This window comes from Rhodococcus sp. JCM 9793 (genome assembly GCF_055380405.1).
The window spans coordinates 3038743-3095114 of sequence record NZ_AP043721.1 but is presented as its reverse complement, the minus strand read 5'-3'; the positions used below and the strand labels follow the sequence as shown (position 1 = coordinate 3095114).

The window sequence follows — 56372 nt, the reverse complement described above, 5'->3', positions numbered from 1 at the left end:
TGTTGCTGCCGCCGAGCTCGGAGACACCGACCTCCGTGCACTGATGCCCGAGTCCGTGCGTCGCGCATACGACGTGCGGCCGATCGTCCACGAGCTGCTCGACAACGTCGAAGGCGAATCGAGCTTCGAAGAGCTCCAGAGCGGCTGGGCACGCAGCATCGTCACAGGTTTCGGGCGCCTCGGCGGTCGCACGGTCGGTGTCATCGCCAACAACCCTCTGCGCCTCGGCGGCTGCCTCAATTCCGAGAGCGCCGAGAAGGCGGCCCGGTTCGTGCGCATGTGCAATGCATTCGGCGTACCGCTCGTAGTGGTCGTCGACGTTCCCGGTTATCTGCCCGGCGTGAGCCAGGAGTGGGAGGGCGTCGTTCGACGAGGAGCCAAGCTTCTGCATGCCTTCGCGGAGGCCACGGTGCCACGCGTGACGCTCGTGACCCGCAAGATCTACGGTGGCGCCTACATCGCTATGAACTCGCGTGCGCTGGGCGCAACCGCGGTGTTCGCATGGCCGGAGTCGGAGGTCGCTGTCATGGGCGCGAAGGCCGCGGTGGGAATCCTGCACAAGAAGGCCCTCGCCGCTGCACCGGACGACGAGCGTGAGGCATTGCATGATCGTCTCGCGGCCGAGCACGAGGCGCTGGCCGGCGGAGTCGGCCGAGCGATGTCGATCGGCGTGGTCGACAAGATGATCGAGCCGTCGAAGACCCGCAGCACACTTGCGGCAGCCCTCGCCGCCGCACCGTTGCGTCGCGGCCGGCACAAGAACATTCCGCTGTAGCTCCTCCACGCGTGACGCGGGGCCTGCCATCCGTAGATGGCAGGCCCCGCGTCACGCGCGTATCGCTGACGAACCTCGATCAACCGACGTCGCGGCGAAGCCAGGTCACCTGCGCGCCGTCGTCTCCGCTGCGGTAGGGCTCGAGTTCGTCGTCCCACGCGGTGCCCAGGCATCGGTGGATCTCGCCCTCGACGTCAGCGGAGGCCAGCATCGCCCGCAGGCGCATCTCGCCGATCACGACATCGCCGTTCGCACTTGTATTGCCACGCCACAGTCCCAGCTGCGGCGCATAGCTGTACCGCTCACCGTCGACACCCTCACTCGGGTTCTCGGTGATCTCGAACCTGAGCATGGGCCACACCCGCAGCGCCTCGACCAACCGCGCCGCGGTACCGACTGGGCCGGTCCACTCCACCGAAGTGCGCAGCTGACCCTCGCCGGCGGGCTGCCCCGTCCACGTCAAATCGGGGCGGCTGTCCAATGTGGACGCCAGCGCCCACTCGATGTGCGGACACACCGCAGCCGGCGACGAATGGACGTAGACCACCCCGGTCGTCGCATCCGCGAACTGGTTCGATGCGCGCATACATTCACCTCCGATCAGACGAGGACGTCTTCCCCAACGACCTCTTCACAAAGGTGATGCAATGCGACTATCCGACAGTGTGCCGGTGTTGCGCCTGTTTCGCTAGCGAACGGCAGAGGTTTTTGTGATTTCCCCCAGTACCGCATCATTGAACTCGGCCCACAGGGGCTTCGCCCACTCCCCGAATGCCCGATTTGTGAGTACTACGCAGGCAGTATCGATTTCGGGGTCGACCCAGAGAAATGTGCCCGATTGACCGAAATGACCGAAAGTCCTCGGGGAATTTCCGGTTCCTGTCCAATGCGGATTCTTCTTCCCCCGTAGTTCGAAACCGAGACACCAGTCATTCGGTTTGAACATTCCGTATCCCGGCACGATTCCATTCAGTCCCGGAAACTGCACCCGAGTTGCGTCGTCGAAGGTCTGCGGCGACACGAGGACAGGGCTCAACAGCTCCGCGGCAAAGCGGATCAGGTCTTCCGTCGACGAATTCGCGCCGTGGCCCGCCGACCCGGTCAGCGTCGACGACCGCATCCCGAGCGGTTCGAACACGGCCTGGTGGAGATAGTCGTCGAATCCGATTCCGGTCTCGGTCTCGACGAGGTCCGCGAGAACCTCGAAACCGGCGCTCGAGTAGATGCGCTTGCGCTCCGGCTCGGCCTGGACGGTCCGGTCACCGAATGCGAGCCCCGACGCGTGCGAGAGGAGATGCCGCACCGTCGACCCCGGAGGGCCTGCGGGCTGGTCGAGCTCGACCGCACCTTCTTCTACGGCCACGAGAAGCGCGTACGCCACCAGGGGTTTGGTCACGGAGGCGAGCGGATACACCTCGGCGAGATCACCAACGGACCCGACAACGCCGCCGTCGCGAGTGAGTATCGCGCCGGCGGCGTGACCGACGGGCCAGTCGGAGATCAGAGAAAGGCTGTGCACCAGAACAGACTACGGGGGCACCCGATCAGACTACGAGACCCGGTATGTGCCGCATCGTCACCAGTCGGCTTCGGTGTACTGGATGACACCGCGGATGTTCTTGCCGTCGAGCATGTCCTTGTAACCGTCGTTGATCTGCTCGAGACTGTACGTGCGCGTCACCATGTCGGCCAGGTTGAGCTGGCCCGACCGGTACAGATCCAGCAGGTTGGGGATGTCGACACGCGCGTTGCAGCCGCCGAAGATGTTGCCCTTGAGGTCCTTCTGCAGCATCGAGAACAGGAACGAGTTCAGTTTCACGTCCATGTCGGCCATGAAGCCCATGGCGGTGACGACACACTTGCCACCCTTCGCCGTCAGCGTCAGGGACGGATCAACGAGCTCACCCTTCATCTCACCGACCGTGATGATCGTCTTCTGGCACATCTTGCCCCAGGTGATCTCCATGATCGGCACGATCGCTTCTTCGATCGAGGCATACGTGTGGGTGGCACCGAACTTGAGTGCCTGCTCACGCTTCCACGGCACCGGGTCGATCGCGAACACGTGGCGTGCACCGGACGCGACGGCGCCCTGCAGGGCACTCATACCGACACCACCGATGCCGATAACGGCCACCGAGTCCCCCGCCTTCACGTCGGCGATATGTGTCGCCGAACCCCAGCCGGTGGGAACACCGCAACCGACGAGCGCCGCGAGTTCGAACGGGATGTCCTTCTCGATCTTCACGACCTGGGTCTGATTGACCGTCATATAGGGAGAGAAGGTGCCGAGCAGGCACATCGGGATGACGTTCTCTCCGCGTGCCTGGATGCGGTAGCTGCCATCTGAGATCGATTGACCGCTGAGCAGTCCGGCACCGAGATCACACAGGTTCGACTGTCCGGACGCACACGACGGACACCGGCCGCACGCCGGAATGAACGACAGGACGACGTGGTCGCCCACCTCGAGCCCGACGACACCGTCGCCGACCTTGGTGATGACGCCCGATCCTTCATGACCACCCATCACCGGATAGGACGGCATCGGGGTCGCGCCCGTGACGATGTGGTGATCCGAGTGGCACATGCCTGCGGCTTCCATGCGGATCTGCACTTCACCCGCGATCGGATCACCGAGTTCGATCTCCTCGACCGACCACGCCTCGTTGAGCCCCCACAGCAGTGCACCCTTGGTCTTCATCTGGCTACGCCCTCCATCACATTGCAGCTTGTGCACGTGACACTAGCCACAAATCGAGAAAATTGGAACAGGTTCTACCGGAATTCTCCGCCATCTTCCCGAGCGTCGATCAGGACTCCTCGTTCGGTCGTTGCGCGGCATCGTTGCCCGACAGCAGTGCGCGCCATCGCGTCGCCCCACGGTGCACGAGGTGGGGAGTGACGCCGTAGGCACCGATCCGAACGGTGCACTCTCATTGTAGAGAATGGCATTTCCGTCTAACGTGAACATCATGCCGGTATGCGGCAAGAAGCGACGTGACGGCATCGGACAACGGAGGACGACATATGACGACGAAGGCGCTCGCGCCCGACGTATCCACATGGCCGGCGGAGGACCCGCAGCTGATCGGCAGTCGCTGCGACGACTGCTCGGCAACCACGTGGCCGGCACAACCCCGGTGCCCCCGCTGCAGCGGGGGCAACATCTCGGAGTTGCTGCTCCCCCGCCGCGGGACTCTCGTGGCATGGACATCTCAGGGGTTCGTCCCCAAGCAGCCCTACGCAGGCAGTGAGACCGCCGAGAATTTCGAGCCGTTCGCCTTCGGCCTCGTCCAGCTGGGCGATGTGGTCCGCGTCGAGGCCCGTATCACCGAGAACGATCCGGCGAAGCTGAAGCCCGGCATGGAACTCGAACTGACGTTCGTGCCCTTCTACACGGACGCCGAGGGAACAGACATCGTCACCTGGGCGTTCGCGCCGATCTGATCCACCTACACCCGATCGAGGAGTCCAAAGAACTATGAACGACGTTGCCATCATCGGTGTGGGCCTTCACCCGTTCGGCAGATTCGGCGCCAAGTCGGCCATCGAGATGGCCGCAGACGCAATCCAGCTCGCGCTCGAAGACTCGGGCGTGGCATGGAAAGACATCCAGTTCGGCATCGGCGGCAGCTACGAGGTGGACAACACCGACGCCGTTACCCGCCTGGTGGGTCTGACCGGCATTCCCTTCACCAACGTGTTCAATGCGTGCGCCACATCGGCCAGCGCGATCGAGCAGACCGCCGACGGTATCCGTTCGGGGAAGTACGACATCGGTATCGCTGTCGGCACCGACAAGCACCCTCGCGGCGCCTTCACCGCCGACCCCGCGATGCTGGGCCTTCCGGCCTGGTATGCCGAGAACGGCCAGTTCGTCACCACCAAGTTCTTCGGTATGAAAGCCAACCGGTACGCCATCGACCATGACATCTCGCACGAGACCTTGGCCCGAGTCGCCGCGAAGAACTACCGCAACGGCGGCAAGAACCCGAAGGCGTTCCGCCGCACCGAGTTCAGCATCGACGAGATCCTGTCGTCGCCGATGCTGAACTATCCGCTGACCGCGAAGATGTTCTGCGCCCCCGACGAGGGGGCCGCTGCGGTCATCATGTGCCGCGGCGACCTCGCGGCGAAGTTCTCGTCGAACAAGCCCGTATACCTGCGGTCGACGGCGATCCGCACCCGCACATACGGCGCCTACGAGGTGCACGCTACGTGGGCGGCAATCGAGGAGGACGTCTCTCCCACCGTGTACGCAGCGAAGGCCGCGTACGAGGCTGCGGGAATCGGCCCCGAGGACGTCGACGTCGCACAGCTGCAGGACACCGACGCCGGCGCAGAGGTCATCCACATGGCCGAGACCGGGCTGTGTGCCGATGGCGACCAGGAGAAGCTGATCGCTGAGGGCGCCACCGAGATCGGCGGATCACTGCCCGTGAACACCGATGGCGGTCTCATCGCCAACGGAGAGCCCATCGGCGCGTCGGGCATCCGCCAGGTGCACGAACTCGTCCACCAGCTCCGCGGCACCGCCGGCGAACGTCAGGTTCCCGGTAGCCCGCGAGTCGGCCTCGCGCAGGTCTACGGCGCTCCGGGAACTGCGGCGGCGTCGATCCTGTCGCTCTGACACCCGACGCCGATGACGAGCAATAAGCGGTAGAGGACGGGTCGCCCACGAGAACACTGTGGGCGACCCGTCATCACTGTGGTCGTCCGGCGAGCGCAGTGTTCCAGAACTTCGCGTAACGATCCTCGCGCCGAAGCAGTTCGTCGTGGGTGCCCTCCTCTTCGATTCGTCCGCCGTCGAGGAAGACGATGTGGTCGGCGTCTCGGACGGTCCGCAGCCGGTGCGCGACCATCACCACCGTCCTGTCCGTCATCAGTCGCTCGACACCTTCCAGGACAGCGGCCTCATTCACCGGGTCCAGCGCGGATGTCACTTCGTCCAGCAACACGATGGGGGCATCCTTCAGCAGAGCACGCGCAATCGAAACGCGCTGGCGCTCGCCACCGGACAACTGTGCACCGCCCTCGCCGACCTTCGTCGCCCACCCTTCGGGAAGTCGCTCGACGACTTCGTCCAGTCGGGCAGCGGTCGCTGCTGCGCGCACATCGTCGCCACTCGCATCGGAGCGACCGAGAAGTACGTTCTCCTCGATCGTCCCGTCGAAGAGATACACATCCTGGAAGACGATGGCGATCTTCGACATCAATTCCTCGGTGGCCATGTCCCGCACGTCCACGCCTCCAAGACGCACCGTACCCCCCTCGACATCGTAGAACCGTGCGATCAGGTGCAGCATCGTGCTCTTTCCGGCGCCCGACGGCCCGACGATCGCGAGCCGGCGGCCTTCCGGCACGGACACGGACACTCCGTCGAGCACCGTTCGGTCATCGTGCCCGAAGGTGACGGACTCGAAGGAGATCCCGTGTCCGGTCGCGCTGATGGGGTTGCTCGGTTCGGGCAGCGGCGCGGTGCGGAGGACCGCGTCCAGACGCGTCAGTTCGACTCGGGCGCTGCGCACGCTGCCGCCGAGTTCGGCCAGCGACAGCAGCGGGTCCGCGCACCGGGCGGCGAGCACCAGTATCGCCAGAACCTCTGGCGCACCGATCTTTCCGCCGAGCGCGAGGTTGGCACCGAGCGCCAGTAGCACGGTGAAGACCGATTGCACCGTGAGGGCCGATCCGACGACCCCGGGTAGCGCCGACAACGTCGACCGGCGGGACGCGCGTTGCACTTCGCTCAGGGAGTCGTCCAGTGCTCGGAATCCTTCGGCGGTCCGCCCGCCGGCACGCAGGACCGGCTGAGCCTGGAGGTATTCGATGACCCGTGCCGTTGCCTCCTTGTCCCGCTGGTGACGCTGCGCATCGGTGGTGGCCGTCCCACGTCCCGTCCAGATCTGGACGAACACCACCAATGGGACTCCTGCCAACGCAGCGAGCCCGAGCTGCCAATCGAAGGCAAGCATGACGACCACGATCGTCAGGGGCGTCACCGAAGCGAAGATGAGCGGTGCCAGAAGATGTGCGAGCACGCTCATCACATCGAGGACGCCACGGCTTGCCATGACAGACACGTCACCGACACGGTCGGCGCTGTACCAGCCGAGGGGCAGTCGGGCGAGGTGCTCACCGAGACGGTGGTACATGCCCCGCAGCATCGCAGTTCCCACCTGGAAACCGGAGAGATCGCTGCGATAGCGCAGCACCGCGTAGACGGCAACGGCAGCACCGAACGCGATCAGCCACTGCCACGCACTCCGGGGATCGCTCCCGAACAGCGCCCGCAGCATCGGGACCAGCAGAGCGTAGGACAGGCCCTCGGCGATCGCAGTCACCACCATCAGCGCAATCGTGCGGCGCACAGGACGTGCGTAGTTCTCCCCCAACACGCGCAACAGCATGGGAATCATCGGAATTCGCCTCCTCGACGTACGTCGCTTTGCGCAAGTGCGGCGCGGTGAATATTCCAGAACTTCGCGAACCGACCGCTCCGCGTCAACAGATCCGCAGGGCTTCCCTCCTCGACGATCGATCCCCCATCGAGCACAATGACGGTGTCCGCGTCTGCGACCGTCTCGAGGCGATGGGCGATCACCAGAATTGTCGTGTCCCCCTGCAGGTCGGCCAGGGCACGTCGGACAGCGCGCTCGGTCTGGGGATCGGCAAAGGCCGTCGCCTCGTCCAGCACCAGGACAGGCGTGTCTGCGAGCAGTGCGCGAGCAATCGAAATCCGCTGCGCCTCACCTCCGGACAGCGTCGCGTCCTCACCGACCACCGACTCGTATCCACGAGGCAGCGCGAGGATTCGCTCGTGGATGTTCGCCGCACGCGCGGCACGGACCACCTCATCACGATCGGCAGTCGGTACTGCGAGCGTAATGTTGTCTGCAATCGACATGTGTAGCAGCCGAACGTCCTGGAAGACGAACGACACCTTTCGGTAGAGTTCCCGGCTGCCGATCTCCCGCAGATCGACACCACCGAGCAGCACCGCGCCGTGAGTCGGGTCGAAGAGCCGGGGAAGCAACTGGACCAGCGTCGACTTTCCCCCACCCGACGGGCCGACGATCGCGGTGACCGTCCCGGGTTCGAGTGTCAGGTCGATTCCGCGCAGGACCTCGCGCCCCGGTTCGTAGCCGAAACGGACGTCTCGCAGTTCCACTCGGTGGCCGTGCGGGGTGATCGGCCGCGTGGGTTCCGACAGCGGCGGGGTGGCGAGGACATCACGTATCCGCTCGACGGCTCGGCCGGCAGCTCGGATGTCGTCGAAACCGTGGCCCAGGGCCGCCACCGGCGCAGTCAGTCCGATTCCGAGGAGCAGGAAGGGCAAGAGGTCGGCCGGGTCCATTCCTCCGTTCGTGATCAGCGCTGCGCCGCCGCTCAGTACGACCAGCAGCACGAACGGTGGAGACAACACCGTTTGCATCCCCGCGGCGACCCGGGCGAGTCCCCGCACCATACTGAGGAATATGTCGGCGAATCCGTCTGCGGCAGTGATAAATCGGCGATGAGCGCGCCCCCCTCCACCGAAGGCCTTGACCACCGAGATGCCCTGCACGAACTCGACGACCGTGTTCGAGATCCGTCCCATCGCCGCATCGAATGCTTGTTGCTCGGCCAACCGCGCGGAAGTCATCATCAGCGGGACGAGCGCCACCGCCAGCACCACCGGAATCAGGGTGATCAAGGTGAGCCGCCAGTCGACGGTGAACAGGTAGATCAGCGAGACCAGCGGCACCACGAAGGCGGAGACGAGCTCGCCGGGAGTGTGAGCGATGAACGGGTGCACTGTGCTCACATCGTCGCCGACCACCTTCGCCAGCTCGCCGGTCCGGCGCCCGGAGAACCAGCCGAGCGGCACGCGTCCCAACCGTGCGGCCAGCAGGCGGCGCAACGCCAGTTGGACCTGCCCGTCGAGCAGATGCGCGACCCCCGACGCCGCACCGGTGAACAGGAGACGCACGAACAATCCGACCGCGCCCACGATCACGGCCATCCAGACGCGACCGTGGTCGATGGGGCCGGGAGCCAGGAGCGCTCGGCCCAGTTCGACGACTGCCAACAGCGGCACGAGACCCGCGACGGCACCGATGACCTGGAGGAGGACGACGGCCGCAAAACGACCTCGATACGGGCGCAGTAGCGTTGCGACGGACCGTTCTGCCATGCGCCCCTCACCTTCCGAGGGAGTCGATTCTCGCTGCGTCCGAGCCAGATCGGTGGCGGTCATGCGAATGCACCTCGGAGGAATTCGCAGATCTCTGCACGTGCCGCCTTCGCGTGCGGCACCACACCCGGCATGCTGAGGAACGCGTGCGTTGCACCGGAATACTCGGTGAGGCGCACAGAAGTCCCGGCAATCCCGAGACGCTCCGCGTACCGGCGACCGTGGTCGGCCACCGGGTCGATGGTCGGCACCACAATAAGGGCAGGCGCGAGCCCACTCAGGTCGTCGGTGTACACGGGCGAGAGCTCACGAGGGTCCATTCCCGGCGGGATGGCGAACCGCAACAGCAGCTGCATCTGCTGCCGAGTGAGGGTCGGACTGTCGGCGTGGCGGTGCATCGAGGCGTACTCGAGTCCTGCAGGTGTCAGATCGACTGCCGGGTTGACCAGCACCTGCCCCCGCAGCGTCCGACCGGCTTCCCTCGCGCGAATCGCGGCGAGAGCGACAATCAATGCGCCGGTGCTCTCTCCGACAACTGCGACACGGTCCGGGTCGATACCCCAGTCCGCATGGTTGGCTGCCACATGCCGCAACGCATCCCAGCCGTCGTCGACGGCAGCGGACAGTGCAGTGTGGTGGGAGAGCAGGCGGTGTTCGACCGAGACGACAACCGCAGGCACCTGTGCCGCGAAGTAACTGTTCGACCAGTCGCATTGCGCCGCGGTACCCACGAATCCGCCGCCATGCACGTGGAGCACGAGCGGCAGATCGGACAAACTGCCGGTGCTACCGGCGGGTTCTCGTGAGGGCCGGTACACCCGGACACGCAGCGCACGGTCCGGCAGTTCCCCCTCATGCCACCGAATGTCGACGCTGCGATCGGGAAATCCGGTGATGAGCCGCGCCACACGAGACGACCGCTTCTTGTTCACCGCAGCTTGCAGCGCAGCCAGTTCTTCGAATGTGATCGTCGACAGATCCGGATCGCCGCCCAGGGCGTTCAACACTCGAATCCCCAACGGCGGGCGAGCTGTTTCGATGAGCTCGTTCATGCTTCCTCCTGGAGCGAGTCAATTTCGATACCCCAAGTATCGATACTGATAGTAGCGTAATTGGTATCGTGCACACATGGCTCCCGCTAACGAATCACCCCGAGCGCCCGGCCGCCCTCGGGCCGGCGTCAACGCCGCAGTATTTGCCGCAACGCTGACGTGTGTCGACCAGCTCGGCTACGCCCGTGCCACCGTCGACCGGATCGCCATCGAGGCAGGTATCGCGAAAACGACGATCTACCGTCGATGGCCCTCGAAGGGCGCACTCATCGTGGATTGCCTCCTGGATGCGTTCGGACCGGCACCACTCGAGGGTGCAGACCGAGCCGAAGTCATGTCGTCATCCATCCACTGGATTGCCCACAAGATTGCCGAACCCGGGGTCGGCGATGCGTTCGCCGGCGTGTTCAGCGATGCCGTCAGCGACCCTGACCTACGCAAGATTCTGTCTACGAAATTTCAGGACCCCTACCGGGTCGCACTACAGGAGGCCCTCGGCGAGCCGGAGGAGCGCGTCCTGTTCTACATCGACACGGTCGTCGGGACACTGCTCCACCGACTGGGCATGACCGGGCGGCCGATGGACGGCGCAGACGTCACCGCGCTGATCGACATGGTTCTGGCACACTTCACCGCAGAGGCGCCTTGACCCACGCGGCAAGGAGCGCGGTGACTCCAGGGAACAGCGGAATGACCAACAGCGCCGATCCCAGCCACAGCGGGACAATCCGGTCGTAGGCCTCTCCGGACGCTCCCGCATCGATGGCCAGCACACTCATACCGAGGACGAACAGGGTCGTCACGCTCGCTCGCACCCAACGTTCCCGCTTCGCGCACCACAGCGCACCCAGCCAGCCCACCAGGCCCAGCACGCCGACGACTACCAGGTAAACGACGATCGCATTGCGGTCGAGCCGCACGTCGTCCGCACCCCACTCGGGATACGCGCTCTCCACATTCCGAGCAATGGACCCGAACACCCACAGATCCAGCAACGGCAACGCGATGCACACCAACTGAAGGCCGACACCGATCCACAGTGCCTGCATCACATTCGTCCAGCGATTCTCCCTACGAACCTCGGTCGTGGTACTCATCCAACCCCTCCCTTACGGTGTATGACTTACGCGACGGTAGTCTTACGCCGTAAGAGGAGTCAAGAGGACGCCCCTGTCGAGAACCGATGGGGGCCGGCCGGCGATCCCCGTTGGGCAGAACACGACGCCTACCTCAACTCTGAGGGTGTAGGCGGCAAGGCTCTCTACCTCACGAGCCGCGAGCGAGTCGTTCACCACACCCAGATCGTGGCCGGCGGAGCCATCGAGGCAGCGGCCCAGATCTGCACCACTCAGTTGGTGGATCACCTCGACCGGCCGGGCATCCCGGTGACCGCAGATCTCGGATCTTCCGGCACGCACTCCTGGAGGTACTGGGAGGATGACCTCCGCAACTCATGGCCGACGCTCGCCGCATCGATGGGTCTCGAAATCAGACACCGATCAGGAACCACGAGCACTGCCAGCGCAGCATCACCCGGACCGACGCGATAGCCTTGCGCCGTCAGTGAAGTCGAGGAGGATGCGGTGAGCGAACCCCGCGCGCAGGGCAAACACGCAGGATTGACCCGGGAGCAGGTGCTACGCGCGGCTGTGGGCTTGGTCGACCGGCACGGCGCCGCCGCACTGTCGATGCGCAAGCTGGCAAGCGAACTCGACGTCGAAGCCATGACGCTGTACCACCATGTGAAGAACAAGCAGGCCCTCGAAGATGCCCTCGTCGAGCACGTCCTGACGGAATCGCTGTCCCACACGGCGACCTTCACTTCATGGCACGAGGCGCTTCGCAGCTACGCCTGCAACCTGCACCGCGGGCTCGAGGCACATCCCGGCACGGTCATCCTGTTCGCATCGAGACCCGGTCTGACCGAGCAGAATTCGGCGGCCATCGAACGGCTGTTGCAGATGCTGGTGGACGCCGGATTCGACCCCGACGTCGGACTGCGGATCATCTACGCAGTCGCAAGCATGATCATCGGGCAGCATCTAGCACGCCCGGTCGACGAAATCGGCGAACTCGACGACCACCTCCCGGCCGGCGAATTCCCCCGCTTCAGGGAGGCACTCCGATCCGGCGTCCCGAGCATCGAGTCACGCGTGTCGCTCGCGGTGGATGCGCTGATCATCGGCTTCGACGCGATACGCCGAACCTGACCGACGAACGACCAGTTACTTGACCGCGATCGGATTGAGCGGAGACCCGACTCCGCCCGGGATGTTGAGCGGGCACGCGACGAACATGCACTCATACACGCCGTCAGCGGCACAGTCCTCGGCGAGGTCCTCGAAGTCGAACATCTCACCGAGGAGCAGCCCCATGTCACGGAGCGCGAGCATGTGGAACGGAATCATCGGCCCATCGGGGTTCGCGCCGAGTACCTCGACGGCCAGGTTGTCTGCGCACACGGCCGCGATTCCGCGGTCGCGGATCCACCGGGCGCACTCCCACGTGATCCCCGGCGATCCGCTGAGTCCGACATCCGCACCGCGCCGATGTTGAGGATAGGTACCCGTGCGCAACAGCAGGATGTCGCCCTCGGACAACGTAATTCGCGCTTCGTCCAGCACAGCGTCAAGGATGTCCGGCGTAATCCGGGTTCCGGGCACAAGGTAGTCGACGCCGAGATGGCGCGGCACATCGACGAGGACCCCGCGAGACACGACCCCCGACACCAGATTCTGAATCGAGCAGCGTTCCGCACCCCAGGCCGTGACGGCCGTGTCGTGATGGAAACCGTTGTAGAGCAGGTCGTCGTACCAGACGTGCGCCAGTGCGTCGAAGTGCGTCGTCGAATGGGTCCCGAGGATCAGCATGTCCTCCGACGAACACACCTCGAGGACTTGCCCTTTCGGCATGTCGCCGCGATATCGAGTCATGGTGTGGATCGGATTGAAGCGCCCGCTGGTCCGGATGTCGTGCGGTCCGTGCTCGTCGGCGGGCATCGACAACGAGAACGACCTCCCGCCCCGGACGGTCGCGGCGGCCTCTTGAACCTTCGCCGGCGTGAGGAGGTTGAGCGTGCCACGCTGGTCTCCGTCGCCCCAGCGACCCCAGTTGCTCAGCTCGCGCCCGACTTCGCGAACCCCGTCCATGTCGATCGTCGCCAACTCGGCCTCCTCGTCATTCCGCACCAGAATTCAGATCCAGCACTAGGAGAACATAATTCTCCTAGTGACCGGAGGCAACCCTTCAGTGCCGCGGATTCGAGCCGAACAGCTCGTCGAGTTGCTCAGCCATGTACGAAATCGCCAGTTCCGAGTCCGGGGTCGCCGGGTAGGACAGATTCCAGATGTGCGGCACACCTTCGTGCACCTTCACCCGTACATCGACCCCTGCATCCTCCGCCGTCCGTGCCAGCAGCAGCGCGTCGTCCCTCAGGACCTCGGAATCACTGCACTGCACGACAAGCCTCGGTTGACCCGTCCAGTCTCCGAGTACCGGAGAAACCATCGGGTCTGCCGCGGGATGGCCCGCCAGGTATGCGGCTGCCGCCTCGGTCGCCTGTTCGAGCGAGAACCGCTCGTCGGTGTGTTCGTTCTGGCGGAAGCTTCCCGCGATGTTACGCAGATCAGCCCACGGCGAGAAGAGAAATGCGCCGGCGGGTCCCGAGATCTCGAGCTGCCGCAGACGCAGCAACAGCCCGGCAGCGAGCCCCCCACCTGCAGAATCACCCCACAGTGCGAGGCGATCGCCGGGGATCATTCCCGCCACCCACCGGTACGCCATGACCGCGTCGTCCATGGCTCCCGGGAACGCGCACTCACCGGACAACCGGTAGCCCACCGCGAATACCTGAGTCTCACACGCCGCCGCAATCCGGGCGACGCTGTCGACGAACATCTGCGGCGAGCCCTTCCGGTAGCCGCCGCCGTGGAAGTGCAACAGTGCCGCATCCTGGCGCGCGCCGACGGGCCGCACCCGCAGAATCGGCACAGGCGCACAGTCGAGTGCCTCGATCTCGACGTCGAGGCGCTCGCCCGTCGAAGGAAGTTCCGTGTCGGTCATATCCGTCCTCGTCGTGGAATCGGTCAGAGCGGCTCGGCCCAGTCATGATTCGGCGCACGGCCTCCGATCTGCCGAGTCAGCAACTGAGCCGAAGCAATCACAGGTTGGGCGGCAGCGTGGATCGACCTGCCTTCGATCTGGCCGAGATGAAGGAGCGTGAGGCAGAACGCAACGCGCCCATCGGGATCGAACACCGGGACTGCAATGTTTCCTATGTTGTACACGGCGTCCGGTTCGAATTCCAACACCGCGTAGTCGGGCAGCTGCTGGAAGAACTGCTGCAGCAGCGATTCTCGCAGGTCGCGGTCATTGGGACGTTCTGCGAGCTTCTGCGACACCGAGGGACGATCGGGACGCAGGTCGTCGAGGCCGATCGAGTATCCCCGCTTCCGCACCACCGAACCGTAGGTGCGGAGATAGACGGCCACACGCTCTTGCAGATCCTCGGGCAGTTCGGCGATCCATTCGCGCCCCTCGGCCGGCGGCATCCACGCCAGAAACGGCTGCCCGATCGGCGGCTGAAGCGGTATGCGCTGGCCCGGCGCGAGCTCGACCGATCGACCCGTCGGCTTTCCTTCCACCGAAATGCAGAGCACATCCCGGCCCACCTGGACAGTGCCCGTGCATTCGAGTCCCGTGGATTCGGCCAGATTGACCATCTCGACGCGCGCGAGCTCGATGACGGGGTGCGCATCGACCGAGGCATGGCCGACTGCCGCAGCGGCAGGACCGAGTGTGTAGGTCTTGTGACGCGGGTGCCGCGAGACATAGCCCTCGTCGTTCATCACTTTGAGCACCGCAAACATCGATCCGGGACTCACATCCAGAGCTCGGGACAGCTCACTCAGAGTGAACGTGCCCCGCTGATTCGCGGTCAGAAAATCCAGCACCTGAAGTGCGCGCCGCGCCGAGAGAGCCATCCACATCCTTTTCTTGAAGATCGTTGACGCCGGTAACAGCTGACGCTAGCGTAATCCACCAAGTCCTGAAACAGTTTTCGAAATACTGAAAAGAGACTCAGATGGCACAAAAGTCGTTCATTCGGCGCGCTCTGGCCAGTTCGAATCTCCACGCCCTGCGGTTGGCGTTGCTCCATGCCACCGGAGACCCCGCCCTCGCGGCGATGAAACTCGAACTCGTCCCGATCCGCAGCGGCGCCGCGTTCGAGATGACGATCGCCGAGGAATCCCACGAAGAGCTCCTCCGAAAAGCCGAGGAATTCGTGGCAACGGAAGCTGCCACGTATATCCCCCGGAGCCTGGACGAGAACCGAGTACGCACGATGATGGAGATCGCGCTCGGCCAAGAACTCACAGACGAGGAGTTCGTCGTCGCACGGACGATGCCTGCCCTGGAGGAGTTTCCGGTTTTCTCGCAGTGGTCCCGTGAACGTCCCCGCCGCGCGGACGATTTCCGCGTCGTCATCATCGGGGCAGGGCTCTGCGGCGTCGCGATGGGTGTACAGCTCGAGCAACTCGGAATCTCGTATGTGATCTACGAACGACGTGCGGATGTCGGGGGAACCTGGGCCATCAACACCTACCCGGACGCGCGCGTCGATACGGCCAGCACCACGTACGAATACAGCTTCATGAAGAACTACCCCTGGTCCGAGCAGTTCGCGCGCCAACCCGAGGTGCGCCACTACATCGAGACGGTCGCGAAGAAGTACGGCGTATACGACCACATCCGGTTCGAGCACGAGGTGCAGGCGGCCGAGTTCGATGAGCACTCGTCCTTGTGGTCGCTACGCGTTGCTGACGCGTCCGGAGCGACCGAGACCGTGACCTGCAACTTCGCCGTCACCGCGACCGGACTCTTCTCGACCCCGAAGAAGTTGGACACAGAAGGGATCGACAGCTTCACAGGCGAAGTGCTCCACACGACGGGGTGGACCGAGCGGCACACCGTGAAAGGTAAGACCGCGGCCATCATCGGCAACGGCTCCACCGGTGTCCAGTTGCTGGCCCGGATCGCCGAAGACGCCGACCAGGTCTACGTGTTCCAGCGGACCCCACAGTGGATCGCGCCGCGCGAAGGCTACGGTGAGCCGGTAACAGAGGAAATGCGATGGGTGCTCGACAACATTCCGCACTATTGGAACTGGGCTCGTACCACCGCACTCAAGCCGGCCGACCCCCGTGGCACCATCACGCCCGATCCTGAATGGCGCGCTGCCGGAGGCTACTTCAGCGAGAGCAACGACAAGCTACGAGAGAACCTGTCCCAGTACATCCGCAGTCAGGTCGACAATCGAGCCGACCTCGTCGAGCGACTCATCCCCAACTACACCCCTGCCGCGCGGCGTCCGGTGGTCGACAACAAGTGGTACCGATCGCTCACCCGCGACAACGTGGAGCTGGTGACGGATGGGATCACGAGGTTCACCGACACCGGTATCGTCACCGCCGACGGCACCGAGCGAGATATCGACATCGTCCTCACCGCAGTGGGCTTCGAGGTGACAAAGTGGCTCTGGCCCATAGACTTCCGCGGCCGCGACGGCGTGCACATCGAGGATCGCTGGAACATGGAAGGAGGCCCGCGCGCCTTCCAGGGCCTCGCGATTCCGGAGTTCCCGAATCTGTTCGTGCTCTACGGTCCGAACGCGCAGCCGGCCACGGGCGGTGGAATCGGGGTCGGCGGGCTTCCTGCCTGGATGGAGTCGTGGGTCGGCTACATCGCACGAGTCATGGTTGCCGTCATCGAGGGCGGGTACGGCTGCGCAGAGGTCACGGAAGCAGCGTTCTGGGAATACAACAATGCGGTCGACGACACGGCGAGCAAGATGATCTGGCTCGACCCCGCCGCAAATCCGGAGAAGAACTACTACGTCAACGAGCACGGCCGCCTGAGCACGAGCACTCCCCTGCCGGGTCTCGATCTCGGAACACGTTTCCTGACCTTCAAGCGCGACGACTTCATTCTCACCCGTGCCGGTTCTCCCGACCGCGGGTCCGACGAACGCGCCGCGTTCGTCACTGCGTCCTGACTCCGACCGTCCACTCAGAAGAGAGCTGACCACACATGATCGATCTAGGACTCGACGGCGCCCGCGCGATCGTCATCGGCGCAGGATTCGTGCCGTCACGCGCCGGACATGGACGCGGCTCCGCACTGCAACTGGCACGCGCCGGCGCCACCGTTGCCTGCGTCGACAAGAACGCCGAGCGGGCCGACCAGATCGTCCGTGAGATCACCGACGAGGGCGGCAAGGCGTTCGCGATCGTCGCCGACGTGCTCGAGTCCGATCAGGCCCGTCGCGCAGTCGACGAGGCTGCATCCCGCATGGGCGGCCTCGATGTCTGCGTCGACATCGTCGGCCAGGCCATGTGGAGCAAGGCCGCAGAGTTCTCCGACGACGACTGGAACGCGCAGCTTCTCGTCAACCTCACACAGGTGTTCTACGTCTTCAAGGCGGCCGTCCCGTACCTCGCGGCCAATGAGCAGGGCGGCTCGCTAATGGCGCTCACCTCGGTGGACGGTATCGGCTCGTCACGATTCCATGCGGCGTACGGTGCCGCGAAGGCCGGCGTCATGTCCCTCGTGAAGACCTTCGCCGACGAGTACGGCAAGGACGGTGTGCGGGTCAACTCGGTGGCGCCCGGCAATGTCGGCGGCGGCAACTGGGATCTCCCGGAGGTCCCCTTCGGGGAGGATGTCGTCAACGCCCTCGCACCACCGCGCGGCCGCGACATCGCCGACGCAGTGCTGTTCCTCGCGTCGCGCCTCTCCGCAAAGATCACGGGCCAGACCCTGGTCGTCGACGGTGGAGCGCTGGCCCTGAGCCCCTGGGGCATGAAGGAAGAACACATCGGCAGGAATGTCGCTTTCTCCAATGCCACGCAGGATTGAGAACTCCATGTCATCGATCACCACATCTACGATCACCGACGCTTTCCTCGTCACCGGCAAGGTCGCACTCGTCACCGGGGGTGGCAGCGGCATCGGCCGGGAGGCCGCGCTCGTCCTCGCCGCAGCGGGCGCGCGCGTCGTCGCCACCGATGTGAACGAGGCGGGTCTTGCAGAGACGCGCGCACGCAGCGAAGAGCAGGAAACTCCGATCGCCACGCGCACCCTGGATGTGTCCGATCCCGTAGCGGTGTCGCGCGTGGTCGACGACGCCGTCGCGGAGTACGGGCACCTCGACATCCTCGTCAACGCCGCGGGGGTCATGATCATGCGGAGCGCGCTCGACGTGACCCCTGACGAACTCGAGCGGGTTTTCCGGATCAACGTCGGCGGCACGTTCTACGCCTGCCAGGCAGCGGGCCGGGTCATGAGGCCCGGGGGAAGCATCATCAACCTCACGTCGAGCATCATCGACCGCACAAGCCCCGGACGGATCACCTACGCGATGTCGAAGGGTGCCGTCGTGCAGGCCACCCGCACCTTCGCACTGGAACTCGCCCCGGCCGGTATCCGCGTCAATTCCATCGCGCCGGGGTGGGTCGAAACAGGAATGACCGACCAGCACTGGACCGACAACGACGGCACCGTCGACCACGACAAACGTGCAGCGTATGTCGAGATGATGGCCGCGGCATCGCCGCTCGGGGTCGTCGGTACCACCCGCGACATCGCGTTGGCCGTACTTCAACTCGCTTCGGGGGCAGGGTCATTCGTCACCGGTCAGGTCGTTCGGATCAACGGTGGGTCGTTCATGGCATGAGCACCGTGCAGATCCGAGTACCTGTAGGACCCACAGATGAGGAGAGTTGGAAGTGAGCGAAAGGCTCGAAGGCAAGGTTGCAGTGGTCACGGGCGGTGCCAGCGGCATCGGCGAGGCCTCGGCACGGCGGTTCGTCGACGAGGGGGCACGTGTCGTCATCGCCGACGTCAACGATCAACTGGGTAAGAGTGTTGCCGACGAATTGGGCTCGGCCGTCCTGTTCGTCCACGCCGATGTCACCGACCAGGACGACTGGGATCACCTGCTGGCGACGACGAGCGAGCATTTCGCGCCGCTCGATGTGCTCGTCAACAACGCCGGCGGCGGACGCGGTGTCGGCAAGATCGTCGACGAGGTCTACGAGGGGCACCGAGCCATCCTCGATCTCAATCTCTCGTCGGTGTGGATGGGCACCCGTGCCGCGCTGCCCGTGATGGGCGCGCACGGTGGCGGGTCCATCGTCAACATCTCCTCGATCGATGGGCTCGTGGGTGTCGAAGGGATGACGTCGTACGCCGCATCGAAGTTCGCGGTCACCGGCCTGACCAGAACGGTGGCTTTCGAAGGTGGTCCCCACAATGTGCGCATCAACTCGGTCCACCCCGGATTCATCCGGACGCCGATGACCGCCAAGCACACCGGAGCAGTGAAGGCGCGGCTCGAATCGGCGATCCGGAAACAACCGCTCACCCGATTCGGCACACCGGAGGACATCGCAAATGCAGTCCTGTTCTTCGCTTCGGACGAGAGCTCGTACTGCACAGGCACATCCCTCGTCGTCGACGGCGGCCAGCTCGCCGGCCCGCACCGGGATCCGATGTGATCCGGACCCTCCGGCAGCACACGTCATCCACTTCGTCGCACCCCTGGCCCTACGATAGGAATCCGATGATCAGACGCAGGCGTCTCATCTCCACGGCGGTCGCCGCCGTGTGTTCAGCAACGTTGGTGCTCACCTCCTGCGGCACTCCCGAGAATCGAAGCACTTCGGGAGGCAGCGACGCCCCGTTGGGCGACCCTGTCGCCGGTGGCACCCTGCAGGCCATCCAGGGCAGGGAGCCACTCAGCCTCGATCCTTCGGACATCTCCAACGTCTGGACCCACTCCCCACTTCTGGGTAATGCCCTGTACGGCACGTTGATCACCAACAATGTCGAGACGCAGGAAATCGAGTACTCGATGGCCACCGACTTCTCGACCGCCGACGGAGGGCAGACGTTCACCCTCGAGCTGCGTCCGGGACTGCAGTTCACCGACGGAACGCCGCTCGACGCTGCCGCGGTCGAGTACAACTGGGATCGGCTGCGCGACCCGAGCAAGGGCTCGGCGTCGCTCCGTCAGGCCGAGCAGATCGCCGACGTGGAGGCCGTCGACGCGGACACGTTGAACGTGACGCTGGCGTCGCCGAACCCCACCTTCCCGAATTCCCTCCTCGTCTCCGCACTGAACTGGATCGCATCGCCGACCGCCCTCGAGAAAGGCAGGGAGGCGTTCGACAAGAATCCGGTGGGGGCAGGCCCGTTCACCCTCACCGAGTGGGCCCGTCAGGACGTCATCCAACTGGTGAAGAACCCCGAATATTGGGACGCACCCCGTCCATATCTGGACGGCATCACCCTGCGTACGGTTCCCGCCGCCGATCAACGTCTCAACACACTCTCCACGGGTGGCGCGGACCTGGCCTCGGAATCGAACTGGCTGAACCTGTCCAAGTCGGAGAGCCTGGGACTCGACACGGAGATCGTGCCGATGGGGGGCGGCCAGTACTTCGCCATGAACACCCGCCGCGCTCCGTTCGACGACGAACGCGCCAGGCGAGCCGTGAATCTGGCCGCCGACATGGAGGGCGTCAACCTTGTCGCCTTCGAAGGCAACGGCGTGGTCCCGCAGACCCTGTTCCCCGAGGGATCACCGTTCTACGAGGACATCTCGCTTCAGGAAAGCGATGCGGAAGAGGCGCAGCGTTTGTTCGACGAGTTGGCGGCGGATGGCAAGCCGCTGTCGTTCACCTTCACGACGTACTCGCTGGTCGAAGCCAGAGCGGCCGCGGAGACTCTGCAGGCCCAGCTCAGTGCGTTCGACAATGTCGAGGTCAAGGTGGAAACCCTCGACTTCGCTGCAGCGCAGACACGAGTCAACTCGCGAGATTTCGACATGACCATCTCGTCCGCGAACATCCAGGATCCGGATGGCCCACTGTGGAGTGCCTTCCACAGCAGCTCTCAGGGCAACACCTCGGGCATCGACGACGGCCGGCTCGACGCCGCACTCGAGGCGGGACGTGTCGGCATCACGATCGAAGAGCGTAAGGCCGCGTACGACGACGTTCAGCGGCGGCTGACCGAACTCGTCCCGGGAGTCTGGTTCATCCAGTCTCCTCCCGCCACCATCACGGGCGCCGACACACACGGCGTCCGGCTCTACGGCATGGGTTCTCCACTCCCCGATGGTGTGTGGATCTCGGAGTGACCCGATGTCACCGCGGCGGCCGGTCGAGCTCGATCTGCGCGACCACCGCCCGGTGATCCGATCCCGGTAGGGTCACGGTCTCCACCGACGTCGCACGTCCGCCCCCGACGAGAATGTGGTCGATGCCGACCAGCGGGGGAATCCGCTTGTCGGTCGGATAGGTGAAGAGGAAGCCCGCGCCCACCTGTTCTGCGGTGTCTCTGAGCCGGCCCGTCAGCATCGCCCGATACTGCGCATGATCGTAGGTCGCGTTGAAGTCGGCGCCGGCGACCACCGGCGCCGACGGCGGCGCAGATTCGAGTATCTCGTGCAGGCGCGACAATTCGTCGGCCCATACCTTCGTGTCGTAGACCGGCGGCACCGGATGGAACGCGTAGACCGCGACGGGTCCGGTCGCGGGGAGGTCTGCCGTCGCCGAGACCTGGTTCATCACGAAGCCGTCGTACTCGACTTCGTCGGACAACGGAAAGCGGCTCCAGATCCCGGTCCCGCCTGCACCGGGCTCCGGCGCCACGAAGTGATACGGCAATATCCGATCGAGGCCTTCGCGCGCATAGGCTTCGACCGCTTCGGGTGTCAGCTCACTCACGGTCAGCAGATCGACACGGCGCTCCTCGACTTCGGAGACCACAGTTGCCGGGTCGGCTTCACCGAAGAGAACGTTCGCCTGCATCACGGTGAGCACATCTCCCCCACCGCCGGCCGATTCCCCTACGTACCGGGGAGCCTGGATCCACACCGCGGCGACGACGACCAGCAGCGCCACCGCAGTGGCGACGCGGTACCGCAACAGCGCGAAGACCACTGCCCCGAGCACCGAACCGATCATCATGTACGAGGCCGCGGATGCCGCGAGGACAGGAAGTCGCGCCGGCGAGGTGCTGTAGTGCAGCACGACCCCGACCGCGCCGACGAGGGCCGCGAGACCCGCCAGAACTGCCGCAGCCCACCTGAACGCCGTTACCATCACACTCGACAGCAAAGCACGCGAAGATGTGAAGAGGATGTGGAGCTACCCCCGCGATTCTCGAACACGCGCCTGGTCGTGCTCGCATCGAACCGTCCTGTTGCTCAGAGCTCGGGTTGCAGGAAGGCGTCCTCGAACTCTTTCCGAGCACGCTTCGTGTGCGCTGCGCGAATCGCGCGCTGGCGTTCGGTCAGGGTCGGGTCATCAAGATTGAGGTATCCAGTATCGAAGCGGTTTCGACCGTTCGGGAAGCTCTGCTCACGGAGCCGATCCACGAGAGTGGTGCAATACGCCAGCAGCGTGCGGAAGCCGTCGGGATCGCGCTCGGCATCGCTCGCGTAAAGCTCACGGATAGCTGCATCTTCGTCGCTGTGATGGAGCTCCCCAGTATCGTCCAGTTCCCAGAACATACGAAGCGCGAGCGCCCGATCACACCGCGGGTGCTCGATCACCGCGAGGGGAACCGCAAACCCATCATCCCAGTTGTATGCGCTCATCAGCTCCCACAGCGCCAACTCATCGGGAAGGTCAGCGACCAAGCTCGGCAGGTCCTCGTGGCGAGCGCAATCATGGTCGATGATCGCGGCAACTGCGTCGCGCATGATGTTCCTTCCCTGGTCTCCCCCTGTGCGTACTTCCGCTCGACACGAGGGTCGGTGAGATGGTCGAGATAGTCGTCGGGGTCCGTGCTTCACACTCGCGGACGTCGCATGGTCGAGCATCGAACGTCAGGAGTGGGGCGGGCGGGGCTCGAACCCGCGACCAATGGATTATGAGTCCACGGCTCTAACCGACTGAGCTACCGCCCCTCTGCAACGACACGCTGCAGTACGCTCTCCGCTCCGGACAGCGCGTACGCATGGTACCCGGCGGCGGACGCGTTCCGCCGCACCGGGTCGCGACCGGCTCGGAACCTTCCTCCGCTTGCTCGGGTTTCCTCAGGTTGTCGACGCGAGGAAACCCGAGTAGCCGGAGGAAAGCTTCGAAACATCGAACTGTCTCGTACATCACACCCGAGGTGAGTCGAGTTCCGAAACGAAAGAATCCTCCCACCCGCATGGGGTGGGAGGATTCTGCGCGCTCCCCCGGCTGGACTCGAACCAGCAACCCTTCGATTAACAGTCGAATGCTCTGCCAATTGAGCTACAGGGGATTGACCTGCTGTGCTCCGCGGTTTCCCCCGGTGCGTGGAAAACCATATCGTCCCTCCCACCGCAGTACCAAATCGCCTGCATGTGGGCATGCGGAGCGTCATCGGGCAGGATGGAGAGGACGCGCACACAGGGTGGAAGGACGACACATTGATGGGATTGTTGGTCGGGGTTGCCGCGGGGTACGTACTCGGCACCCGGGCAGGCCGAGCCCGATATGAACAGATCAGCAAGACCGCCAAGGCGGTGGCCGCCAGCCCGGTCACCAAGAAGGCCATCGAGGTGGGACGTCAGAAGCTCTCGGATTCCCTGAACCCACAGCCGAAGCTCGAGCCGATGAAGCCGATCGACGAGACGACGACGATCATGATCCCGCGGGATCAGCTCAAGAAATAGCGTCAGCCGGCCAGGCCGTCGCCGCCCGCATCGCCGATGGCCTGGTCGAGCAAACTGCGCCGATATTGCTCCAACGCGACGAGGTCGCCGAGCAGCGCGTGGAATTCGTCGGACTCTGTGGCAGGCGAAATGCGTTGAAGCTTCGATTTGAGCTCCGCCACCTGCTCACCCACCCACACTTCCTGCAGTCGTGCCAGCACTCCCCCGATATAGCGGGGCAGGCGGTCCTCTTCTGCAGGGATCGGCTCGACGGCGAGCTCCGTCACCAACGAGTGGACAACCGGGTCGGTCGCTGCACGACCGACAGCATCGACCCATTCTGCGCCACCCATTCCCGAACCCACACCACCGACATGAGCGATCGCCTCACGCACAGCGGAATAGGCAGGGTCGGTGAACGTCTCGGCAGGCAACGAATCGAACACCGTGCCCGCGACACCCGGATACTGCAGCGCAGCCTTGAGCCCGTCGCGTTGTGGCCACAGTGCAGGATCACCCGGCCGTGGGCGGCGCATCGCAGACTCCTGGGACGAGGACCCTTTATCGGAGACAGCGGCCCGCCGCTTGGGCGCTGATGTCCGTCCGCCCCCACGACGCGCCTCGTCCTGCACTCGGCGGCGGACCATGGGAATGTCGTCCCAGCCCACCCAGTGCGCCAATTGCACCGCGTAGTTGTCGCGCAGCGACCGGTCCTTGATCTGCGCGACGACAGGCACACAGCGACGGAGCGCCTCGACGCGCCCTTCCGCAGTGTCGAGGTCGTGCTCGAGCAGGATCGACTTGACGACGAACTCGAACATCGGTGTGCGCCGCGCGACGAGATCGCGGACGGCGGTGTCGCCGGACGCCTGCCGAAGCTCGCACGGATCCATCCCTTCCGGGGCGATCGCGACGTAGGTCTTCGCTGCGGTCTTCTGGTCGCCCTCGAACGCCTTCATCGCCGCGGCCTGACCGGCTGCGTCACCGTCGAAGGTGTAGATGACCTCGCCGCGGAAGTAGCTGTCGTCCATGAGCAGCCGACGCAGCATCGCGAGGTGCTCGTCGCCGAACGCGGTACCGCACGAGGCGACGGCGGTTTTCACTCCCGCGAGGTGCATGGCCATGACATCCGTATAGCCCTCGACGATCACCGCCTGATGCGACTTTGCGATCTCCCGCTTCGCGAGGTCGAGACCGAACAAGACCTGAGATTTCTTGTACAGCACCGTTTCCGGCGTGTTCATGTATTTGGCGGTGATGGTGTCGTCATCGTAGAGCCGACGGGCACCGAAGCCGATGACATCGCCGGCGAGATTGCGGATCGGCCAGAGCAGCCGGCGGTGGAACCGGTCGATCGGACCGCGGCGCCCCTGCCGCGACAATCCCGCGGCCTCGAGTTCCGCGAATTCGAATCCGCGGCCGAGAAGATGTTTGGTGAGGTGATCCCAGCCCGCCGGTGCGTAGCCGCACCCGAACGTCTCTGCGGCGGCCTGGTCGAAGTTGCGCTCGGTGAGGTAGTCGCGCGCGGCCTGCGCGTCAGGACTGCGGAGCTGTTCTGCATAGAACTGCTGCGCGGCGGCGTTCGCGGCGACCAGGCGGGCGCGGGTCCCGCGATCGCGCTGGACGGACGGTCCGCCGCCCTCGTAGCTGAGGGTGTAGCCGACACGTTCGGCGAGCTGTTCGACGGCCTCCACGAAGCTGACGTGTTCGATCTTCTGGATGAACGAATAGACGTCGCCGCCCTCACCACAGCCGAAGCAGTGGAAATGCCCGTGGTTGGGGCGGACGTGGAACGACGGCGACTTCTCGTCGTGGAAGGGGCACAGTCCCTTCATCGAGTCGGCGCCGCCGCGTTTGAGGGCGACGTAGTCGCCCACGATGTCTTCGATCCGAACGCGGTCGCGAATGGCCGCGATGTCTCTGTCTGAAATTTTGCCGGCCACGCCGACGAGTCTAGGCCGTGTTCTCGACCCGTCCGGCGGCGGTGGTTGCTAGCCCCAGCTGGCCTGCGCGGCGAGGCTGTCACGGTCGATCCGCTCGAGTCGAGATTCGGTGCAGGACGCGATCTGATCGACGATCACCCGCACCTTGGCGGCATCGTCGGGCGCGGCTTCCCACTCGGCGATGAAGATCGGATCGAGGCCTACCGGCGCTGTGCGCAGCAACCACTCTGCGACGCGATGGATGCGTTCACGCTGGCCGACCTGTCTCGTTCGATGAGCGCTGTCGGACATCACGAACTGCAACGCCATGGTCTTGAGCAGCGCGACCTCGGACGCCACGAGTGGCGGGATCACCAGGTCGGTGTCGTAGCGTGTGATCGGCGCATCGCCCGTGACCTCGCGGGTACCGCTGATCGCGGCCGTCGCATAACGGCCGACGAGTTCGCTGGTGAGCCGCTTGAGCGCGACCGAGCTGGTGAGCGTGCCGTCGTAGGTTCCCACCCCGGCCACGACGGGGAGCGTGGACAGGCGTTGCGCGGCGTCCTCGAGCTCGGCCGGGTCGAGGCCGGAGAACTCTCTCATTCCCACTGCGATCAGGCCCGCCACCGAGTCGGCGTCGCCGAGGATCCTCAGGTCGATGCGACCGTCGATCACGCCGTCCTCGACGTCGTGCACCGAATAGGCGACATCGTCGGACCAGTCCATGATCTGGGCCTCGAGGCAGCGACCTCGCTCGGGCGCACCGTCACGGATCCAGGCCAATTCGTCGGCGTCGTCGTCGTAGGCACCGAACTTCGTGCCGGGAGCGGGACGGATCCAGGGGTATTTGAGCGTCGCGTCCAACGAGGTGCGCGTCAGGTTCAATCCCGCGCTGGTGCCGTCCTTGTGGAGGATCTTCGGTTCGAGGGCGGTGAGGATCCGCAGGTTCTGGGCATTACCTTCGAAACCGCCGCACGGCGCCGCGACCTCGTCGAGCGCGCGTTCACCGTTGTGCCCATAGGGCGGGTGGCCGATGTCGTGGGCAAGTCCTGCCAGATCGACGACGTCAGGGTCGGCTCCGAGCCCTTCGGCGATGCTGCGACCGATCTGACCTACTTCCATCGAGTGGGTCAGCCGGGTGCGTGGGGTGTCTCCGTCGCGGGGTCCCACCACCTGCGTCTTGTCCGCGAGGCGGCGCAGCGCCGCACAATGCTGGACCCGGGCGCGGTCGCGCGCGAATGCTGTGCGGTCGGCTGCAGCCGCTTCCGCACCCGCAAGTCCCGATCGCTTCGGCGCCTCCTCCACGCGCCGCGCGAGATCGTGTTCGCTGTATCCCGGCATCCGGCCGCCCTTCGTCGATACGACCTTCGTCACTGGTCTGCCGTGTATTCGAAATCTGCCGAGTAATGGGTGAGCTGGTACCAGATGAGCGCCCCGGTCTCCCGGGCTATGCCGTGGAGCTGCGACTCGCGTGTGAATACGGCCGGGCCCTGCCGGGTGGGCGCGGTCCATGCATCGAGCCCTGCATCGCGTGCCATGGTTCGGGTGCGCAGGCCGTGCCACGGATCACTCACCAGAACGGCGGACGACAGTCCCATCTCACTCATCTCTTCGCTGACGGCCTTGATGCTCAGGAGGGTGTCGGATCCCTCCTCGACCGCCACGATGGCATCCGCGGGCACGCCCGCCTCGATGAGGTAGTTCCTGCCGGAGGCCGCCTCGGTGAACAAGTCGCCTTCCTGCTTGCCTCCGACCGTGACGATGGTGTCGGACACGCCGTTCTCGTAGAGCTTGCGGGCCTGCTCGAGGCGCGCTTCGAACACCGGAGACGGAGTCCCCGAGTACTGCGCGGCACCGAGTACGACGATGGCGTCGGCGGTCGTCCAGTCGTCGATGCGCGCAACCTGCCACACCCGCACTGCCGTACCGCCCACCACCAGGACCGCAGCGAGGAGTAACCCGGCGATCAGACGACGGCACCACCGAGCGAGGGTGGACACCGGACTGCGCCGGTCGTCGGCCCTCGTGACCATGCCAGGGCGGCGGGATGCGGTACTCACTCCACGATTCTGCCAGTGGCCGACCGGATACCCGTGTGGACACGCGCCACCCGCACACGGAACCACTAGATTCGTCACCATGGCTCACCCATCGGCCGCGGACCGGCATCCCTCGACAGCCTCGCTCACCTTCGTCCCCGTCCTGCTCGCGGTCGCAGCGTGGTTGATGGCTCCCGCACTGGCCTCCGCCGAGCCGCCGTCGCGGCTCCCGCAACCGATCACCGACACCGCGGGTGTGCTCAGCGATGACGACACCGACCGCATCCAGGCCGCAGCAGATGCGTTGTACGACGAGCATCAGCTGCAGTTGTGGGTCACGTACGTATCGACCTTCGACGGTCAGCCGTACAGCAGCTGGGCCGAGGCCACCGCACGGGCCAGCAACTTCGGGCAGGACACCGCGTTGCTCGCGGTTGCGACCGACGATCGCGAATTCGCGTTGTGGACCCCCGACGGGTCCGAGGTCAGCGAATCCGAACGCGACCGCATCAGCTCGAACGACATCGTGCCCGAGTTGCGTGAACCCACCGACTGGGCGGGAGCCGCGGTCGCCGCCGCAGAGGGTCTCGACAATGCGCTGACGCCGTCGAGCGCACCCGTGACGACGTTGCTGGTCGGTGGCGGGGTCATCGCCGCAGGTGCGGGCGGGGTGTACCTGTACTCCCGCCGGTCGAAGAGCAAGCGCGCGGAGGCCGGGGCCGCGCAGGCCGCCCAGATCGATCCGAACGACGTCGACGGTCTGCGTTCGCTGCCGCTCGAGGGGCTCGAACTGTACGCGCAGGAAGTGCTCGTGGAGACCGACAACGCGGTCCGATCGAGTTCGGAGGCACTCGAACTGGCACGCGGCGAGTTCGGACAGTCCGCGGTGCAACCTTTCGACCGGGCGTACGAGCAGGCCCGAGCAGCGCTAGCGTCCGCGTTCGAGATCAGGCAGCGTCTCGACGACGACATCCCCGAGACCCCGCAGCAGCAGCGCGACATGCTCGTGCAGTTGATCTCGTCGTGCGGTAAGGCCGACAACGATCTCGACGCGCAGGTCGAGGCATTCGACGCCATGCGCAACCTGCTGCTCGACGCCCCGAAACGCCTCGACACGCTCACCCAGCGTGCAATCGAGCTGCGGGCACGGCTCCCCCGGTCGGAGACGATCCTCACGCAGCTTCGCAGTGAGTTCCCGGCCGGTGCGCTCGCTCCTGTTGCGGAGAACGTCGCGCTCGCACAGGAGGAAATCTCCTTCGCGGAGAAAGCGATCGACGAGGGCCGGACCGCGGTCGCGCGACCTGCCGGCGAGCAGGGCGACGCAGTGCGCGCCATCCGCGAAGCCGAAGGCGGCCTGGGACATGCGGCAACGCTCCTCGACTCCCTCGACCATGCGGCCGAGGACATCCGACGAGCCATCGCGACCCTTCCCGCAGCGATGGAGGATGCGGCGCAGGGCATCGCGGACGCTGCGCAGCTTGCAGCGGCGGGCGGCCCGGACCTCGACGAGGCGCGCAAGGCGGCGCAGGACGCGCTCGATCATGCGCGGGCCGAGCAGCACACCGACCCGCTGGGCAGTTTCACACGCGTGGTGGAAACGGATGCGCGGCTCGACGCGTTGCGCGCGCAGACCCGCGAGGCGCAGGAAGCCGCGGATCAGGCCCGCCGACGCCTCGAGCAGGATCTTGCCGCGGCACAGGCACAGGTCACCGCCGCATCGGATTTCATCGGTACGAGGCGCGGCGTGGTCGGAGCGCAGGCCCGTACCCGATTGTCGGAAGCCGAACGCCATCTGCAGGCGGCGCAGCAATTGGCGCAATCGGATCCCGCTGCCGCTATGCAGCACGCCCAGGCCGCCGCGAGCCTGGCGGCAAAGGCGTTGCGCTCGGCCCAGAACGACGTCCAGAAGTGGGACCGTCAGCAGCGCCCGCCGGGTGGCGGCTCGTCGGGCGGCAACATGACCGGCGCGATCCTCGGCGGCATCCTCATCAACAGCGTCCTGAACAGTGGCCGCGGTGGCGGTGGTTTCGGCGGAGGTTTCGGGGGTGGTGGCTTCGGCGGCGGCGGGGGTGGTGGCTTCGGCGGGTCGAGCGGTGGCCGCTTCTAGCTCCCCGTTCCACTACTCTGGGTGCGACACGCTCACCGCGTGAAGACCACTGCGATCAGGGAGGTTGATGAATATGGCCCGCCAGATGTGCCGTCCGTATGCCTTCTTCCAGGTCGCGCGAGGTCACTGAGCGGCCCGGTCATCTGAACTGACCAGGAGTGTCGCATGTCTATTTCTTCGTTGCCCCTGAGCAACACAGGTCTGATCACCAACGCAGGGCTGATCACCGAGCGTCTCGTCATGCGTGTGTGGAGCACTGCCGAGATCGCCGCCGTATCGAACAACCATCGCAGGGCATTCTGGGCGGAGGACTTTCCCTCAGAAGGAGATTCCGTGATCGCCGGGGTCATCGACGGGCAGCGATCCGGGCCGGACCACAGCCATCGACTGATCGTCGAACGGGAGGGCGGGCTGGTCGTGGGTTCCATCAGTCTGCTGTGGCCGCCGAGCGAAGGCGTGGTCGAAATCGGGTACGGCGTCGTCGCCTCCCGTCGAGGGCTCGGCTACGCCTCCGAGGCAACCCGCGCCATGGTGGAGCTGGCTCTGGCCACACCGCTGGTCCACACGGTCTCGGCCGAGGTGGAGCTCTCGAATCCGGCCTCGGTACGTGTGCTGGAGAAAGCCGGGATGCTTCGCTGTGGTGAGGACTCGGCCGTGGCCCGATACGCCACGGCGCCGAGGCCGTATCTGTAGGTGTGCGAGGGGACCGGCAGCGACGTCCCGGTCGGTGCCGGTCCCCGGTCGCTTCACCTCGCCCGCGCCCCGTGTTCGGCAGCAAGGGGTAACCACCGACCCGATCAGAGCGGTCCGGCACACCCATGGAGAACAACACTCTCCTTTTCTTCGAATCCCTTTCTTGTGATGGAGAACACTGGTATCTTGCCGTCAATCGCCGCTGTATCGGTGATGTGCGCCATACTCTCAGACGAGGAGCTTCTGGTCGTGACTCAGACCGATTCCGGCAGGAACCGCATCCACTTCGATCGACACGCACCCGAGTACCGAGAACAGTTCGAAACCATCACCAAGGACATGCACGCAGGCTGCCCCATGGCGTGGACCGACACCCACGGCGGACATTGGGTCGCGGCCGGGGCCGACGAGGTCTTCCATCTCGCCCGGTCCGAAGACATCTCCAACGACAACGACGTCCAGGGCGTCCGCCGCGGATACAGGGGCATCACGATTCCCACCGGGGAACTGCCGAACGGTGCACGCGGCGGCATGCTCGAGATGGACTCGCCGGAGCATCGCTACTATCGCCAGACCCTGAACCCGTACCTCTCACCGGCAGCCGTCAAACGATGGATTCCCGTCATCGACGAGGTGGTCCGCGCCTGCCTCGACGAGAAGATCACCACCGGGCGGATCGACTTCGTCGACGATCTCGCCAACATCGTGCCAGCGGTGCTCACCCTCGGGATGCTCGGCATTCCGCTCGCCAAGTGGGCGATCTACAACGAACCGGTACACGCGTCGGTGTATACGCCGCCCGACTCTCCCGACCGGGGCCGCGTCGCCGACCTTCAACGCGCGATGGGCGCCGACCTCTACGCCGCCGTCGCGCAAGCCCGCGTCGATCCACGCCCCGGTCTGGTGAACGCGGTGGTGCATGCCGACATCGACGGCGAGAACCCACCCGACGTGGAAGTTCTCGGCATGCTGTCGCTGTTGATCGGTGGCGGATTCGACACGACGACTGCGCTCACCGCGCACTCACTCGAATGGCTGTCCCACAACCCGGACCAGCGAGAACTGCTCAGCCGCGACCGCGACACGCTACTCGACTCCGCAACAGAGGAGTTCCTGCGGTTCTTCACACCTGCGCCGGGAGACGGACGCACCTTCTCGGCCGATTGCGAATACGCCGGAAACCAGTTCCAGGAGGGCGAACGATTGTGGCTCTCGTGGGCCATGGCCAATCGCGATCCATCACTGTTCGACGATCCTCACAGCATCGATCTCGAGAGAAAGGGTAACCGTCACTTCAGTTTCGGACTCGGGATCCACCGCTGCATCGGATCCAACGTCGCGCGAACAGTGTTCAAACGGATGCTCGTCGCGGTGCTGGACCGGATGCCCGACTTCCACTGCGACCCCAGCGAGGCCGTGCACTACGAGACCATCGGCATCATCCAGGGAATGCGGAATCTTCCCGCGACCTTCACCCCCGGCCCCCGCCTGGGCGCCGGTCTCGACGAGACGCTCGCCCGTCTTCAGAAGGAGTGCGACGCACAGGGGCTCGCCGAGCCGATCACGGCGCAGACCGACAGATCACAGTAGCCGCACGAAAAGGCAGGCACACCGTGTCGACGCGGTGTGCCTGCCTTTGTCGTTGTGCCTATGATCAGCAGACGCGAGTCCCGGCGATCAGCACCCGATCAGGCGCTGCGCGAGGTAACCCTCGACCTGATCCAGGCTCACGCGCTCCTGCGCCATCGTGTCGCGCTCACGCACGGTGACTGCCTGATCCTCGAGAGTGTCGAAGTCGACGGTGATGCAGAACGGCGTTCCGATCTCGTCCTGGCGACGGTAGCGACGGCCGATCGCACCCGCGTCGTCGAACTCGATGTTCCAGTTCTGGCGAAGCTGAGCCGCGAGGTCCTTGGCCTTCGGGCTGAGATCCGCGTTGCGCGAGAGCGGCAGCACCGCGGCCTTGACCGGCGCAAGCCGGCGGTCGAGGCGCAGCACGGTGCGCTTGTCGACCCCGCCCTTGGCATTGGGTGCCTCGTCCTCGGTGTACGCGTCGACGAGGAACGCCATCAGCGAACGGGTGAGGCCGGCCGCAGGTTCGATCACGTACGGCGTGTAGCGCTCATTGGTGGTCTGGTCGAAGAAGCTCAGGTCGGCACCCGAATGCTGCGCGTGGGTCGACAGGTCGAAGTCGGTGCGGTTGGCGACGCCCTCGAGTTCACCCCATTCGCTGCCCTGGAAGTGGAAGCGGTACTCGATGTCGACGGTGCGCTTCGAGTAGTGCGAAAGCTTGTCCTGCGGATGCTCGAACAGACGCAGATTGTCCTTGTTGATACCGAGACCGGTGTACCAGTCCATGCGGTAGTCGATCCAGTACTGGTGCCACTCCTCGTCTTCCCCCGGCTTGACGAAGAACTCCATCTCCATCTGCTCGAACTCTCGGGTGCGGAAGATGAAGTTGCCCGGCGTGATCTCGTTACGGAAGCTCTTGCCGATCTGGCCGATGCCGAACGGCGGCTTCTTACGCGACGTGGTCAGCACGTTGGCGAAGTTCACGAAGATGCCCTGAGCGGTCTCGGGGCGCAGGTAGTGCATGCCCTCTTCGCTCTCGATCGGACCGAGATAGGTCTTGAGCATCATGTTGAAGTCGCGGGGTTCGGTCCACTGACCCTTGGTGCCGCAATCGGGGCACACGATTTCGGTCATTGCGACCGAGTCCGGGTCGTCGAGCTTGTTCTTCTCCGCGTACGCCTCCTGCAGGTGGTCCTGCCTGTGGCGCTTGTGACAGTTCAGGCACTCGACGAGCGGGTCGTTGAACACGCCGACGTGACCGGAGGCGACCCACACCTGGCGGGGCAGGATCACCGACGAGTCGAGGCCCACGACGTCGTCACGGCTGGTGACCATGTTGCGCCACCACTGCTTCTTGATGTTGTCCTTGAGTTCCACGCCGAGCGGCCCGTAGTCCCAGGCCGACTTGGTGCCGCCGTAGATCTCACCGCAGGGGTAGACCAGCCCGCGGCGCTTGGCGAGGTTGGCGACGGTATCGATCTTGGATTTGGGTGCCACTCGGATTCTCTCCATCTCGGATGCGGGTTCGCAGCATGCGTCGATCTCCAAGACTATCGCTCCGCGGCCGGACACCGAACACGCGGAGGTTGACATGCACATCCATGCATATCAAAATGGAATCGGTTTGCAATAACGCGCGGTTCGCCCTCCGAAGGAGCACCCTTGAGTCTCGACACCGGTCATCACGACTGCACGGTGGACACGCGCACTTCCGAATCGCACGACCCCGCCGGGATTCGGCAACCGATCCCCCACGACACACTGGTCACCGCAGGCGAACTCCTGCGCGCGCTGTCCGCACCGATCAGGATCGCGATCGTCCTCCAACTACGAGAGTCCGCGCGCTGCGTGCACGAGCTCGTGGGAGCGCTCGGCGTCACTCAACCACTGATCAGCCAGCACCTGCGTGTCCTGAAGACCGCAGGCGTCGTCCGCGGCGACCGGTCCGGACGTGAGGTCCTGTACCGACTCGCGGATGATCATCTCGCCCACATCGTCGTCGACGCTGTCGCCCACGCCCAGGAACCTACCGCCCAGGAATCCACCACCCTGGGAACACCTGAACAGGAAGGTTGACGTCCACCTTGACCTCCGCCCGCAAACCCCTCGTCGGGGTTCGCTCGACCAAGCAGCGCAGCGCGATCATCGCCCTGCTCGACGACACCGAAGAGTTTCGAACGGCTCAGGACCTCCACGACGAACTACGCAAGCGCGGCGACGGAATCGGCCTGACCACCGTGTACCGCACCCTGCAGTCGCTCGCAGAGGTGGGCAGCGTCGATGTGCTCCGCACGGATTCCGGGGAATCGATGTTCCGGCGATGCTCCTCCGGGCATCACCACCATCTCGTGTGTCGCCGCTGCGGATTCACCGTCGAGGTGGACGGACCCGAGGTCGAGCGCTGGGCGCACGAAATGGCAGATGCCAACGGATTCGTCGACGTCAGTCACACCATCGAGATCTTCGGCACGTGCAAGGACTGCGCGCTCGCCGAGGACTGACCGGTCATTTCGTCTCGCCGGCAGAATCTGTCGAGGTGCCGACCACCTCGCGAGCGCTCGCGGCGCCGTCGAGAACCAGCAGGAGCATCGTCGTGAGCGCTGTGTCTTCGAGTCCCGTGATGGGGAAGGAGTAGCGCAGGACGACGTCTGCCTCCGCGTCGCGTTCGATCAGATGCACCGACCCGAACTGGATGGCGTCGGAGGCCGACGCCACCCGGTTGCGCACGTCGTCGCCGAGCGGGAGGTCCCAGCCAAGGATCCCGGTGAGCGACACGACGTCGAGCCCCTCGGTGAGGGTGACCACCTGTGCCGCGAACGGGACGGCACCGTAATCGAATCCAAGGGCGTCGTCGCCGTTCGCCTGGGACGTCCGGAGGTCGACGAACGGGGCGAGCAGGCCCGCTATCCGCTCCCGGAACGCTGTCATTTCACACCCCCGAACCGACGATCGCGGGAGGCGTATTCGACGCAGGCTGCCCAGAGGTCACGTCGGTCGAAGTCGGGAAAGTTCTTGTCCTGGAACACCATTTCGGCGTAAGCCGACTGCCACAGCAGGAAGTTCGAGATCCTCTGTTCCCCCGACGGGCGAAGAAACAGATCGACGTCGGGCATGTCGGGTTCGTCGAGATGACGAGCCACCGTGGCTTCGGTGACCTTCTCGGGGTCGATCTCGCCGGCAGCGACGCGACGCGCAATCTCTCGTACCGCGTCGGCGATCTCGGCCCGACCTCCGTAGTTGACGCACATCACGAGTGTCATCACGTCGTTGTCCTTGGTGAGCTCCTCGGCGATCTCGAGCTCCTTGATGACACTGCGCCACAGACGCGGGCGGCGCCCGGCCCACCTGACGCGCACACCCATCTCGTGCATCTCGTCGCGGCGGCGGCGGATCACGTCGCGGTTGAAGCCCATGAGGAACCGGACCTCGTCGGGGCTGCGCTTCCAGTTCTCGGTGGAGAACGCGTAAGCAGACAGCCACTTGACGCCCACCTCGATGCTGCCGCACACGGCGTCCATGAGAACGGCTTCGCCGCGTTCGTGACCGGCAGTGCGGGGCAGCCCGCGCTCCTGCGCCCAGCGACCGTTTCCGTCCATGACCAGCGCAACGTGCTGCGGAATCAGCTCGGGCTGGATGATCGGGGCACGAGCACCCGACGGATGGGGGTCGGGTGGGCGGATGGGGCGGTCAGCCGGTCGGTGCGGTTCGCGTCGTCGAATCACGGTCTCCATCCTGCCTGACGCCGGATCCCGGGTTTCCGGCCCCGTGCGGACTGCCGCGTTCGATGAGCGGCAGCGTCCTCAGCTGACGCTCGAGATGCCATTGCAGATGCGCAGCGATCAGACCACTCGTCTGGCTACGCACCGAGTCCGGCGCCGCTTCGCTGATCTCCCAGCGCCCCCTGTTGAGCGCCTCCATCAGATCCAGCACTCCCGGTGCGGGCGTCGCCGCACCCGGCGGCCGGCACTCCACGCAGACCGCGCCGCCCGCACCGACATGGAACGCCGTGTGCGGCCCCGGCCGGTCGCAGCGGGCACAGTGCGTAATCGCAGGTGCCCATCCGGCGTAGAGCATCGCGCGCAGCAGGTAGGCGTCGAACACCAACTCCGAGGGACGCGTCCGATCGCATACCGCACGCAGGGCACCGACGGTCAGCGCGTGGAGCCGCGGTACGGGCGCGCGCTCCTCACCCGCGAGACGTTCGGCCGTCTCGAGGATCGCGCACGCGGTGGTGTAGCGCCCGTAGTCGTCGACGATGCCGATTGCGAACGCGTCGAGGGTCTGGACCTGGGTGACGATATCGAGGTTCCGACCGGGGTGCAGTTGCACGTCGATGTGGGCGAAGGGTTCGAGGCGCGCACCGAACTTCGAGCGGGTGCGGCGCACCCCCTTCGCGACAGCTCTGACCAGCCCGTGGCGGCGGGTGAGCAGGGTGACGATGCGGTCGGCCTCGCCCAGCTTGTGCTGGCGCAGCACTACGGCATTGTCCCGGTACAACCTCACGCATCCGAGTGTGTCACGTCGGCACGACAGCGCCTGACGTGTGGACGGCGCCGCTTCCGGAAACCTCGACACACCCCACTGGAACACGTTACTGTTCGTTCGAACGAACAACAGTGGGGGATGCATGACGACGCACGAAGTACCGGCCCGATCCGCCGGACTGGCCGACACGGCTGCAGCACTCGGGAAGGGCACCACCTCGGTGGAGCTCGTCCGCGCCGCACTCGACCGGATCGACGCGAGCCGATCCACGCTCAACGCCTTCCGCGTCGTGCGGCGGGAGGCGGCCCTGGCCGAGGCGGCCGAGGCCGATCGACGCCGCGCCGCGGGCGAACGCACCCCTCTGCTCGGCGTCCCGATCGCAGTCAAGGACGACACCGACATCGCCGGCGAGACCACAGCCTTCGGCTGCACAGGAGACTTCCCTGTTCGGCAACACGACGCCGAGGTGGTCCGGCGGCTCCGCGAGGCCGGCGCAGTGATCGTCGGCAAGACCCACTCCTCCGAGGTCGGTCAGTGGCCGCTGACCGGCAACGCGACCTATGGCTACACACGGAACCCCTGGTCGCGTGAGCACACGCCGGGCGGGTCGTCCGGCGGGAGCGCTGCGGCGGTCGCCGCCGGACTGGTCCCCGCAGCGCTCGGGTCCGACGGCGCCGGTTCGGTTCGGATCCCGGCAGCGTGGACCAACCTGGTAGGCATCAAGCCACAACGTGGTCGGATCTCGATGTGGCCCGATCCCGAGGCCTTCTACGGACTGACCACACACGGGCCGCTCGCCCGCACGGTCGCCGATGCTGCGCTCCTCTTCGACGCGGTCAGCGGTAATCGACCCGGCGATCTCCATCGCCGCGATCCGATGACGGTCTCCGACGCGGTGGGACGCGATCCGGGGCGGCTGCGAATCGCCTTGTCCCTGAAGCCTCCGTTCACCGCCACACCGAGGCGGCTCGATCCCCGAGTACGCTCCCGCATCACCGCGCTCGCCACGACGCTCCGCGATCTGGGACACGAGGTGATCCTCGCCGACCCTGATTACGGAATCATGTTCGGTCTGGACTTCCTTCCGCGATCGATGGCCGGCATCGACGACTGGGTGCGCACGCTTCCCGACCCCTCGCTCACCGATTCCCGCACCCGCGCCAACGCGCATACCGGCAAACTCCTACGCGGCGTTCCGCTTCGCGCCGCACGGGCCGCCGAGCCGCGGCTCCGGCGCCGGGTCGGGCGGATCTTCGATCGGGTCGACGTCGTACTTGCCCCCACCACCGCGACACCTCCACCTCCGGTCGACGCGATCGAGGGTCTCGGGGGGTGGGCCACCGACAAGGCGATCACCGCTGCGTGCCCCTATGCGTGGCCGTGGAATGTGCTCGGATGGCCGGGTGTGAATGTGCCTGCGGGTTTCACCGACGACGGATTACCCGTCGGTGCACAGATTCTCGGACACGACGACTCGGAACCGATGCTCGTGTCGCTCGCGGCTCAGCTCGAATCGGTGCTGCGCTGGCACGAACAGACTCCGTCCAGGTGGTGGTAGTCATATGGTCACCGATGCTCGGCACCGAATCATCGATGCGACACTGCATCTCGTCGGCTCCCACGGAATCGCGGGAATCACCAATCGGCGCATCGCTTCCCGCGCCGAGGTTTCGCTGGGGTCGATCACCTACCACTTCCCCAGCCAGTCCGATCTCCTGAAGGCCGCGCTCACGACTTTCGTCGACGAGGAGACCCAACGACTGCGCGCGGTCGCGGAATCGTACCGTTCCCAGTCCCTTTCAGTGACGGAGGCCGCTGCGCTCACCGAACGGATCGCGGAGGATCTCGCATTCACCGCCGAGCGGATCGCACCGTACGAACTGTGGATCCAGGCGGGCCGGGATCCGGACCTGCGTGCAACCGCGGACGAATGCTGGTCCGCATACGACGCGCTGACCGTGGCGATCCTCCGCGCGCTCGACGTCCCGAATGCGGAGACACTCGGGCCGATCCTGGTCGCGACTATCGCCGGTCTGCAACTGCGACGTCTGTCGACCGGATCCGGTACGGACCTGGCCGCTGCGACGCTCCTCCTGCTCCGGGGAGCGACCACACAGCCCTGACCTGCAGCACCACCCTGGCGACAGCGCAGCCCTGCGGTTTCCGTCAGAATCGCACCGAGCCGCTGCCCACTTCCCTACCACCTTCCAGGACACCGACTTCCACGTCTCCCGAACCGACGGTCACCTCGGCGGTGCACACCATCGGCACGGTCGATCTCGTCCCCGGCGCGAACGGCTCACCATGCGCGGGGCCCTTGATCGTGCAGACGATCGCCTCCGCCGACGCGAAGGACACCTGCGGGCGATATCCGGAGTAGAACGGACCGCTACGTCCACCGACGTTGCTGGGCTTCATCGACAGATCCACGAGGATCTCTTCACCCGCAGTGAAGGTGATCGGTCCCGCGGCGGCGCTGCTTTGGGTGCCGCACCCGGCGACGAAGAGCAACGACGCCGCGGTAACCGCGAGGGGGACATACACGCGCATTCGGACCTCCGCATCGACAACGATGCGGAGACCCTAGCCCGATCGGACATATCCGACACCTGGCCCTTCCACTGACGACATCGCCCGGAAGCGCCGGTCGAAAGTCAGAATCCGAGGCGGCCGAGTTGCTTCGGATCGCGCTGCCAGTCCTTCGCAACCTTCACGTGCAGGTCCAGGAAAATCTTGACCCCGAGCAGCTTCTCGATCTGGGTACGCGCCGCCGTCCCTACCTGTCGCAGCCGCGCGCCGCCCTTACCGATGACGATGCCCTTCTGGCTCGGGCGTTCGACGTAGAGCAGAGCATGCACGTCGAGCATCTCGCCCTGCTTCTCCGTGCGGTCCTCGCGCTCTCGCACTTCCTCGATGACCACGGCAAGGGAATGCGGAAGCTCATCACCGAGACCTTCGAGAGCAGCCTCGCGGATGAGTTCGGCCATGAGGGTCTCTTCGGGTTCGTCGGTGAGCTCCCCGTCAGGATAGAACGCCGGTCCCGGTTCCATGTGGGAGGCGAGCACGTCGACCAGGACCTCGACCTGCTCCCCCGACGACGCCGACACGGGGACCACGTCGGTGTCACCACCGAGGAGCTTCGACACCGCGAGCAGTTGCGCGGCGACCTGCTGCTTGCCCACCTTGTCGATCTTCGTCACGATCCCGATCAGCGGGGTACGCGGCGCTACGGTCCGGACCTGGTCGAGGATCCATCGGTCGCCGGGGCCGACTTTCTCGTCGGCGGGAAAGCACATACCGATGGCGTCGACCTCGGAGTAGGTGTCGCGCACGAGGTCGTTGAGTCGCTGGCCGAGCAGTGTGCGTGGCCGGTGCAATCCTGGGGTGTCCACGAGGATCAGCTGCGTGTGGTCGCGGTGAACGATCCCGCGGATGGTGTGGCGGGTGGTCTGAGGACGCGACGACGTGATGGCGATCTTGCTGCCCACCAGTGCATTCGTCAGCGTCGACTTCCCGGTATTGGGTCGCCCGACGAAACAGACGAAACCGGAACGGAACTCGGAGGAGCTCATCGTGTGTTCTGCCATCTGGTGTTCGACGCTGCTACGTCCTCGTTCACGATGCAGAGCACGCGCCGTCCTCCTTTCGAGAGGTGGGTGAGTCTTCGGATTCCGGAACGCGCCGGACGAACACGGTGTTGACGCGGACGCGACCGCGGACGTCGGGTCCGCCTTCGCCGCGCAGGACGAGTCCGTGGGTGCGCACCTGTGATCCCGGCAGCGGAACGCGACCGAGCTCGTGTCCGAGGAGTCCGCCGACGGTGTCGACCTCGTCGTCGTCGATCTCGATGCCGAACAGTTCGCCGAGATCCTCGACGGGCAGGCGCGCGGAGACCCGGTAGGTATCGTCGCCGAGATCGTCGATGTCCGGGATCTCACCGACGTCGTACTCGTCGGCGATCTCACCCACGATCTCCTCGATGACGTCCTCGATCGTGACCAGGCCTGCGATGCCGCCGTATTCGTCGACGAGCACGGCCATGTGATTGCGGTCGCGCTGCATGTCGGAGAGCAGCTCGTCGAGACGCTTGGAATCGGGCACGAACACCGGCGGACGCATCACATCGGCAACCGAGACGCTGTGTCCTCCGTCGCTCGCGTCGTAGGTCTGCTGCACCAGGTCCTTCAGATAGACGACTCCGCAGATGTCGTCGACGTTCTCGCCGATCACCGGGATACGGGAGTGTCCGCTGCGCACGGCCAGGGTCGTTGCCTGCCCCGCGGTCTTGGTGCTCTCGATCCAGACCATCTCCGGGCGCGGCACCATGATCTCGCGCGCGGTGGTGTCGCCGAAGTCGAAGACCGATTGGATCATCCGTCGTTCGTCGTCGGCCACCACTCCGCGTTCCTGCGCCAGGTCGACGAGTTCGCGAAGTTCGATCTCGTTGGCGAACGGACCATTGCGGAAGCCTCGGCCTGGAGTGACGGCGTTACCCACAAGGATCAGGACCCTGCTGATCGGGCCCAGAATCACACCGAGCACTCGCAGCGGCACGGCTGCAGTGAGCGCGATCGTGTAGGCGTGCTGACGGCCGAGTGTTCGCGGCCCGACACCGATCACGACGTAGTCGATCACGACCATGACCGCGGCGCTGATGACGAGCGCCCAGGTGCGACTGAGATGGTCGAGCAATTCTCCCGCAAGCACCACCGTCGCGGTCAGCTCACACAGGATGCGCAGCAGCACCGCGAGATTGATGTATCGGGGGCGATCGTCGAGGAGAGCGCGAAGACGGCGGGCGCCTGCACGGCCGTCCTTTGCGAGCTCTTCCACGCGCGCCGCCGAGACTGTGTTCAGCGCCGAATCGATTGCGGCGAAGAGCCCACCGAAAATCACGAGTAGGACTGCGAGGGCGTACGAGAAGATCACGATACTCACGCGGGGCTCACCTCGGCGCGCGCTGCACGATGCGTGGCTGCGTCATCCGGCGACACGGTCACAGCTCCGGATTGTCGACGAATCCGGCCTTCCCGAGCAGCTGCTGATCGCGCGCGGCCAGCTGGGCATCGCGCTCGGCGAGCCGCAGCTCCTCGTACCATTCGGCGAGCAGCTGGTTCTGCAGGCCGAACATTTCCTTCTCTTCGTCAGGTTCGGCGTGGTCGTAGCCGAGAAGGTGCAGCATGCCGTGCACGGTAAGAAGAGCGAGTTCGTGGTCGAGCGAGTGTCCGGCCTTCTCCGCCTGTTCTGCGGCGAACGACGGGCACAGCACGATGTCGCCGAGCATGGACGGACCTGGCTCGGGTGCGTCGGGGCGACCTCCCGGCTCGAGTTCGTCCATCGGGAACGACATCACATCGGTCGGGCCGGGCAGATCCATCCAGCGCACGTGCAGATCGGCCATGGTGTTCGAATCCACGAGCACCATGGACAGCTCCGCGGCGGGATGCACGTCCATCCGGGCGATGACGAAACGGGCGACATCGAGCAGTTCTTCCTCGACGACCTCCCTTCCGGATTCGTTCGAGATTTCGATGCTCATAACTGTCGTTCCTTCTGCACTTCTGACGGATTCGGGTTGTGCGGCATGATCACCGGCGCTGGACCCGGTGTTGTGAGGCTCGTCGCTGGGCTCGATTTCCGATGCCCGCTTCGCCGCTTCGCTCGATCTCGAAGCGCCCGTAGGCGTCGACGATGTCGGAGACGAGTCGGTGACGGACCACGTCACTGCTGTCGAGCCGTGCGAAGTGGATGTCGTCGATGCCGTCGAGGATCTCGGTGACAGCAGCAAGACCCGATCGGGCGCCGCCGGGCAGGTCGACCTGGGTGACGTCGCCGGTCACGACGATCTTCGATCCGAAGCCGAGTCGGGTGAGGAACATCTTCATCTGCTCGGCGGTGGTGTTCTGAGCTTCGTCGAGGATGATGAATGCGTCATTGAGACTTCTACCACGCATGTACGCCAGTGGCGCGACCTCGATCACCCCGGCCTGCATGAGCTTCGGGATCGCTTCGGGATCCATCATGTCGTGCAGGGCGTCGTGCAGGGGCCGCAGATACGGGTCGATCTTCTCGTGCAGGGTTCCGGGCAGGAATCCGAGACGTTCGCCCGCCTCGACCGCGGGGCGCGTGAGGATGATGCGGGTGACCTGTTTGGTCTGCAGGGCCTGCACCGCCTTCGCCATCGCCAGGTATGTCTTGCCGGTGCCCGCCGGGCCGATACCGAACACGATCGTGTTGGCGTCGATCGCGTCGACGTACCGCTTCTGATTGAGGGTCTTCGGCCGGATCGTCTTCCCACGTCGTGACAGGATGTCGAGGCTGAGCACGTCCGCCGGCGAGTCGGAGAGCCCATTCGTGAGCATCCCCACGGTGCGGCGCACGGCGTCGGGGCCCAGTTGCTGCCCTCGGCGCACCAACGTGACCAGTTCACCGATCACGCGTTCGGCCAGGGCGACATCTGCGGGGCCACCGCTGAGAGTGACGGTGTTGCCGCGCACATGGATGTCTGCGGCCAGGGCCGCTTCGAGTGCGATGAGGTTCTCATCGGCTGCACCCACCAAGGGTGCTGCTGTCTCGGGCGGGAGATCCAGGCTCGATCGGACCGGGATCCGGTCTGCGTCGTCGGGGTCGCGGGTGCGGTGTGGTTCACTCACGTGGACGGAACGGCCTGCTTTCGGTTCAGATACGGACACGACGGGCGTCGTGTCCGTATCCCAGTCTAGCGCCGTACGGTGCACACATTCACGGCATTGTGCCGTGAATGGCGTCCGGCTTCGTGTCGCGACCCGGATTCACGCCGTGGCCTGCAGCCATTGCCGCGCCGACGCGACGACCTCCGTGGCCCGCTCAGGAGCCACACCGGCGAGGACCAGCACTCCGAGCGCCATGGCACCACTCGCATCTTCGACGACACCGCGGTTGGCTTGTTCGAGCGTGGCGATGGTCAGGCCCTCCATCATCCCGACGAGCACGGCGGTGGGCAGGTAGGCGGAGAACACGCCTGCTGCCCGACCCCGTTCGACGACATCGGAGGTGTGCGTGCGGACCGGCGCGATCAGCTCGCTGATGCGTTCCTCACCGACTTCTTTCCGCGCGAACGACAGCAGCACGCGGTATCGATCACCGACCGGACTGACGCGCAGGACTCCGACTGCGAGCGCCGCGGCGACGTCCTCCGGCTGAGGGTGCTCGACGGACGCAGCGAGCGCCGCCCCTGCCTCGTCGGCGAGCCCCTCGACGAGCGCGTCCCGGCTGGGAAAGTGCGCGTACACGGTACGTCGCACCACGCCCGCGGCTTTCGCGACGTCGTCCATGCTCGCGTCGGTGTCCGCCGCGAAGCAGCGTATCGCCGCGTCGAGGATCCGTGAACGGTTCGCGTTCGCACGCTTCCGCGGGCCGGGGGCCGGTTCCACCACGCTGTTCATCCTCGTTTCACCGCACCTGTGGATTCATATTCCAGTCTAGTTGCACACGCATGTGCAAATCGGTACGACCGCATCGGCCTGATCATGGCCCCGCGTCACGATCCGCTCGGCCTGGGAACATTGTTCCTGGTGTAGCGCTACCCACGATCGCCCCACGGGTCGTCGCCCAGCACCGCCTGGAGCGTCAGGTCCCAGCTGCGGGTCGTGCGGTCGAGAAACGCATTGTGCCCTTCCCCCGGCACCTCCCACAGCACGACCCGGTCGCCGGCCGCGCCCGCAGCGTCGACATAGGCGCGACTCGCCGTGGCCGACACCTGGACGTCCTCGTCACCGTGGATACACACTGTCGGCACCCCGGTCGGCACCCGATGGAGGGGCGATGCGTCGCGGTACAGCTGCGGGTCGTCGTCATAGGACACGCCGAACAGCGCCTCGAGCCGCGCACCTCCGCTGCGGGTCGCCGCCCGGGACGCGAGGTCGAGCGCTCCCGCCTGGGAGATGACGCGACTCGGCCGCACCGGGCAGTCCCCCTGCCCTGCTACCCACAGCGCGAGTTGGGCACCCGCAGAATGACCGACGATCCGAACATCACCGGTATCGAGCGGAACAGGCGAGGCGTCGGGCAACAATGTGGTGGTCGCGACCAGCGCCGTCTCGATGTCGGCACTCGTCTCCGGCCACCCTCCGCCCGCCCCGACCCGCCGGTACTCGACGTTCCACGCGGCCACCCCGCGACGAGCGCACTCGGACGCCAGCGTCGTTGCGAGGTTCAGGTGGAAGTCGGCACTCCAGTACCCGCCGTGGATCAGCATCACCACGGGAACCGGAACGTCGGATCCGGTCGGGGTGTACAGGTGCCCGAACTGGGCCGGCTCGGAACCGTAGTCGATGCGGATGCGTGGCATGCGCACCATTATCGATCTGCAGGTGACGATCAGTGCAGGGGCTGTTGGCTCCAGCGGTCGGTCATCACGCCCACCGCACCGAGCGCGACCGCCGCGGCCGACGAAGTACGCAGCACCGTCGGGCCGAGCGACACCGCCGTCGCACCGGCCCCGACGAGCGCCTCGACCTCGGTGTCGTCGAGCCCGCCTTCGGGGCCGACGACGAGGACCAGTTCGGGCGCCTCGGAAAGAGGCAACGCCGAGAACGGGACGGTGGCCGATTCGTGCAGCACCGCGACGACGCCACCGCCTTCGACGGTCTCCCGCACCCGGGACACCACGTCAGCGGTGCGGTGCAGTGAGTCCACCTCGGGTACGTAGGCCCGACGGGACTGCTTCGCCGCGGCCGTCGCCGCCGCCTTCCACTTCGCCAAACCCTTGTCCGCCTTGGAATCCCACCGCGCAACGCAGCGCGACGACTGCCATGGCACGAACCCGTCGGCACCCGCCTCCGTCGCAAGTTCGACGGCGAGCTCCGACCGATCGGATTTCGGGAGGGCCTGCACGACGGTCACGGTCGGTCGCGGCGGTTCGATCGTGCCGCGCCCGAGCACGGTGGCCTCGAGCCGGTCCTTCGCCACCGCCGTCACTTCGACGTCGGCGACGCCACCCCGCCCGTCGGAGAGCACGAGCCGTTCTCCTACGGAGATGCGGCGCACCGTCGCCGCGTGACGACCCTCTTTGCCGTCGAGGACGGCGATCGACCCGGTCTCGGGCAGGGGGTCGAGATAGAACAGCGTCGCGGCCACCGTGGTTGCCTAGCGGACGTTGAACGCGTCGCGCAGACGCGAGAACAGGCCCGACGAATGCTGAGACGACTTCGATACGACCTCGACGCGGTCCCGATCGCTCATCGTGCGGTATTCGTCGAGCAGCTTGGTCTGCTTGTGATCGAGCTTGTTCGGCACCACCACTTCGAGGTGCGCGTGGAGGTCGCCGCGCGCGCCCGAGCGCAGTTTCGGCATTCCGTGCCCGCGGATCACCGACACCGAGCCTGGCTGGGTTCCGGCGTCGATGGTGATGTCGATGGACCCGTCGAGGATCGTCTCGAGGCCGACCGAAGTTCCCAGCGCCGCGTCGACCATCGGCACGCGGATGGTGCAGTGCAGGTCGTCGCCGTCACGGACGAAGATGTCGTGCTGCTGCTCTTGGACCTCGACGTACAAGTCGCCGGCCGGGCCGCCGCCCGGGCCGACCTCACCCTGCGCCGCGAGGCGGATGCGCATTCCGTTGCCGACGCCTGCGGGGATCTTCACCGTGATCTCGCGGCGTGCCCGCACCCGCCCGTCGCCGCCGCACTTGTGGCAGGGGTCGGGGATGGTCTCGCCGGCCCCACGACACGTGGGGCACGGCCGGGAGGTCATGACCTGACCGAGGAACGAACGCTGGACCGACTGCACTTCACCGGCACCGCCACACGTCTCGCATCGGACGGGCTTGGAATCGCCGTGGGTACCGGAACCGGTGCACGAATCGCACAGGATCGCGGTGTCGACGGTCACGCTCTTCGTGACTCCCCGCGCGCATTCGTCCAGTGTCAGGCGGGTGCGTAGCAGCGAGTCGGCACCCGGCTGGACGCGGCCGCGGGGGCCGCGAGATCCGCCTCCCCCGCCACCACCGAAGAACGCCTCGAACACGTCTCCGAGGCCACCGAAGCCCGCGCCGCCGAATCCGCCGGCTCCGGCACCGCCACCCGAAGCGAGCGGGTCGCCTCCGAGATCGACGATGCGGCGTTTCTCCGGGTCGGAGAGGACCTCGTAGGCGGCAGAGATCTCTTGGAATCGCTTCTGCGCCGACTCGTCCGGGTTGACGTCAGGATGATGCTCGCGCGCCAGTTTGCGATACGCCCGCTTGATCTCCTGGTCGGTCGCATCCTTGGACACACCGAGCGTCCCGTAGTAGTCCACGTTTGGTTCTCGTCCTTACTTCATCTACACGAAATTGGATGCTCAGCGCTCGCCGAGCACCTCACCGATATATCTCGCAACGGTTGCGACCGACGCGATGGTTCCCGGGTAATCCATCCGGGTGGGGCCGAGTACCCCGAGCCCACCGAACACCGTGCCCGCCGCACCGTATCCGGTGGACACCACGGAGGTGCTGCGCATCTCGGCGACCTGGGTCTCCTCGCCGATTCGGACGGTGACCCGGCCGGCGTCCTGACTGGCCGCGAGAAGCTTGAGGACCACCACCTGCTCCTCGAGGGCCTCGAGGACGGTACGCAACGAACCCGGCATGCCGGGTTGGCCCTCGAAGTCGGCGGCGTTGCGGGTCAGGTTGACTGTGCCACCGAGCACGAGTCGGTCCTCGGGGTGCTCGACGAGGGTCTCCACCAGCACGGTGGCGCAGCGGATGAGAGCGTCACGCAGGTCTTCCGGTGCGTCCTCGGCGAGTTCGGACACCGCGATCGACGCGGCGGCGAGCCGTTTGCCGCTGAGCGCGCTGCCGAGCAGATCGCGCAGCCGCACGAGATCGTCGTCTTCGAGGAGGTCGCCGAGTTCGACGATCCGCTGGTCGACGCGCCCGGAGTCCGTGATGAGTACGAGCAGCAGACGTGCCGGGGTCAGGGCGACCACTTCGAGGTGTCGTACGGACGACGACGACAGGGTCGGGTACTGCACCACGGCGACCTGCCGGGTCAGTTGTGCGAGCAGTCGGACCCCGCGGCGCAGCACGTCGTCGAGGTCGACGCCGGATTCGAGGAATTGCAGGATCGCGCGGCGCTCGGCCGCCGACAGGGGCTTGACCTCGGAGATCCGATCGACGAACTGCCGGTAGCCCTTGTCGGTGGGTACCCGTCCCGAGCTGGTGTGTGTCTGGGTGATGTATCCCTCGGCTTCGAGGACCGCCATGTCGTTGCGGACCGTGGCGCTCGATACACCCAGGTTGTGACGGTCGACGAGCGTCTTCGATCCGATCGGTTCCTTGGTGGACACGTAGTCCGCCACGATCGCCCGCAGAACCTGGAATCTCCGTTCCTCGGTGCTCGACATCTGCCCACCTCCGTTCCACCACGTGCATGCCCGAACAAGTGCACCTCGCGCGCGTAGCCCGGGTGCACCATGTGCCGTACCCGCCCAGTCTAATGGTGTCGGAGCCGAGCAGATCCATCCGCCACCCCGTGCGTACTGTGGGCGCATGATCTTCAAGGGTGTCCGGGACGGAAAGCCGTATCCCGATCACGGACTGTCGCTGCGCGACTGGTCGAGGATCCCTCCGCGTCAGATCCGCCTCGACGAGATCGTCACGACCACGAAGGTTCTCGAACTCGATCGACTGTTGTCGGAGGACTCGACGTTCTACGGCGACCTGTTTCCCCACGCTGTGCAGTGGAAAGGGGTGCTGTATCTCGAGGACGGCCTGCACCGGGCCGTACAGTCCGCGCTGCGCAACCGGCCGGTGCTCCATGCCCGAGTCTTCGACTACGACGCACTTGCGCCACTCTCCGCTGCCGCATCACCCGAAGCGACCGATCCGGCCGGTCCCGAGATTCTCGGCGAACCTCGGTTCCTCTAGCCGGATCCGAGCAGGATGGTCCGCACCACGGCGTCGGCGAGCAACCGGCCACGGTCGGTGAGGATCAGGTGATCGTCGGCCACGACGGCGAGTCCGTCATCGACCACTGTCGCGGCCGCCGCGCGCTCACCGGCGTCCAGTTCCGCCAGCGGCAGGCCGGTCCGCAGCCGCACAGTGAGCATCACCGATTCGGTGTGGATGTCCTCGGCGGTCAGCGTCTCGCTGCCCGCAACCGGTAGTTGCCCGTCGGCGAGAACGCCCGCGTACCGCGCGGGGTGCTTGACGTTCCACCAGCGCACTCCACCGACGTGACTGTGTGCGCCAGGCCCGGCGCCCCACCAGTCGCCACCGTCCCAATACCCGAGATTGTGGCCACATCGAGCCGAAAGATCTTCTGCACGTGCCCAGTTGGACACTTCGTACCATGTGAGACCGGCCTCGTTCAGTCGCTGGTCGATTCGCTCGTACCTGGATGCGAGCACATCGTCGTCGGGCGCCGGTAACTCACCTCGACGCACCCGCCGGGCCAGCGCAGTACCGTCCTCGACGATCAGGGCGTACGCGGAGACGTGATCGACACCGGCGTCGAGCACTGCATCGAGCGACGCGTCGAGGTCGGTGTCGGTCTCACCGGGTGTGCCGTAGATGAGGTCGAGGTTCACGTGATCGAAACCGGCCTCGCGCGCCTCGCGGGCCGCGGCGACCGGCCGGCCCGGAGTGTGGGTGCGGTCGAGCACCGCGAGAACATGGGAGGCCGCCGACTGCATGCCGAGCGAAATCCGGGTGTACCCGGCGTCGCGAATATGCGCGAAGAACTCGGGTGAGGTCGACTCGGGGTTCGATTCGGTGGTCACCTCGGCGCCGGGCGCGAGCCCGAACGACGAGCGGACGGCAGTCAGCACGTCGGACAGGCCGGCGGCTCCGAGCAGCGACGGCGTGCCGCCGCCGACGAACACGGTCTCTGCAGCGGGAGCACCACGCCCTCCGCGATCGAGCATCTCGGCGGCGGCGTCGAGTTCGCGGCGGAGCCCTTCGAGCCACGACTCGGGCGATGCCGCGGAGCCGAGCTCTCCGGCCGTGTAGGTGTTGAAGTCGCAGTAACCGCACCGGGTCGCACAGAACGGCACATGCACGTACACCCCGAACGGCCGACTGCCGACTCCGTCGAGTGCTGTCGCCGGTAGTTCGAACCCGTGTGCTGCACCGAGCTCACTGCCGGTTTTCGTCTCACTCACGCCCCCAGTGTTCCAGAGATCCGGCGGGCGCCCACCACGCGCAGCTCGCCTACCTCGACATTTCCCTCATTTTGGGTGGAAATACCCTCCTGGTTTCGGAATCCATCCCGTGACGTGGCACAATGGTCGTCATGACCGGACTCGGAGTGCGACTCGTGGCGCGACGCCACGTCGACCTCAAGCGTGTCTGCGCGTCTATCTGTCTGCCCTGCGCCGCCTGTCGCTAGTTCGGCACCACCCCGGCAAATCCCAGATCCCGCCGGGTCGAGGCGTGTTCGCATGAGGTCAGCCCCCTCGCGCCCTCGGTCCGGTCCTTCGAATCCAGGAGACCTGCATGTCGTCGACCACCGACGTCGCATCCACCGCCGACACCCCCGCCGCTCGCCGCCGCCCGGCGAAGCGCCGCGCCGAAGGCCAGTGGGCACTCGGATACCGCGAGCCGCTCAACGCGAACGAGCAGGCGAAGAAGGACGACAACCCACTCAACGTCCGCCGACGCATCGAGGACATTTACGCGCACCAGGGTTTCGACAGCATCGACAAGTCCGACTTGCGCGGCCGATTCCGCTGGTGGGGTCTGTACACCCAGCGTGAACAGGGCTACGACGGCACTTACACCGGTGACGAGAATCTCGATCTGCTCGAGGCGAAGTACTTCATGATGCGTGTGCGCTGCGACGGTGGCGCACTCGATGTGGAGCAGTTGCGGACCATCGGCGGCATCTCCACCGAGTTCGGCCGCGACACAGCCGACCTCTCCGACCGGCAGAACGTCCAGTACCACTGGATCGAGGTCGAGAACGTCCCGGAGATCTGGCGCCGCCTCGAATCGGTGGGCCTGAAGACCACCGAGGCGTGCGGCGACTGCCCGCGCGTTGTACTCGGTTCGCCGGTCGCAGGTGAATCCCTCGACGAGATCGTCGACGGGACCTCGGCCATCGACGAGATCGTCCGTCGCTACATCGGCAACCCCGAGTACTCGAACCTGCCGCGCAAATTCAAGACTGCGATCTCCGGCCAGCAGGACGTCGTGCACGAGATCAACGACGTCGCATTCGTCGGTGTGAACCACCCCGAGCACGGCCCCGGATTCGACCTGTGGGTCGGCGGAGGCCTGTCCACCAACCCGATGCTCGCGCAGCGGGTAGGCGCATGGATCCCGCTCGACGAGGTTGCAGACGTGTGGGAAGGCGTCGTCGCGGTCTTCCGCGACTACGGCTACCGGCGCCTACGGTCCAAGGCCCGCCTGAAGTTCCTCATCAAGGACTGGGGCATCGAGAAGTTCCGCGAGGTCCTCGAGACCGAGTACCTGAAGCGGCCACTCATCGACGGCCCCGCCCCGGAGCAGCCGGCACGGCCCATCGATCACATCGGTGTGCAGAAGCTGCGCAACGGCCTCAACGCCGTCGGGTTCACCCCCATCGCGGGCCGCGTGTCCGGCACGATCCTGACGAAGGTCGCCGACGCAGTCGAGCGGATCGGCTCGAACCGGATTCGCTTCACCCCGCACCAGAAGTTGATCGTCCTCGACGTCGCCGACGACAAGGTCGAGGAGCTCATCGCGGAATTCGAACCGCTGGGCCTTCATGCACGCCCGTCGGTGTGGCGCCGGAACCTGCTGGCGTGCAGCGGCATCGAATTCTGCAAGCTCTCGTTCGTCGAGACCCGGAAGCGCTCCCAGGTGCTCGCGCCGGATCTCGAGGAACGCCTCGCAGACATCAATGCCCAGCTCGACGTCCCGATCACCATCAACATCAACGGCTGCCCCAACTCGTGCGGCCGGTCGCAGATCGCGGACATCGGATTCAAGGGCATGCTCGTCGACGACGGAGAGGGCAATCAGGTCGAGGGCTACCAGGTACATCTGGGCGGCAGCCTGGGACTCGACAGTGGCTTCGGCCGGAAGTTGCGCCAGCACAAGGTGAACAGCACCGAACTCGGTGACTACATCGAACGTGTCGTGCGCAACTTCATCAAGCACCGGAACGAGAGCGAGCGGTTCGCCGAGTGGGCCGTACGCGCAGACGAGGCGGATCTTCGATGAGCACATCCATACACACCTCCGACGACCTTCGAGAGCTCGCCGCGCAGGGGGCGGTAAACCTCGAAGGGGCGTCGGCCTCGGAGTTGCTCCGGTGGACCGAGGAGACCTTCGGCGACTCGTACATCGTGGCGTCGAACATGCAGGACGGTGCGTTGGTGCACCTCGCCGCGCAGGTTCACCCCGGCGTCGATGTCCTGTTCCTGGAAACGGGTTACCACTTCGCCGAGACCCTCGGAACCCGCGACGCCGTTGAGCAGGTGTACGGGGTCAACGTCATCAACGCCGCGGCGAAGCAGAGCGTGGCCGAGCAGGATGCACTGCTGGGCAAAGACCTCTTCGCACGCGAGCCCAACGAGTGCTGCCGCCTGCGGAAGGTGGTGCCTCTGAAGGAAACCCTGAGCGGCTATCGCGCGTGGGTGACCGGCATCCGGCGGGTCGAATCGCCCACAAGGGCGAACGCACCACTGATCTCGTTCGACGAGGCGTTCGGGCTCGTGAAGATCAACCCGATCGCGGCATGGACCGACGAGGACATGCAGAACTACATCGACGAGCACGGGATTCTCGTCAATCCCCTCGTCGACGAGGGCTACCCGTCGATCGGGTGCGCCCCGTGCACGAACAAGCCACTTCCCGGAGCCGACCCGCGCAGCGGACGCTGGGCCGGCCAAGCCAAGACCGAATGCGGGTTGCACGCCTCATGACACTCACCGACACGTCACTCACCGAACGAAACACACTGGACGGCAGCAAGTTCGACACGCTCGATGCCCTGGAATCGGAAGCGATCCACATCTTCCGCGAGGTCGCGGGCGAGTTCGAACGTCCCGTGATCCTCTTCTCCGGCGGCAAGGACTCGACAGTCCTCCTGCACCTCGCGATCAAGGCGTTCTGGCCTGCCCCGCTGCCGTTCGCACTGCTGCACGTCGACACGGGTCACAACCTTCCCGAGGTGCTCGCGTTCCGCGACCATGTCGTCGAGAAGTACAACCTGCGGCTGCACGTGGCGAGCGTGGAAGAGTACATCGCCGACGGTCGGCTCACGGAGCGACCCGACGGCATCCGCAACCCCTTGCAGACCGTGCCGTTGCTCGACGCGATCTCCGAGAACCGGTTCGATGCCGTATTCGGTGGTGCACGCCGCGACGAAGAGCGGGCACGCGCCAAGGAGCGGATCTTCTCGCTGCGAAACTCGTTCGGCCAGTGGGATCCCAAGCGGCAGCGTCCCGAGCTGTGGAACCTGTACAACGGAAAGCATGCCCCCGGCGAGCAGGTACGAGTCTTTCCGCTGAGCAACTTCACCGAGCTCGACATCTGGCGTTATATCGCGCGTGAGGACGTGGAGCTCGCGAGCATCTACTACGCGCACCAGCGCCCCGTCTACCAGCGTGACGGAATGTGGATGACCCCCGGTGTCTGGGGAGGCCCGAAGGACGGCGAAGAGCTGGAGACCCTGTCGGTGCGCTACCGCACCGTCGGCGACGGCTCCACCACCGGCGCGGTCCTTTCCGACGCCGCCGACAACGAGGCCATCCTGGCCGAGGTTGCGGCATCCCGCCTGACCGAACGCGGTGCGACACGCGGCGACGACCGAGTATCCGAAGCGGCCATGGAAGACCGCAAGCGAGAGGGCTATTTCTGATCATGAGCGATCTCCTTCGCCTGGCTACCGCCGGGAGTGTCGACGACGGCAAGTCGACGCTCGTCGGTCGGCTGCTCTACGACACCAAGTCCGTCCTCGCCGACCAGATCGATGCCGTGACCCGTGCATCGGTCGACCGCGGGCTGGATACCCCCGACCTGTCGCTGCTCGTCGACGGCCTGCGCGCCGAACGCGAGCAGGGCATCACCATCGACGTCGCCTACCGGTACTTCGCCACGCCGAAGCGCAGCTTCGTGCTTGCCGACACCCCCGGTCATGTGCAGTACACGCGCAACACCGTGTCCGGTGCGTCCACGGCACAGCTTGTCGTGCTGCTCGTCGACGCCCGCAAAGGCGTGATCGAACAGACCCGTAAGCACGCTGCGGTTCTCGCACTGCTCGGCGTTCCCAAGCTGGTCCTCGCGGTCAACAAGATCGACCTCGTCGAGGACCCGGCGCAGGTGTTCTCCGACATCAAGGACGAGTTCAACGCGCTGACACGTTCGCTCGGCTGGGCTCCCCAGGACGTGCAGGAGATCCCCGTGTCGGCGCTGCACGGCGACAACGTGGCGACCCGGTCCGAGAACACCCCGTACTACGACGGCCCGACCCTCATCGAGTACCTCGAGTCGGTCCCGGTCGACGCCGACGTGCACGGCCGACACGACGTCGGTCTGCGGTTCCCCGTCCAGTACGTGATCCGGCCGCGCACCGCCGAGTACCCCGACTACCGGGGCTATGCAGGACAGGTCGGTGCCGGCTCCGTCCGGCCCGGCGACGAGGTCGTGATTCTGCCGTCCGGCATCCGCACCACGGTCGAGCGCATCGACACTGCCGACGGAGAACTCGACATCGCACACGCCGGCCGGTCGGTGACCCTGATCCTGGCCGATGACGTCGACGTCTCGCGCGGCGATGTCATCGCCGCACCGGGTGCGCCCGAGCCGATCGGCGAGTTCGAAGCGACCGTGTGCTGGTTGGCCGAGAAGTCGTTGCGCCCGGGTGCTCGCCTGCTCCTCAAGCACGGCACGCGCACCACGCAGGCGATCGTGAGCGCGATCGACGAACGATTCGACGAGCAGAACCTGACGTCCGTCCCCAACCCGGAGTCGTTGGAACTCAACGAGATCGCCCGGATTTCAGTGCGCGTTGCGGAGCCGATCGCGGCCGACGACTACAAGGTCAACCGTCGAACCGGCAGCTTCCTGCTCATCGATCCGGCCGGCGGCAACACCCTCGCAGCAGGGCTCGTCGGCAACGGTCTCGCGGATATCGAACTCGGAGAACGCGTCCCCGCATGATCCCGCTGATCGCTGTCGCGCACGGCAGCCGTGACCCGCGCTCGGCGCGGGCCGTGGCTGCCGCGCTCGCAGTCCTGCGCACCGGGCACCCCGAGTGGGATGTCCGGCTCGCGTTCCTCGATCTGAACACCCCGTCGGTTCCGCAGGTACTCGATGCGGTCGCGGCCGACGGACACCGACGTGCGGTCGTCGTACCGTTGCTGCTCGGCAGCGCATTCCACGCGCGCATCGATCTCCCGGCGCTCCTGGCCGAGTCCAGAAATCGCAACCCGCACCTCGAGGTGGTGTGCTCCGACATTCTCGGCGACCACGAACTGCTGGTTGCGGCTGCCCGCGACAACATCGTCGCCGCAGGTGTGTCGCCGGACGATCCCGCCGTCGGTGTCGCACTCTGCGCGGTCGGCTCGCGCCGGGTCGGTGCGAATTCGTCGACCGGGATGGTCATACCGCGTGTACTCGCAGGAACCGCGTGGACGCTGGGCCGGACGTGCTTCGCGACGGCCGGCGAGCCGTCTGTCGAAGCAGTATTGACGAGACTCTCCCGTTCGGGAGCACGCACACTCGTGCTCGCACCCTGGATGCTGGCGCCCGGGTTGCTGTGGGACCGCGCGTGCGCCGCAGCCGAATTGCTGCCGAAAGTGCGCGTTGCCGTGACACTCGCCGATCACGATGCCGTCGGCCGGGTGATCGCCGACCGCTACGTCTCGGCCGTCGCCGCGTTCCGGTCGCTCGTCGCAGCCTGACACCTCGTCGCAGCCTGACACGCCGCACGCAACACACTTCGACGAACACTGCGGTGATTCCGCACTGCTGTGTTCGCGCGGTATTCACATTTCTGGTCTAGAACGGTACTACCCCGTCCGTCGGAACCGGGATCCGCGAGGAGAACACATGCAGAACGAGCTACGGCAGTACATCGACCGTCTCCGCACCGAAGGTTATTCGGTCCGCGACGATCACGGTGAGGATCCCGACCTCATCGACACCCGGGGTCGCGCCGTCGACACGTGGCGAGAGAACTACCCGTACAAGAAGCGGATGGATCGCGCGACGTACGAAGTCGAGAAATATCTCCTGCAGATCGAGCTCCTGAAATTCCAGGCGTGGGCACTGGAGAACAAGACGAAGCACATCATCGTGTTCGAAGGACGCGACGCAGCCGGCAAGGGCGGCACGATCAAGCGCTTCCAGGAGTACATCAACGTTCGGCACGCGCGTGTGGTCGCGTTGAGCAAACCGTCCGAGCGCGAGGCCGGGCAGTGGTACATGCAGCGCTACATCGAACACTTTCCCACTGCAGGTGAACTCGTGATGTTCGACCGCTCCTGGTACAACCGGGCGGGCGTCGAGCGTGTCATGGGGTTCTGCAGCGACGCCGACTACGAACGGTTCATGGACCACGTGCCGCTGTTCGAGCGGCTCATTGTCGACGCAGGGATTTCCCTGACCAAGTTCTGGTTCTCCGTCACCCAGAACGAGCAGCGCACCCGATTCGCAATTCGCCAGCTCGACCCGGTCCGCCGCTGGAAGCTGTCCGAGATGGACCTCGAATCCATCGACAAGTGGGACAAGTACACCGCCGCGAAAGAAGAGATGTTCCGCCGCACCGACACCGACCACGCACCGTGGACCACCATCAAGTCCAACGACAAGAAGCGCGCCCGCATCAATGCGATGCGTTTCTTCCTCAACCAGTTCGAGTACGACGACAAGGACAGTCAGGTGGTGTTCGCCGCAGACCCGAAGATC

The 56372-nt window shown here is 65.6% G+C and carries 56 protein-coding genes and 2 tRNA genes (2 of these 58 only partly in view); 26 read left to right on the top strand and 32 right to left on the bottom strand.

What is annotated here, in order from left to right:
- Window positions 1-775, top strand: the 3' portion of a protein-coding gene (locus ACZ46K_RS16385) for an acyl-CoA carboxylase subunit beta (RefSeq protein WP_054809884.1). Its footprint begins 659 nt before the window's first position; 775 of the gene's 1434 nt are visible here — the last part of the coding sequence; its start codon lies off the left edge, out of view; its stop codon occupies window positions 773-775.
- 79 nt (window positions 776-854) lie between these two features.
- Here the strand turns inward: ACZ46K_RS16385 and ACZ46K_RS16380 are convergent, their stop codons facing one another.
- The 3 genes from ACZ46K_RS16380 to ACZ46K_RS16370 all read right to left on the bottom strand — a co-directional run bounded on the left by ACZ46K_RS16380 (window position 855) and on the right by ACZ46K_RS16370 (window position 3479).
- Entirely contained in the window at window positions 855-1361 is a 507-nt protein-coding gene (locus ACZ46K_RS16380) for a DUF3145 domain-containing protein (RefSeq protein WP_464743614.1), read from the bottom strand.
- A 102-nt stretch (window positions 1362-1463) separates the two neighbouring features.
- On the bottom strand, window positions 1464-2294 hold the full coding sequence (locus tag ACZ46K_RS16375) for a serine hydrolase domain-containing protein (protein WP_464743612.1): 831 nt from the start codon (window positions 2292-2294) through the stop codon (window positions 1464-1466).
- A 57-nt stretch (window positions 2295-2351) separates the two neighbouring features.
- Window positions 2352-3479, bottom strand: a complete 1128-nt coding sequence (locus ACZ46K_RS16370) for an NDMA-dependent alcohol dehydrogenase (RefSeq protein WP_464743610.1) — start codon at window positions 3477-3479, stop codon at window positions 2352-2354.
- 326 nt (window positions 3480-3805) lie between these two features.
- Between ACZ46K_RS16370 and ACZ46K_RS16365 the strand changes: the two genes are divergently transcribed.
- The gene (locus ACZ46K_RS16365; protein WP_054806786.1) at window positions 3806-4225 is read left to right on the top strand and encodes a Zn-ribbon domain-containing OB-fold protein; all 420 of its coding nucleotides are present in this window, start codon (window positions 3806-3808) and stop codon (window positions 4223-4225) included.
- Between the two features lie 34 nt (window positions 4226-4259).
- Entirely contained in the window at window positions 4260-5408 is a 1149-nt protein-coding gene (locus tag ACZ46K_RS16360; protein WP_054806785.1) for a thiolase family protein, read from the top strand.
- Window positions 5409-5481: 73 nt separating this feature from the next.
- Here the strand turns inward: ACZ46K_RS16360 and ACZ46K_RS16355 are convergent, their stop codons facing one another.
- From ACZ46K_RS16355 to ACZ46K_RS16345, 3 genes are read right to left on the bottom strand one after another with little or no spacing between them, the layout of a single operon-like run.
- Window positions 5482-7194, bottom strand: coding sequence for an ABC transporter ATP-binding protein (locus ACZ46K_RS16355; protein WP_464743608.1), 1713 nt, complete (start codon window positions 7192-7194; stop codon window positions 5482-5484).
- The gene (locus ACZ46K_RS16350; RefSeq protein WP_464743606.1) at window positions 7191-9014 is read right to left on the bottom strand and encodes an ABC transporter ATP-binding protein; all 1824 of its coding nucleotides are present in this window, start codon (window positions 9012-9014) and stop codon (window positions 7191-7193) included. The genes ACZ46K_RS16355 and ACZ46K_RS16350 overlap by 4 nt, the downstream gene beginning before the upstream one ends.
- On the bottom strand, window positions 9011-10003 hold the full coding sequence (locus ACZ46K_RS16345) for an alpha/beta hydrolase (RefSeq protein ID WP_464743604.1): 993 nt from the start codon (window positions 10001-10003) through the stop codon (window positions 9011-9013). The genes ACZ46K_RS16350 and ACZ46K_RS16345 overlap by 4 nt, the downstream gene beginning before the upstream one ends.
- A 76-nt stretch (window positions 10004-10079) precedes the next feature.
- On the opposite strand from ACZ46K_RS16345, the gene ACZ46K_RS16340 reads away from it, so the two are divergent.
- A complete protein-coding gene (locus ACZ46K_RS16340; protein ID WP_464743602.1) occupies window positions 10080-10652 on the top strand; it encodes a TetR/AcrR family transcriptional regulator in 573 nt (190 codons plus the stop codon).
- Here ACZ46K_RS16340 and ACZ46K_RS16335 read toward each other — a convergent pair.
- On the bottom strand, window positions 10633-11100 hold the full coding sequence (locus ACZ46K_RS16335) for a hypothetical protein (protein WP_464743600.1): 468 nt from the start codon (window positions 11098-11100) through the stop codon (window positions 10633-10635). The genes ACZ46K_RS16340 and ACZ46K_RS16335 overlap by 20 nt on opposite strands.
- Window positions 11101-11121: 21 nt before the next feature.
- On the opposite strand from ACZ46K_RS16335, the gene ACZ46K_RS16330 reads away from it, so the two are divergent.
- Complete coding sequence (locus ACZ46K_RS16330) at window positions 11122-11553, top strand: alpha/beta hydrolase (RefSeq protein WP_464743598.1); 432 nt, start codon at window positions 11122-11124, stop codon at window positions 11551-11553.
- Window positions 11554-11586: 33 nt separating this feature from the next.
- Window positions 11587-12213: a TetR family transcriptional regulator gene (locus tag ACZ46K_RS16325; protein WP_054806879.1), complete on the top strand. Its 627-nt coding sequence runs from the start codon at window positions 11587-11589 to the stop codon at window positions 12211-12213.
- A gap of 15 nt (window positions 12214-12228) precedes the next feature.
- Here ACZ46K_RS16325 and ACZ46K_RS16320 read toward each other — a convergent pair whose 3' ends face one another.
- From ACZ46K_RS16320 to ACZ46K_RS16310, 3 genes are read right to left on the bottom strand one after another with little or no spacing between them, the layout of a single operon-like run.
- The gene (locus ACZ46K_RS16320; RefSeq protein ID WP_054809886.1) at window positions 12229-13191 is read right to left on the bottom strand and encodes a cyclase family protein; all 963 of its coding nucleotides are present in this window, start codon (window positions 13189-13191) and stop codon (window positions 12229-12231) included.
- A 58-nt stretch (window positions 13192-13249) separates the two neighbouring features.
- Window positions 13250-14065: an alpha/beta hydrolase fold domain-containing protein gene (locus tag ACZ46K_RS16315; RefSeq protein ID WP_054809887.1), complete on the bottom strand. Its 816-nt coding sequence runs from the start codon at window positions 14063-14065 to the stop codon at window positions 13250-13252.
- 23 nt (window positions 14066-14088) lie between these two features.
- Window positions 14089-14985 carry an IclR family transcriptional regulator gene (locus tag ACZ46K_RS16310; protein WP_464743596.1) on the bottom strand — a complete coding sequence of 299 codons (897 nt, stop codon included), beginning with the start codon at window positions 14983-14985 and terminating at the stop codon, window positions 14089-14091.
- Window positions 14986-15086: 101 nt separating this feature from the next.
- On the opposite strand from ACZ46K_RS16310, the gene ACZ46K_RS16305 reads away from it, so the two are divergent.
- From ACZ46K_RS16305 to ACZ46K_RS16285, 5 genes are all read left to right on the top strand, one after another.
- Window positions 15087-17057: a flavin-containing monooxygenase gene (locus ACZ46K_RS16305; protein WP_054809889.1), complete on the top strand. Its 1971-nt coding sequence runs from the start codon at window positions 15087-15089 to the stop codon at window positions 17055-17057.
- A 35-nt stretch (window positions 17058-17092) separates the two neighbouring features.
- On the top strand, window positions 17093-17920 hold the full coding sequence (locus ACZ46K_RS16300; protein WP_464743594.1) for an SDR family NAD(P)-dependent oxidoreductase: 828 nt from the start codon (window positions 17093-17095) through the stop codon (window positions 17918-17920).
- A gap of 7 nt (window positions 17921-17927) precedes the next feature.
- Window positions 17928-18737, top strand: coding sequence for an SDR family NAD(P)-dependent oxidoreductase (locus ACZ46K_RS16295; RefSeq protein ID WP_464743592.1), 810 nt, complete (start codon window positions 17928-17930; stop codon window positions 18735-18737).
- Window positions 18738-18789: 52 nt separating this feature from the next.
- Window positions 18790-19560 (top strand): SDR family NAD(P)-dependent oxidoreductase, encoded by a 771-nt coding sequence (locus ACZ46K_RS16290; protein ID WP_054810277.1) that lies wholly within the window; start codon window positions 18790-18792, stop codon window positions 19558-19560.
- A 65-nt stretch (window positions 19561-19625) separates the two neighbouring features.
- Entirely contained in the window at window positions 19626-21206 is a 1581-nt protein-coding gene (locus ACZ46K_RS16285) for an ABC transporter substrate-binding protein (protein ID WP_464743590.1), read from the top strand.
- Window positions 21207-21213: 7 nt separating this feature from the next.
- On the opposite strand, the gene ACZ46K_RS16280 is transcribed toward ACZ46K_RS16285, so the two are convergent.
- The 4 genes from ACZ46K_RS16280 to ACZ46K_RS16265 form a co-directional block, all read right to left on the bottom strand.
- On the bottom strand, window positions 21214-22173 hold the full coding sequence (locus ACZ46K_RS16280) for an endonuclease/exonuclease/phosphatase family protein (RefSeq protein ID WP_464749350.1): 960 nt from the start codon (window positions 22171-22173) through the stop codon (window positions 21214-21216).
- Between the two features lie 104 nt (window positions 22174-22277).
- Window positions 22278-22775 carry a DUF4274 domain-containing protein gene (locus tag ACZ46K_RS16275; protein WP_054807161.1) on the bottom strand — a complete coding sequence of 166 codons (498 nt, stop codon included), beginning with the start codon at window positions 22773-22775 and terminating at the stop codon, window positions 22278-22280.
- A gap of 133 nt (window positions 22776-22908) precedes the next feature.
- Window positions 22909-22982 (bottom strand) — tRNA-Ile (locus tag ACZ46K_RS16270).
- A gap of 271 nt (window positions 22983-23253) precedes the next feature.
- Window positions 23254-23326: transfer RNA gene (locus tag ACZ46K_RS16265), tRNA-Asn, on the bottom strand.
- A 148-nt stretch (window positions 23327-23474) separates the two neighbouring features.
- Here ACZ46K_RS16265 and ACZ46K_RS16260 point away from each other — a divergent pair.
- Window positions 23475-23720: a hypothetical protein gene (locus ACZ46K_RS16260; protein WP_054807162.1), complete on the top strand. Its 246-nt coding sequence runs from the start codon at window positions 23475-23477 to the stop codon at window positions 23718-23720.
- A gap of 2 nt (window positions 23721-23722) precedes the next feature.
- Here ACZ46K_RS16260 and dnaG read toward each other — a convergent pair whose 3' ends face one another.
- The 3 genes from dnaG to ACZ46K_RS16245 are packed head-to-tail and all read right to left on the bottom strand — an operon-like array spanning window position 23723 to window position 27654.
- On the bottom strand, window positions 23723-25642 hold the full coding sequence (gene dnaG, locus ACZ46K_RS16255; protein WP_464743588.1) for a DNA primase: 1920 nt from the start codon (window positions 25640-25642) through the stop codon (window positions 23723-23725).
- Window positions 25643-25690: 48 nt separating this feature from the next.
- Window positions 25691-26962, bottom strand: a complete 1272-nt coding sequence (locus tag ACZ46K_RS16250; RefSeq protein WP_464749348.1) for a deoxyguanosinetriphosphate triphosphohydrolase — start codon at window positions 26960-26962, stop codon at window positions 25691-25693.
- A 29-nt stretch (window positions 26963-26991) separates the two neighbouring features.
- Window positions 26992-27654, bottom strand: coding sequence for a YdcF family protein (locus tag ACZ46K_RS16245; protein ID WP_464749346.1), 663 nt, complete (start codon window positions 27652-27654; stop codon window positions 26992-26994).
- Between the two features lie 106 nt (window positions 27655-27760).
- On the opposite strand from ACZ46K_RS16245, the gene ACZ46K_RS16240 reads away from it, so the two are divergent.
- From ACZ46K_RS16240 to ACZ46K_RS16230, 3 genes are all read left to right on the top strand, one after another.
- Window positions 27761-29767 carry a TPM domain-containing protein gene (locus ACZ46K_RS16240; protein ID WP_464743586.1) on the top strand — a complete coding sequence of 669 codons (2007 nt, stop codon included), beginning with the start codon at window positions 27761-27763 and terminating at the stop codon, window positions 29765-29767.
- Window positions 29768-29932: 165 nt separating this feature from the next.
- On the top strand, window positions 29933-30460 hold the full coding sequence (locus ACZ46K_RS16235; RefSeq protein ID WP_464743584.1) for a GNAT family N-acetyltransferase: 528 nt from the start codon (window positions 29933-29935) through the stop codon (window positions 30458-30460).
- A gap of 213 nt (window positions 30461-30673) precedes the next feature.
- Window positions 30674-32050 carry a cytochrome P450 gene (locus ACZ46K_RS16230; RefSeq protein WP_464749345.1) on the top strand — a complete coding sequence of 459 codons (1377 nt, stop codon included), beginning with the start codon at window positions 30674-30676 and terminating at the stop codon, window positions 32048-32050.
- An 87-nt stretch (window positions 32051-32137) separates the two neighbouring features.
- On the opposite strand, the gene ACZ46K_RS16225 is transcribed toward ACZ46K_RS16230, so the two are convergent.
- Window positions 32138-33529: a glycine--tRNA ligase gene (locus ACZ46K_RS16225; protein ID WP_464743582.1), complete on the bottom strand. Its 1392-nt coding sequence runs from the start codon at window positions 33527-33529 to the stop codon at window positions 32138-32140.
- A 237-nt stretch (window positions 33530-33766) separates the two neighbouring features.
- Between ACZ46K_RS16225 and ACZ46K_RS16220 the strand changes: the two genes are divergently transcribed.
- The gene (locus ACZ46K_RS16220; RefSeq protein WP_464749343.1) at window positions 33767-34108 is read left to right on the top strand and encodes an ArsR/SmtB family transcription factor; all 342 of its coding nucleotides are present in this window, start codon (window positions 33767-33769) and stop codon (window positions 34106-34108) included.
- Window positions 34109-34116: 8 nt separating this feature from the next.
- Window positions 34117-34533 (top strand): Fur family transcriptional regulator, encoded by a 417-nt coding sequence (locus ACZ46K_RS16215; RefSeq protein ID WP_054717615.1) that lies wholly within the window; start codon window positions 34117-34119, stop codon window positions 34531-34533.
- A gap of 4 nt (window positions 34534-34537) precedes the next feature.
- Here ACZ46K_RS16215 and ACZ46K_RS16210 read toward each other — a convergent pair whose 3' ends face one another.
- Genes ACZ46K_RS16210 through recO form a run of 3 tightly spaced genes read right to left on the bottom strand, consistent with a single transcriptional unit; the run spans window position 34538 to window position 36535 of the window.
- Window positions 34538-34960, bottom strand: coding sequence for a hypothetical protein (locus tag ACZ46K_RS16210; protein ID WP_054807229.1), 423 nt, complete (start codon window positions 34958-34960; stop codon window positions 34538-34540).
- Window positions 34957-35754 carry an isoprenyl transferase gene (locus ACZ46K_RS16205; protein WP_464749217.1) on the bottom strand — a complete coding sequence of 266 codons (798 nt, stop codon included), beginning with the start codon at window positions 35752-35754 and terminating at the stop codon, window positions 34957-34959. Before ACZ46K_RS16205 ends, ACZ46K_RS16210 begins: the two co-directional genes overlap by 4 nt.
- A complete protein-coding gene (gene recO, locus ACZ46K_RS16200; protein ID WP_464749216.1) occupies window positions 35720-36535 on the bottom strand; it encodes a DNA repair protein RecO in 816 nt (271 codons plus the stop codon). The genes ACZ46K_RS16205 and recO overlap by 35 nt, the downstream gene beginning before the upstream one ends.
- 124 nt (window positions 36536-36659) lie before the next feature.
- Here recO and ACZ46K_RS16195 point away from each other — a divergent pair, with 124 nt between their 5' ends.
- Both ACZ46K_RS16195 and ACZ46K_RS16190 read left to right on the top strand, forming a co-directional pair.
- A complete protein-coding gene (locus tag ACZ46K_RS16195) occupies window positions 36660-38075 on the top strand; it encodes an amidase (protein ID WP_464749215.1) in 1416 nt (471 codons plus the stop codon).
- 4 nt (window positions 38076-38079) lie between these two features.
- On the top strand, window positions 38080-38640 hold the full coding sequence (locus ACZ46K_RS16190; protein WP_054807303.1) for a TetR/AcrR family transcriptional regulator: 561 nt from the start codon (window positions 38080-38082) through the stop codon (window positions 38638-38640).
- A gap of 43 nt (window positions 38641-38683) precedes the next feature.
- Here ACZ46K_RS16190 and ACZ46K_RS16185 read toward each other — a convergent pair whose 3' ends face one another.
- The 10 genes from ACZ46K_RS16185 to hrcA form a co-directional block, all read right to left on the bottom strand.
- On the bottom strand, window positions 38684-39067 hold the full coding sequence (locus tag ACZ46K_RS16185) for a hypothetical protein (RefSeq protein ID WP_464749214.1): 384 nt from the start codon (window positions 39065-39067) through the stop codon (window positions 38684-38686).
- Window positions 39068-39171: 104 nt separating this feature from the next.
- On the bottom strand, window positions 39172-40089 hold the full coding sequence (gene era, locus ACZ46K_RS16180) for a GTPase Era (protein ID WP_054807308.1): 918 nt from the start codon (window positions 40087-40089) through the stop codon (window positions 39172-39174).
- A 43-nt stretch (window positions 40090-40132) separates the two neighbouring features.
- On the bottom strand, window positions 40133-41455 hold the full coding sequence (locus ACZ46K_RS16175) for a hemolysin family protein (RefSeq protein ID WP_464749213.1): 1323 nt from the start codon (window positions 41453-41455) through the stop codon (window positions 40133-40135).
- Window positions 41456-41513: 58 nt separating this feature from the next.
- Complete coding sequence (ybeY, locus tag ACZ46K_RS16170) at window positions 41514-42056, bottom strand: rRNA maturation RNase YbeY (protein WP_054807305.1); 543 nt, start codon at window positions 42054-42056, stop codon at window positions 41514-41516.
- A gap of 49 nt (window positions 42057-42105) precedes the next feature.
- The gene (locus ACZ46K_RS16165; RefSeq protein WP_054807306.1) at window positions 42106-43170 is read right to left on the bottom strand and encodes a PhoH family protein; all 1065 of its coding nucleotides are present in this window, start codon (window positions 43168-43170) and stop codon (window positions 42106-42108) included.
- Window positions 43171-43308: 138 nt separating this feature from the next.
- The gene (locus ACZ46K_RS16160; protein WP_464749212.1) at window positions 43309-43941 is read right to left on the bottom strand and encodes a TetR/AcrR family transcriptional regulator; all 633 of its coding nucleotides are present in this window, start codon (window positions 43939-43941) and stop codon (window positions 43309-43311) included.
- A gap of 137 nt (window positions 43942-44078) precedes the next feature.
- The gene (locus tag ACZ46K_RS16155) at window positions 44079-44846 is read right to left on the bottom strand and encodes an alpha/beta hydrolase family protein (protein WP_464749211.1); all 768 of its coding nucleotides are present in this window, start codon (window positions 44844-44846) and stop codon (window positions 44079-44081) included.
- A 29-nt stretch (window positions 44847-44875) separates the two neighbouring features.
- Entirely contained in the window at window positions 44876-45634 is a 759-nt protein-coding gene (locus ACZ46K_RS16150) for a 16S rRNA (uracil(1498)-N(3))-methyltransferase (protein ID WP_464749210.1), read from the bottom strand.
- A 9-nt stretch (window positions 45635-45643) separates the two neighbouring features.
- Window positions 45644-46792: a molecular chaperone DnaJ gene (gene dnaJ, locus ACZ46K_RS16145; protein WP_464749209.1), complete on the bottom strand. Its 1149-nt coding sequence runs from the start codon at window positions 46790-46792 to the stop codon at window positions 45644-45646.
- Window positions 46793-46834: 42 nt separating this feature from the next.
- Window positions 46835-47878 carry a heat-inducible transcriptional repressor HrcA gene (hrcA, locus tag ACZ46K_RS16140; RefSeq protein WP_464749208.1) on the bottom strand — a complete coding sequence of 348 codons (1044 nt, stop codon included), beginning with the start codon at window positions 47876-47878 and terminating at the stop codon, window positions 46835-46837.
- Window positions 47879-48023: 145 nt separating this feature from the next.
- Between hrcA and ACZ46K_RS16135 the strand changes: the two genes are divergently transcribed.
- A complete protein-coding gene (locus ACZ46K_RS16135) occupies window positions 48024-48401 on the top strand; it encodes a type II toxin-antitoxin system VapB family antitoxin (RefSeq protein ID WP_054807861.1) in 378 nt (125 codons plus the stop codon).
- Here ACZ46K_RS16135 and hemW read toward each other — a convergent pair.
- A complete protein-coding gene (gene hemW, locus ACZ46K_RS16130; RefSeq protein ID WP_464749207.1) occupies window positions 48398-49636 on the bottom strand; it encodes a radical SAM family heme chaperone HemW in 1239 nt (412 codons plus the stop codon). The genes ACZ46K_RS16135 and hemW overlap by 4 nt on opposite strands.
- Window positions 49637-49970: 334 nt before the next feature.
- Between hemW and ACZ46K_RS16125 the strand changes: the two genes are divergently transcribed.
- From ACZ46K_RS16125 to ppk2, 6 genes are all read left to right on the top strand, one after another.
- On the top strand, window positions 49971-51680 hold the full coding sequence (locus ACZ46K_RS16125; RefSeq protein ID WP_054807442.1) for a nitrite/sulfite reductase: 1710 nt from the start codon (window positions 49971-49973) through the stop codon (window positions 51678-51680).
- Window positions 51677-52384 (top strand): phosphoadenylyl-sulfate reductase, encoded by a 708-nt coding sequence (locus tag ACZ46K_RS16120; protein ID WP_464749206.1) that lies wholly within the window; start codon window positions 51677-51679, stop codon window positions 52382-52384. The genes ACZ46K_RS16125 and ACZ46K_RS16120 overlap by 4 nt, the downstream gene beginning before the upstream one ends.
- Window positions 52381-53322, top strand: coding sequence for a sulfate adenylyltransferase subunit CysD (gene cysD, locus ACZ46K_RS16115; protein WP_054807440.1), 942 nt, complete (start codon window positions 52381-52383; stop codon window positions 53320-53322). Before ACZ46K_RS16120 ends, cysD begins: the two co-directional genes overlap by 4 nt.
- A 2-nt stretch (window positions 53323-53324) precedes the next feature.
- A complete protein-coding gene (locus ACZ46K_RS16110; protein WP_054807439.1) occupies window positions 53325-54623 on the top strand; it encodes a sulfate adenylyltransferase subunit 1 in 1299 nt (432 codons plus the stop codon).
- Window positions 54620-55366: a sirohydrochlorin chelatase gene (locus ACZ46K_RS16105; protein WP_464749205.1), complete on the top strand. Its 747-nt coding sequence runs from the start codon at window positions 54620-54622 to the stop codon at window positions 55364-55366. Before ACZ46K_RS16110 ends, ACZ46K_RS16105 begins: the two co-directional genes overlap by 4 nt.
- A gap of 148 nt (window positions 55367-55514) precedes the next feature.
- Window positions 55515-56372 carry the 5' portion of a polyphosphate kinase 2 gene (gene ppk2 / locus ACZ46K_RS16100; protein WP_054806035.1) on the top strand. The gene runs 33 nt beyond the window's last position, so the window shows 858 of its 891 coding nt (coding positions 1-858); the start codon lies at window positions 55515-55517; its stop codon lies off the right edge, out of view.

What these genes read in the sequence shown, in the direction of transcription:
- era (WP_054807308.1), bottom strand. Translation starts at nt 40,089, where the DNA reads ATGAGCTCCTCCGAGTTCCGTTCCGGTTTCGTCTGTTTCGTCGGGCGA.
- ACZ46K_RS16355 (WP_464743608.1), bottom strand. Translation starts at nt 7,194, where the DNA reads ATGATTCCCATGCTGTTGCGCGTGTTGGGGGAGAACTACGCACGTCCT.
- ACZ46K_RS16335 (WP_464743600.1), bottom strand. Translation starts at nt 11,100, where the DNA reads ATGAGTACCACGACCGAGGTTCGTAGGGAGAATCGCTGGACGAATGTG.
- ACZ46K_RS16120 (WP_464749206.1), top strand. Translation starts at nt 51,677, where the DNA reads ATGAGCACATCCATACACACCTCCGACGACCTTCGAGAGCTCGCCGCG.
- ACZ46K_RS16240 (WP_464743586.1), top strand. Translation starts at nt 27,761, where the DNA reads ATGGCTCACCCATCGGCCGCGGACCGGCATCCCTCGACAGCCTCGCTC.
- ACZ46K_RS16370 (WP_464743610.1), bottom strand. Translation starts at nt 3,479, where the DNA reads ATGAAGACCAAGGGTGCACTGCTGTGGGGGCTCAACGAGGCGTGGTCG.
- ACZ46K_RS16190 (WP_054807303.1), top strand. Translation starts at nt 38,080, where the DNA reads ATGGTCACCGATGCTCGGCACCGAATCATCGATGCGACACTGCATCTC.
- cysD (WP_054807440.1), top strand. Translation starts at nt 52,381, where the DNA reads ATGACACTCACCGACACGTCACTCACCGAACGAAACACACTGGACGGC.
- ACZ46K_RS16360 (WP_054806785.1), top strand. Translation starts at nt 4,260, where the DNA reads ATGAACGACGTTGCCATCATCGGTGTGGGCCTTCACCCGTTCGGCAGA.
- ACZ46K_RS16315 (WP_054809887.1), bottom strand. Translation starts at nt 14,065, where the DNA reads ATGACCGACACGGAACTTCCTTCGACGGGCGAGCGCCTCGACGTCGAG.
- ACZ46K_RS16305 (WP_054809889.1), top strand. Translation starts at nt 15,087, where the DNA reads ATGGCACAAAAGTCGTTCATTCGGCGCGCTCTGGCCAGTTCGAATCTC.
- ACZ46K_RS16280 (WP_464749350.1), bottom strand. Translation starts at nt 22,173, where the DNA reads ATGGTAACGGCGTTCAGGTGGGCTGCGGCAGTTCTGGCGGGTCTCGCG.
- ACZ46K_RS16250 (WP_464749348.1), bottom strand. Translation starts at nt 26,962, where the DNA reads ATGCCGGGATACAGCGAACACGATCTCGCGCGGCGCGTGGAGGAGGCG.
- ACZ46K_RS16380 (WP_464743614.1), bottom strand. Translation starts at nt 1,361, where the DNA reads ATGCGCGCATCGAACCAGTTCGCGGATGCGACGACCGGGGTGGTCTAC.
- ACZ46K_RS16155 (WP_464749211.1), bottom strand. Translation starts at nt 44,846, where the DNA reads ATGCCACGCATCCGCATCGACTACGGTTCCGAGCCGGCCCAGTTCGGG.
- ACZ46K_RS16340 (WP_464743602.1), top strand. Translation starts at nt 10,080, where the DNA reads ATGGCTCCCGCTAACGAATCACCCCGAGCGCCCGGCCGCCCTCGGGCC.
- ACZ46K_RS16275 (WP_054807161.1), bottom strand. Translation starts at nt 22,775, where the DNA reads ATGCGCGACGCAGTTGCCGCGATCATCGACCATGATTGCGCTCGCCAC.
- ACZ46K_RS16125 (WP_054807442.1), top strand. Translation starts at nt 49,971, where the DNA reads ATGTCGTCGACCACCGACGTCGCATCCACCGCCGACACCCCCGCCGCT.
- ACZ46K_RS16235 (WP_464743584.1), top strand. Translation starts at nt 29,933, where the DNA reads ATGTCTATTTCTTCGTTGCCCCTGAGCAACACAGGTCTGATCACCAAC.
- ACZ46K_RS16365 (WP_054806786.1), top strand. Translation starts at nt 3,806, where the DNA reads ATGACGACGAAGGCGCTCGCGCCCGACGTATCCACATGGCCGGCGGAG.
- ACZ46K_RS16300 (WP_464743594.1), top strand. Translation starts at nt 17,093, where the DNA reads ATGATCGATCTAGGACTCGACGGCGCCCGCGCGATCGTCATCGGCGCA.
- ACZ46K_RS16295 (WP_464743592.1), top strand. Translation starts at nt 17,928, where the DNA reads ATGTCATCGATCACCACATCTACGATCACCGACGCTTTCCTCGTCACC.
- ACZ46K_RS16110 (WP_054807439.1), top strand. Translation starts at nt 53,325, where the DNA reads ATGAGCGATCTCCTTCGCCTGGCTACCGCCGGGAGTGTCGACGACGGC.
- ACZ46K_RS16105 (WP_464749205.1), top strand. Translation starts at nt 54,620, where the DNA reads ATGATCCCGCTGATCGCTGTCGCGCACGGCAGCCGTGACCCGCGCTCG.
- ACZ46K_RS16245 (WP_464749346.1), bottom strand. Translation starts at nt 27,654, where the DNA reads ATGGTCACGAGGGCCGACGACCGGCGCAGTCCGGTGTCCACCCTCGCT.
- ACZ46K_RS16310 (WP_464743596.1), bottom strand. Translation starts at nt 14,985, where the DNA reads ATGGCTCTCTCGGCGCGGCGCGCACTTCAGGTGCTGGATTTTCTGACC.
- ACZ46K_RS16350 (WP_464743606.1), bottom strand. Translation starts at nt 9,014, where the DNA reads ATGACCGCCACCGATCTGGCTCGGACGCAGCGAGAATCGACTCCCTCG.
- ybeY (WP_054807305.1), bottom strand. Translation starts at nt 42,056, where the DNA reads ATGAGCATCGAAATCTCGAACGAATCCGGAAGGGAGGTCGTCGAGGAA.
- ACZ46K_RS16210 (WP_054807229.1), bottom strand. Translation starts at nt 34,960, where the DNA reads ATGACAGCGTTCCGGGAGCGGATAGCGGGCCTGCTCGCCCCGTTCGTC.
- ACZ46K_RS16330 (WP_464743598.1), top strand. Translation starts at nt 11,122, where the DNA reads ATGACTTACGCGACGGTAGTCTTACGCCGTAAGAGGAGTCAAGAGGAC.
- hrcA (WP_464749208.1), bottom strand. Translation starts at nt 47,878, where the DNA reads ATGTCGAGCACCGAGGAACGGAGATTCCAGGTTCTGCGGGCGATCGTG.
- ACZ46K_RS16195 (WP_464749215.1), top strand. Translation starts at nt 36,660, where the DNA reads ATGACGACGCACGAAGTACCGGCCCGATCCGCCGGACTGGCCGACACG.
- ACZ46K_RS16185 (WP_464749214.1), bottom strand. Translation starts at nt 39,067, where the DNA reads ATGCGCGTGTATGTCCCCCTCGCGGTTACCGCGGCGTCGTTGCTCTTC.
- ACZ46K_RS16285 (WP_464743590.1), top strand. Translation starts at nt 19,626, where the DNA reads ATGATCAGACGCAGGCGTCTCATCTCCACGGCGGTCGCCGCCGTGTGT.
- ACZ46K_RS16230 (WP_464749345.1), top strand. Translation starts at nt 30,674, where the DNA reads ATGTGCGCCATACTCTCAGACGAGGAGCTTCTGGTCGTGACTCAGACC.
- ACZ46K_RS16135 (WP_054807861.1), top strand. Translation starts at nt 48,024, where the DNA reads ATGATCTTCAAGGGTGTCCGGGACGGAAAGCCGTATCCCGATCACGGA.
- ACZ46K_RS16345 (WP_464743604.1), bottom strand. Translation starts at nt 10,003, where the DNA reads ATGAACGAGCTCATCGAAACAGCTCGCCCGCCGTTGGGGATTCGAGTG.
- ACZ46K_RS16160 (WP_464749212.1), bottom strand. Translation starts at nt 43,941, where the DNA reads ATGAACAGCGTGGTGGAACCGGCCCCCGGCCCGCGGAAGCGTGCGAAC.